General features: G+C 64.8%; 48 protein-coding genes and 3 tRNA genes (1 of these 51 running past the window's edge). 10 read left to right on the forward strand and 41 right to left on the reverse strand.

Annotation, left to right across the window (positions count from 1 at the left end):
• The 7 genes from H6678_12525 to H6678_12555 form a co-directional block, all read left to right on the forward strand.
• On the forward strand, positions 1–463 hold the 3' portion of the coding sequence (locus H6678_12525) for a FecR domain-containing protein (GenBank protein MCB9474623.1). Its footprint begins 311 nt before the window's first position; the window shows 463 of its 774 coding nt (coding positions 312–774); its start codon lies off the left edge, out of view; the stop codon is at positions 461–463.
• Positions 464–519: 56 nt separating this feature from the next.
• Positions 520–1326, forward strand: coding sequence for a hypothetical protein (locus tag H6678_12530; GenBank protein MCB9474624.1), 807 nt, complete (start codon positions 520–522; stop codon positions 1324–1326).
• Between the two features lie 84 nt (positions 1327–1410).
• A complete protein-coding gene (locus tag H6678_12535) occupies positions 1411–2574 on the forward strand; it encodes an S-layer homology domain-containing protein (GenBank protein MCB9474625.1) in 1164 nt (387 codons plus the stop codon).
• 23 nt (positions 2575–2597) lie between these two features.
• Positions 2598–3581, forward strand: coding sequence for a PD40 domain-containing protein (locus H6678_12540; GenBank protein MCB9474626.1), 984 nt, complete (start codon positions 2598–2600; stop codon positions 3579–3581).
• Positions 3582–3934: 353 nt separating this feature from the next.
• Positions 3935–4603, forward strand: a complete 669-nt coding sequence (locus H6678_12545) for a PhoU domain-containing protein (GenBank protein MCB9474627.1) — start codon at positions 3935–3937, stop codon at positions 4601–4603.
• A gap of 82 nt (positions 4604–4685) precedes the next feature.
• Positions 4686–5792 (forward strand): Na/Pi symporter, encoded by a 1107-nt coding sequence (locus H6678_12550; protein MCB9474628.1) that lies wholly within the window; start codon positions 4686–4688, stop codon positions 5790–5792.
• Positions 5793–5875: 83 nt separating this feature from the next.
• Positions 5876–5948: transfer RNA gene (locus tag H6678_12555), tRNA-Phe, on the forward strand.
• 45 nt (positions 5949–5993) lie between these two features.
• Here the strand turns inward: H6678_12555 and H6678_12560 are convergent.
• From H6678_12560 to H6678_12570, 3 genes are read right to left on the reverse strand one after another with little or no spacing between them, the layout of a single operon-like run.
• The gene (locus H6678_12560) at positions 5994–7001 is read right to left on the reverse strand and encodes a glycosyltransferase (GenBank protein MCB9474629.1); all 1008 of its coding nucleotides are present in this window, start codon (positions 6999–7001) and stop codon (positions 5994–5996) included.
• On the reverse strand, positions 6991–7836 hold the full coding sequence (locus H6678_12565; protein MCB9474630.1) for an SDR family NAD(P)-dependent oxidoreductase: 846 nt from the start codon (positions 7834–7836) through the stop codon (positions 6991–6993). Before H6678_12565 ends, H6678_12560 begins: the two co-directional genes overlap by 11 nt.
• Positions 7833–9092: a hypothetical protein gene (locus H6678_12570; GenBank protein MCB9474631.1), complete on the reverse strand. Its 1260-nt coding sequence runs from the start codon at positions 9090–9092 to the stop codon at positions 7833–7835. Before H6678_12570 ends, H6678_12565 begins: the two co-directional genes overlap by 4 nt.
• A gap of 245 nt (positions 9093–9337) precedes the next feature.
• Here H6678_12570 and H6678_12575 point away from each other — a divergent pair, with 245 nt between their 5' ends.
• The 3 genes from H6678_12575 to H6678_12585 all read left to right on the forward strand — a co-directional run bounded on the left by H6678_12575 (position 9338) and on the right by H6678_12585 (position 13034).
• Complete coding sequence (locus H6678_12575; protein MCB9474632.1) at positions 9338–11791, forward strand: carboxypeptidase regulatory-like domain-containing protein; 2454 nt, start codon at positions 9338–9340, stop codon at positions 11789–11791.
• Positions 11791–12423: a class II aldolase/adducin family protein gene (locus H6678_12580; GenBank protein ID MCB9474633.1), complete on the forward strand. Its 633-nt coding sequence runs from the start codon at positions 11791–11793 to the stop codon at positions 12421–12423. The genes H6678_12575 and H6678_12580 overlap by 1 nt, the downstream gene beginning before the upstream one ends.
• Before the next feature lie 155 nt (positions 12424–12578).
• Positions 12579–13034: a septal ring lytic transglycosylase RlpA family protein gene (locus H6678_12585; GenBank protein ID MCB9474634.1), complete on the forward strand. Its 456-nt coding sequence runs from the start codon at positions 12579–12581 to the stop codon at positions 13032–13034.
• An 86-nt stretch (positions 13035–13120) separates the two neighbouring features.
• On the opposite strand, the gene H6678_12590 is transcribed toward H6678_12585, so the two are convergent.
• From H6678_12590 to H6678_12775, 38 genes are all read right to left on the reverse strand, one after another.
• Entirely contained in the window at positions 13121–15472 is a 2352-nt protein-coding gene (locus H6678_12590) for a tetratricopeptide repeat protein (protein MCB9474635.1), read from the reverse strand.
• A 128-nt stretch (positions 15473–15600) separates the two neighbouring features.
• The gene (locus tag H6678_12595) at positions 15601–16266 is read right to left on the reverse strand and encodes an NAD-dependent deacylase (GenBank protein MCB9474636.1); all 666 of its coding nucleotides are present in this window, start codon (positions 16264–16266) and stop codon (positions 15601–15603) included.
• 84 nt (positions 16267–16350) lie between these two features.
• Entirely contained in the window at positions 16351–19134 is a 2784-nt protein-coding gene (locus H6678_12600) for a M6 family metalloprotease domain-containing protein (protein MCB9474637.1), read from the reverse strand.
• A 37-nt stretch (positions 19135–19171) separates the two neighbouring features.
• Positions 19172–19387 (reverse strand): hypothetical protein, encoded by a 216-nt coding sequence (locus H6678_12605; protein MCB9474638.1) that lies wholly within the window; start codon positions 19385–19387, stop codon positions 19172–19174.
• A gap of 152 nt (positions 19388–19539) precedes the next feature.
• On the reverse strand, positions 19540–20247 hold the full coding sequence (locus H6678_12610; GenBank protein ID MCB9474639.1) for a hypothetical protein: 708 nt from the start codon (positions 20245–20247) through the stop codon (positions 19540–19542).
• 400 nt (positions 20248–20647) lie between these two features.
• Positions 20648–20965 carry a hypothetical protein gene (locus H6678_12615; GenBank protein MCB9474640.1) on the reverse strand — a complete coding sequence of 106 codons (318 nt, stop codon included), beginning with the start codon at positions 20963–20965 and terminating at the stop codon, positions 20648–20650.
• A 152-nt stretch (positions 20966–21117) separates the two neighbouring features.
• A complete protein-coding gene (meaB, locus tag H6678_12620; protein ID MCB9474641.1) occupies positions 21118–22101 on the reverse strand; it encodes a methylmalonyl Co-A mutase-associated GTPase MeaB in 984 nt (327 codons plus the stop codon).
• Complete coding sequence (gene scpA, locus H6678_12625; protein ID MCB9474642.1) at positions 22098–24308, reverse strand: methylmalonyl-CoA mutase; 2211 nt, start codon at positions 24306–24308, stop codon at positions 22098–22100. Before scpA ends, meaB begins: the two co-directional genes overlap by 4 nt.
• Positions 24244–26253, reverse strand: coding sequence for a hypothetical protein (locus H6678_12630; protein ID MCB9474643.1), 2010 nt, complete (start codon positions 26251–26253; stop codon positions 24244–24246). Before H6678_12630 ends, scpA begins: the two co-directional genes overlap by 65 nt.
• Before the next feature lie 186 nt (positions 26254–26439).
• The gene (locus H6678_12635) at positions 26440–27123 is read right to left on the reverse strand and encodes a Crp/Fnr family transcriptional regulator (protein MCB9474644.1); all 684 of its coding nucleotides are present in this window, start codon (positions 27121–27123) and stop codon (positions 26440–26442) included.
• Positions 27120–27479, reverse strand: a complete 360-nt coding sequence (locus H6678_12640) for a hypothetical protein (protein ID MCB9474645.1) — start codon at positions 27477–27479, stop codon at positions 27120–27122. Before H6678_12640 ends, H6678_12635 begins: the two co-directional genes overlap by 4 nt.
• Positions 27480–27613: 134 nt before the next feature.
• Positions 27614–28690, reverse strand: coding sequence for an NTP transferase domain-containing protein (locus H6678_12645; protein MCB9474646.1), 1077 nt, complete (start codon positions 28688–28690; stop codon positions 27614–27616).
• A complete protein-coding gene (locus tag H6678_12650) occupies positions 28669–30306 on the reverse strand; it encodes an Ig-like domain-containing protein (GenBank protein ID MCB9474647.1) in 1638 nt (545 codons plus the stop codon). Before H6678_12650 ends, H6678_12645 begins: the two co-directional genes overlap by 22 nt.
• The gene (locus H6678_12655; GenBank protein MCB9474648.1) at positions 30293–31231 is read right to left on the reverse strand and encodes an SDR family oxidoreductase; all 939 of its coding nucleotides are present in this window, start codon (positions 31229–31231) and stop codon (positions 30293–30295) included. Before H6678_12655 ends, H6678_12650 begins: the two co-directional genes overlap by 14 nt.
• Before the next feature lie 27 nt (positions 31232–31258).
• Entirely contained in the window at positions 31259–32569 is a 1311-nt protein-coding gene (locus tag H6678_12660; GenBank protein ID MCB9474649.1) for a UDP-glucose/GDP-mannose dehydrogenase family protein, read from the reverse strand.
• 262 nt (positions 32570–32831) lie between these two features.
• The gene (locus H6678_12665) at positions 32832–33404 is read right to left on the reverse strand and encodes a hypothetical protein (GenBank protein ID MCB9474650.1); all 573 of its coding nucleotides are present in this window, start codon (positions 33402–33404) and stop codon (positions 32832–32834) included.
• A gap of 3 nt (positions 33405–33407) precedes the next feature.
• The gene (locus H6678_12670; protein ID MCB9474651.1) at positions 33408–33977 is read right to left on the reverse strand and encodes a sigma-70 family RNA polymerase sigma factor; all 570 of its coding nucleotides are present in this window, start codon (positions 33975–33977) and stop codon (positions 33408–33410) included.
• Positions 33974–34972 carry a DNA polymerase III subunit delta gene (gene holA / locus H6678_12675; protein ID MCB9474652.1) on the reverse strand — a complete coding sequence of 333 codons (999 nt, stop codon included), beginning with the start codon at positions 34970–34972 and terminating at the stop codon, positions 33974–33976. Before holA ends, H6678_12670 begins: the two co-directional genes overlap by 4 nt.
• Positions 34969–35727 (reverse strand): gamma-glutamyl-gamma-aminobutyrate hydrolase family protein, encoded by a 759-nt coding sequence (locus H6678_12680; GenBank protein ID MCB9474653.1) that lies wholly within the window; start codon positions 35725–35727, stop codon positions 34969–34971. Before H6678_12680 ends, holA begins: the two co-directional genes overlap by 4 nt.
• A complete protein-coding gene (locus H6678_12685; GenBank protein MCB9474654.1) occupies positions 35724–36521 on the reverse strand; it encodes an undecaprenyl-diphosphate phosphatase in 798 nt (265 codons plus the stop codon). Before H6678_12685 ends, H6678_12680 begins: the two co-directional genes overlap by 4 nt.
• A complete protein-coding gene (locus H6678_12690; GenBank protein MCB9474655.1) occupies positions 36522–38081 on the reverse strand; it encodes an ABC transporter substrate-binding protein in 1560 nt (519 codons plus the stop codon).
• Positions 38082–38090: 9 nt separating this feature from the next.
• Positions 38091–39911 (reverse strand): glutamine--fructose-6-phosphate transaminase (isomerizing), encoded by a 1821-nt coding sequence (glmS, locus tag H6678_12695; protein ID MCB9474656.1) that lies wholly within the window; start codon positions 39909–39911, stop codon positions 38091–38093.
• 101 nt (positions 39912–40012) lie between these two features.
• Positions 40013–41554, reverse strand: coding sequence for a glutamine-hydrolyzing GMP synthase (gene guaA / locus H6678_12700; protein ID MCB9474657.1), 1542 nt, complete (start codon positions 41552–41554; stop codon positions 40013–40015).
• The gene (surE, locus tag H6678_12705; protein ID MCB9474658.1) at positions 41551–42309 is read right to left on the reverse strand and encodes a 5'/3'-nucleotidase SurE; all 759 of its coding nucleotides are present in this window, start codon (positions 42307–42309) and stop codon (positions 41551–41553) included. The genes guaA and surE overlap by 4 nt, the downstream gene beginning before the upstream one ends.
• A complete protein-coding gene (locus H6678_12710) occupies positions 42306–43172 on the reverse strand; it encodes an acetyl-CoA carboxylase carboxyltransferase subunit beta (protein ID MCB9474659.1) in 867 nt (288 codons plus the stop codon). The genes surE and H6678_12710 overlap by 4 nt, the downstream gene beginning before the upstream one ends.
• 52 nt (positions 43173–43224) lie before the next feature.
• Entirely contained in the window at positions 43225–43680 is a 456-nt protein-coding gene (gene rimI / locus H6678_12715; GenBank protein MCB9474660.1) for a ribosomal protein S18-alanine N-acetyltransferase, read from the reverse strand.
• A complete protein-coding gene (gene folP / locus H6678_12720) occupies positions 43662–45164 on the reverse strand; it encodes a dihydropteroate synthase (GenBank protein ID MCB9474661.1) in 1503 nt (500 codons plus the stop codon). The genes rimI and folP overlap by 19 nt, the downstream gene beginning before the upstream one ends.
• A gap of 862 nt (positions 45165–46026) precedes the next feature.
• Positions 46027–47469 carry a PEGA domain-containing protein gene (locus H6678_12725; protein ID MCB9474662.1) on the reverse strand — a complete coding sequence of 481 codons (1443 nt, stop codon included), beginning with the start codon at positions 47467–47469 and terminating at the stop codon, positions 46027–46029.
• Between the two features lie 43 nt (positions 47470–47512).
• Complete coding sequence (locus tag H6678_12730; protein ID MCB9474663.1) at positions 47513–48139, reverse strand: PEGA domain-containing protein; 627 nt, start codon at positions 48137–48139, stop codon at positions 47513–47515.
• Positions 48136–50037 carry an ATP-dependent zinc metalloprotease FtsH gene (locus H6678_12735; GenBank protein MCB9474664.1) on the reverse strand — a complete coding sequence of 634 codons (1902 nt, stop codon included), beginning with the start codon at positions 50035–50037 and terminating at the stop codon, positions 48136–48138. Before H6678_12735 ends, H6678_12730 begins: the two co-directional genes overlap by 4 nt.
• A 257-nt stretch (positions 50038–50294) precedes the next feature.
• Positions 50295–50834, reverse strand: a complete 540-nt coding sequence (hpt, locus tag H6678_12740; GenBank protein MCB9474665.1) for a hypoxanthine phosphoribosyltransferase — start codon at positions 50832–50834, stop codon at positions 50295–50297.
• Positions 50831–52165 (reverse strand): tRNA lysidine(34) synthetase TilS, encoded by a 1335-nt coding sequence (tilS, locus tag H6678_12745; protein ID MCB9474666.1) that lies wholly within the window; start codon positions 52163–52165, stop codon positions 50831–50833. The genes hpt and tilS overlap by 4 nt, the downstream gene beginning before the upstream one ends.
• A complete protein-coding gene (locus H6678_12750; protein MCB9474667.1) occupies positions 52162–52809 on the reverse strand; it encodes a carboxypeptidase regulatory-like domain-containing protein in 648 nt (215 codons plus the stop codon). Before H6678_12750 ends, tilS begins: the two co-directional genes overlap by 4 nt.
• 403 nt (positions 52810–53212) lie before the next feature.
• Positions 53213–53286 (reverse strand) — tRNA-Met (locus H6678_12755).
• Positions 53287–53317: 31 nt separating this feature from the next.
• A tRNA-Met gene (locus tag H6678_12760) sits at positions 53318–53390 on the reverse strand.
• Between the two features lie 78 nt (positions 53391–53468).
• Positions 53469–55439 (reverse strand): homoaconitase, encoded by a 1971-nt coding sequence (gene lysF / locus H6678_12765; GenBank protein MCB9474668.1) that lies wholly within the window; start codon positions 55437–55439, stop codon positions 53469–53471.
• Between the two features lie 168 nt (positions 55440–55607).
• Positions 55608–55820 carry a cold shock domain-containing protein gene (locus tag H6678_12770; GenBank protein MCB9474669.1) on the reverse strand — a complete coding sequence of 71 codons (213 nt, stop codon included), beginning with the start codon at positions 55818–55820 and terminating at the stop codon, positions 55608–55610.
• Between the two features lie 24 nt (positions 55821–55844).
• Positions 55845–57497: an acyl-CoA carboxylase subunit beta gene (locus H6678_12775; protein ID MCB9474670.1), complete on the reverse strand. Its 1653-nt coding sequence runs from the start codon at positions 57495–57497 to the stop codon at positions 55845–55847.
• Between the last annotated feature and the right edge of the window lie 174 nt (positions 57498–57671).

Below are 57671 nucleotides of genomic sequence, written 5' to 3' on the forward strand. Positions count from 1 at the left end.
TCTGGCCGAGGCCCGCCTGCACCTGGACGAAGGCGAAATCTGGGCCGAGGTCAACGGCCTTGACGAAGGCGAAGACCTTTTCGAAATCAGCTCCGATCTGGCGGGTGCCGCGATCACCGGCACCGCTTTCAGTCTCAGTTCCAGGCAGGGTGGAGCAGAGCCGGAAACCCGGCTGCGGGTCTGGCACGGGGAAGTGCGCATTTCCAACGCCCCCTGGAAGATGGACCAGCTTGAAGCCACCGAAGTGGGCAAGGCCGGGCCACGCAAGGCCCCGTCCTCGGTGAAGGGGCCGCAGTCCGTGGCGGGCCCCAAGTCGGTCAGCCTGGACGAATGGCTGCTGATCGTCAAGGACATGCAGGAAGTGGTGATCGGGGCAGGCGGCCAGGTCGTCAGCCAGGGCAGCTTCAATGACACAGAAACGGATCCATGGATGAAAGGCGCCTCACTGCCTTCGGACAAGTAACTCAACCGGGAAGCCTGCCTGCGGATCCCGTAAGCAGTTCCGTGAAAGGACTCATGATGAAACGTATCGCAACTCTCTTCCTGGCCATGCTGATGGCCGGCACGCTGGAAGCACAGGTCATCCAGCAGGTTGGCAATGGCAGTGTCGACTGGCAGGTTCGCAAGGTCACCGCGGTGGGCATCGCCATGCCCAGCACGGTGGGCGGACGGGCCGGTCAGATCCGTGCCGCCCGCGCGGACGCCCTGAGGCAGATTCTGGAAACCGTCCAGGGCATGGCTCTGACCTCGGAAACCACGGTGAAGGATCTGATGCTGGAAAACGACGTGATCTACACGGAAGTGCGTGGCGTCTGCCAGAATTTCCAGCCGGTTGGCGATCCCGACTACAAGGATGACGGCAGCATCGAGTTGACGGTCGAGATGTTCCTCAGCCAGGAGTTCAGCAACGTGCTGGTGGGTGACATGGCCTTCGCCTCGGGCACCCCGCAGGTGACTCCGCTCAGCCCCGGCGCCGTGGGCGGTGTGTTCACCGGTCTGATCGTGGACTGCACCCAGATCAGCGTGCGTCCCGCCCTTGCCCCGCGCGTGCTTAGCCAGTCCGGCAGCGAGGTCTACGGCAGTGCCCTGATCGACCGCGAATGGGCTCTCAAGAACGGCATGGTGGGTTACGTGCGCAGCGTCCAGGAAGCTGTCGCGCTTCAGGACCGCATCGGCAACAACCCGCTGAAGGTCACGGCCATCGAGAGCAAGGGCGCCAACGGAGCCGACGTGGTCATTGATGACGGCTCGGGCCAGACTCTGCATGCCATGGCCGAGAACCTGAATTTCCTCCGGCAGTGCCGGGTGGTGTTTGTTGTCAAGTAATGCAGGACATCAGATCCTGCAAGTGCTTGACCATCAATTGAATGAACCACTGGATCCATCCAGTGAATACCGGAGGATGACCGTATGAAACGCTGGATTGCCCTGCTGCTCAGCCTGGCCATGATGCCCGTTTTCTTCACGGGGTGCGGCCCCAAGAACATCGCGTCCCAGTCCAACCTTGACACTCCCCAGCTTCATGTCCGTCAGGGCATGCGCAAGCTGGAAGCCGGGGATCTTGCCGGAGCCGAGAGTGAACTGAATTACGCCCTGCGCCTGGATTCGCGCTACGTGGATGCGGTCTGCGGCATCGCCCTTGTGCGCGCCCAGCAGGGACGCATGGCCGATGCGCTGGCCGAAGCCGACAAGGCGATGAAGCTGGCGGACAACCGCTGGAAGGTCTACAGCACGCACGGTCGGGTGCTTGGCCTGGCCCAGCCCAAGGATTGGTACGAAGACGCCCTCAAGGACTTCTCGAAGGCCAATTCCCTGGCCGGTGCCGATCTGGCGGCCAAGGAAGAAATCCTCTACTACGACGGCCTGACCCGCATGCAGCGCTATCGCTTCAGCGAAGCCCTCGAGAAGCTGGCCAAGGTAGTCGAGATGCGCGGCGATTTCGGTGGCCCCGCCGATGCGGCCATGGACAAGGTCCAGAAGATCCTGCGCGCCCGTCCCGGCACCGATGCCAGCTCGAAGGTTGCCCTGCAGCCCGTGATCGACCGCGGTGATCTGGCCGTGCTGCTGGTCGATGAACTGGATCTGCCCACCATCATCGCCAAGCATCGCAAGAAGGCTCCCGATACCAGCTTCAGCGCCCCGACCGACCCGATGAAGATGCCTGACGGCAGCCCTCAGGGTGTGACCGAACCTGCCGATATCCAGAATCACTGGGCTCGCACCTGGATCAATGACCTGCTGGAGCACGGCGGCATGCAGCTGTTTCCCGGCGGCCAGTTCTTCCCGGATGCCGAAGTGACCCGTGGTGAATTCGCCGACGTCATCGTGAACATTCTGGCCGACGTGAACAACGACCCCGGTCTCACGACCCGGTTCTTCGGCGAAACCAGCAAGTTCCCGGACATGAATTCCTCGCACCCGTCGTACAATGCGGCGGCCGTGGTCACCACGCGCGGGATCATCACCGCCAACCTGACCACTGGAAACTTCGATCCGATGGGCACCATCGATGGTGCCGACGCCCTGCTGATCATTCGTCAACTGCAGAATGAGCTGCGCCAGACATTCCGCTAGACCCGACCGGGAGAATGCCGACCATGACCGGATTCCTGCCCAGCCCGCGACATCGTTCAATCGCCATCCTGCTGACAGCAGCGGTGCTGGCTGGGTGTGCCGGAAAGTCGGATACACCCGGACGGGTCAAAAAAGCGGAGAAGACCCCGTCGGCGGGAAGTGCCGCCCAGAATGTGTCCGGTACCGCCCGTCAATTGACCTTTTCCGCGGGCGACCAGGCCTCACCTGCCTTCTTTCCCGATGGCAAGAGCCTGATTTTCCAGAACAACAGCGATGGCAACTGGGAACTCTATACCCTTGACCTCGCGGGTGGCGATCCACGCCGTCTGACCGACAGCCCCGAGAACGAAGAGAACCCGAGTGTCTCTCCGGACGGACGCTGGATTCTGTGCACGGTGTACCCGCCCGCGCTGGACGCCGACCCGGCCCGTGACATCATGTTGCTGAGCAAGGACGGCAAGACCCGGATTCTGCTGGTTTCCGGCCCGTCCGATGACTGGTATCCGCGGTTTTCGCCCGATGGCAGTCAGGTCTATTTCGTGTCTGACCGCACCGACAGCCGAACCAGTCTGAACGATGCGGAACGGCGCAGTGCGATCTTCAGGGTCCCGCGCGAAGGTGGCCAGCCCGAGCAGCTGACTGCCGGCGATGACGAAACCGCACCGTTGCCCATGGCCGATGGTTCCCTGGTGTTCCGGGACGGCCAGAAGCACTGGAAACGACTGGATGCACTGGGCAATACCAGTGAACTGTACGCGGGCGACTGGATCTTCGGCATGCCGGCCGCCGGCTTGGCGGGTGATTTCTGGTTGTCGGGCAGTGAAAACCTGGACAGCAGCAGCCGCATCGTGCACACCGCCCCGGGTTTCTCGCCGCTGACTCCTCTGGATCTCAGCAACCGGCAGGAAGACCGCGGGCCGAACGTGTCACCGGACGGCAAGTCGCTGGTGTTCTATGGGCGCGTGTCCGGACAGTGGGATCTGTTCCTGATTCCCATCAACGGCTGATCACAGACCCGGGGGCCCGAATGGCGGTTCCCGGGTTTTCTCTGCGTCGTTTCGCGGGTTCGCATAATGTATATTATGTAAACCAAACGAAGCTGAAACCCCTGTCGGCCTGTGGTATGCCCCCTGCTGGCCCGCCGAGTATCCTCATCATCCCATCGGCTGCTCCTCGTGCTGGGCGAGGATTTCGCGTGAGGCGGGCACTCCCGTGTGCTCACATGCTGGTGCGCTGTGTCAACAATGTTTTATTGGTGCGTCATGCGCGGCAATCGTGTCCGGCGCCGTCGATGCCTGTCTGATCCGGGGCGTCGTCCGGGCGCTGCGTTCTGGTCACCACGGCCATCAGGGAGAGTCAGATGATCAAGGCCTTGCGTTCGTTCTTCAACAAGGAAACCCTGCTGGAACAGGCGATCCAGGACACCCATGCCATGCTGTCCAATGTCCACGTGATGGTTGAAAGTGCGGTGAAATCACTGCGTCACAGCGATACCGCCGAACTGGATATCGATGTGGCGGCCATGGATGCGGCGGTGAACACCTACGAAGAAGGCGTGCGACGCAAGGTGTTCACTCACCTCAGCGTGATGGGCAGCGACCATATCTATCCCGCGCTGGTTCTGATCAGCATCATCATCGACGTGGAACGCATCGGTGACTACGCGAAGAACATCGTGGTGCTGGCCGGCAGACATCCTGGGCGTCTGAGCGTGCCCCGTCATGATGCCGAACTGACCCGCATCGAGACCGCCCTCATCGAAAGGGTCATGCCTGAGGGGCGGCGGAACTTCGAGGAAGGCAACGAGCAGGCCGCGGCCGAACTGATCCGTGAGCATCGCTGGATCGGCCGCAGCTGCGAGGATATCACCCAGCAGCTGAGCAGCGAGGTCCATGAGGGCGACAGCCGCACACTCGTCTGTACCGCGCTGTATGCCCGCTATCTCAAGCGAGTGACGTCCCATTGGTTGAACGTGCAGACCGCGGTTGCCAATCCTTTTGACCGCATCGGGGTCAAGAAGGACATCTGAGGCACCGGAAGGCTGCTGCTGCCCGGACCTGAGGCGGACTGCGATCGACCGCTGACTCCTGTTTCATACTGCCAGGAAAAACATGCCCAATTCCATGCTGTTGCCCCAGACCGAAAACTCCGGCAAGATCTGGCGTATCCTGTTGTTGCTCTTCGTGTTGCTGGTGTTCTTCTTCTCCATCGAATTGCTTGCCGACTCGATCAAGCTTTTCGGTGCCGGTTTTGCCAAGACCCTCTTTTCCTTCGCGTCCACGCCCATCATCGCGCTGTTCATCGGTCTGGCCGCAACCACACTGATGCAAAGCTCAAGCGCGTCCACTTCGATCATGGTGGGAATGGTCAGTTCGGGCAGCCTGCCGCTGAGTCTGGCTGTGCCCATGGTCATGGGGGCCAACATCGGGACGACGGTCACCAATACCATGGTGGCCATGGGACACATCACCAACCCCACTGAATTCCGGCGAGCCTTCTCGGCAGCCACGGTACACGACATGTTCAACATGCTGGCCGTGCTGATCTTCTTTCCCCTCGAACTTTCCACGGGCATTCTCTCGAAGACCGGTCTGGCTCTGGCGACTCTGGTGGAAGGCAGCAGCGGGCTGGCCCTGTTCAGTCCTGTGAAGGCAGTGCTGAAGCCCATCGTCAAGGGATTTCTTCACAGCGTCAACGACAATCCCTGGCTTGGGCTGCTGGTGGCCGTCGCGGCTCTGTACTTCGCGATCGTGATGCTGACCAAGGTGCTCAAGGGCATTTTCCTGCGAAACGTCGAGAACGCATTCCAGGGCGGCATCTTCGACAATGCGGCCGTCGCCTTCGCCATGGGCATCGCCCTGACCTTTCTGGTGCAGTCCAGTTCGATCACGACCAGCATGGTGGTTCCCATGGCCGGCGCGGGCCTGTTGACGATCCAGCAGATCTTTCCCTATACGCTTGGCGCGAACATCGGCACCACGATCACCGCCTTCATGGCGGCCATGCTGACCGGCAACCACAATGCGGTGGCACTCTCGATGGTGCACTTCGCATTCAATGCCTATGGAACCTTGCTGCTCTGGCCCATGCGTCGCTTGCCGATCTGGATGGCCGAAACCCTGGCCACGCAGACACTTCGCAGCCGCCTCTATCCGCTGCTGTATCTCGTGGTTCTGTTTCTGGCTCTGCCACTGGCGGCGATCTATCTGACGCATTGAGCAGGCAGGCGGAGTGCGAGCGTCGACACTGGCCGGTTGACTGTGAAAGGTTCCAATCCTATTTTGACGGTCTGCGAAAAAATGCCGCTGTAGCTCAGTTGGTAGAGCAACGGACTGAAAATCCGTGTGTCGGTGGTTCAACTCCACTCGGCGGCACTTCATGAAAACGGCCCCATCGGGGCCGTTCTTCGTTGGGGCTGGTCACGCAATGGCCAGACAGTCCAGCCCATCGCGATAGCCCGCCGCTGCCAGCCGGGGCATGATCTCCTCCCGGGCCCCCACTCTGCCCACATTCAGCAACACGAAAGCCCGGTCCGGTGCCGGCAGACTGTCCCGGTGCACGACGGGCGCCCCAAGAATCCGTTGCCCGACGCGTCCGGGATGGATCTCGATCCAGCCATCCAGGAGCACACCCCGCAGCCGCTTGCGGCTCTCCCGGCCCGCACCCCAGCTGATCAGCACTCGACCGGCGCGCACCCGTTCCAGCTCACGCAGCAGCCAAGGGAGCTTGAGGACCGCGAATGCCTCGGCTGAGTAGCGTGGATCCCGGCGGCTGAGCCGCTCAGGTGAATCACGCCAGCAGAGCAGGCACTGGGGCAGCTTCTCCATCCGGACTCCCGCGTCCAGCCAGCGCAACCATAGTTCATGGTCTTCGGGAAACATGCCATCGCGCCAGCCGCCATGTCGATCGAGCACCGACCGCCGGAACATCACGCTGGGGTGCGCGAGCGGGGCATCGATGAAGCGACCGTTGCGGATCTCGCGCTCCGAGATCAGACTGTTCAGCCAGTCCACGTGGCGCGCGTAGCCCGCGGTGGTGTGATCACCCAGGTGTGCCACACGACACGAAACCAGACCGGTCTCCGGGTGTCGGTTCAGGTGTTCCAGTTGCAGTTGCAGCCGGTCTGGCGCGCAGAGATCATCGGCGTCCATCCGGGCGATCAATGGAGCGCGGCACGACTCCAGACCTCGATTGAGTGCCTGCACCAACCCTTCGGGCGGCTGCAGAAGAACGCGCAGTCGTGGATCCCGTCGGGCGGCAGCCTGCAGGAGCGGGACTGTTTCATCCATGCTGCCGTCATCGACGACCACGATTTCGATTCTGCCAAGCGTCTGGCGGAAGAGGCTGTCCAGGCAGGCGGTCAGATGGGATTCCCCATCCCGCACGGGGACAAGGACCGAGACGAGTGGCCGCGGGTCATCCGCCAAGGGGCTGTGGTTCCACGGGTGGGGCGGGTGTGGGAGCGGTCAGCTTGCTGCGCGTACAGATCCAGTCCAGTACACGGCGCTGGAGAAAACCGGGCAGGCGCGTGTACATCCAGGCGCTCCAGCGTGTGCTGGCGGGCAGAACCAGCAATGCCTGTCCACGCGCCAGGGCCTTCAACGCGCCGCGAGCGACGTCGGCGGCCGGGATGCTGGTGGCCGGGCGGAAACGCAGATCGCCGGCCTCGAAGAACTCCGTATCCACCAGGCCCGGGCAGCAGGTGGTCAGCTGGACCCCACTGCCCTTGAGCTCGTGATGCAGGGCCTGACCGAAGCCCAGCAGAGCATGTTTGCTGGCTGAATACAGTGCATGACCGGGCAGGGGTACCATTCCGGCGAAGGACGCGATGTTCAGAATCCAGCCTCGTCCCTGTGTCACCATGGCGGGCAGCAGGGCACGCGTGAGTGCCAGCGGGCCGTTGATGTTCAGTTCCAGCAGCATGCGCGCCATTCCGGGCGACCCGTCCAGCCGGAACTCTTCCAGCCCACGAGCCGCATTGTTGACCAGAATGCCCGGTTTGTGCTCCAGGGACTCCACCACTTCCAGCAGGTCGCGGATCGTGGCTGCCCGGGAGAGATCGCCCTGGAAGAGCAGCACCTGGACTCCATGGGCTTTTTCCAGCTGCTGTTTCAGTTCCAGCAGGCGCTCGCCGCGCCGTGCGCAGAGCATCAGGTCGGCACCACCGGCAGCCAGTGCCAGAGCAAGTTCACGCCCGATTCCGGAACTGGCGCCCGTGATCAGTGCCAGTTCTCCCGCCGGCCAGGGGCGAGCGCCGCTCATTGGGCCGATTCCAACATCAGCACCTCAGCTCCATTGGGGAACTGAGTGGCCCCATTGCAGCAGTTGATCAGCACCAGACCGCTGTTCACCTGGAAGGCGGCGCGCAGGTCCGCCTCGCTGCTCCGGGGCTCGGTGATCTGGCGGCCTGCGGGAATGTCACCCAGGAAGAAGAAGTGATCCGCATCGGTGGTATCAGGGAAGAGCATCACGTTCACGGGATCGGTGGAGCCGCCGGCATCGTAGTAGCCTCCGAGGAAGGTCTCACCGGCGGGGATTCGTGCGTAGCCCAGCCATTCTCGCGATGTGTTGTAGTTCACGACCAGAAAGAGGTCGCCGCCATCTTCATTGTGAATGCTGGGGCTGAAGATCCTGAAGTTCTGGCCATTGCTGAGACTGATCTGGTTGACGGCGAACACGGTCAGATCGTTGGTCAGCACCAGTTCCGCGCCGGTGAAACCGAAGGGGTTGCCCAGCAATTGGCCTTCCCAGAAGCGTTGCTGGACGGTCCAGCGTACCTGCACATGGTCGGTATTCATCAACAGACGTTCGCTGCCGCCCAGGCCCAGTGTCGTGCGGACTTCGCCATTGACGCTGAATTCCACCGGCTCGACCAGCAGATTCTCGACGATCAGATCGGGATACTCGAGCACCCGGGCCTTCACGGGCAGGGAGAGCGTACCACCGTTGCTGCTGACCCGCAGGACGCTGCGAAGATCCAGTGGCCCACTGAGCTGCGAACGTCGCATTTCAAGCGTCACGCTGGCGTCACCGCTGCCGGATTGGGGTTGCACATCAAGCCAGGTCGGCACGTCCTGAACGCTCCAGTCAAGTTGGCCACCGCCCCGGTTGTGTACCTGCAGGTTCAGCAGGCTTTCGTCCCAGTCAAAATCCAGACTGTCGGGGGAAAGCTCCAGCCATGGCAGTTCTGCGTCACGCTGGAGCACCAGGTTGTGGATTCTGGTTCTGCCGCGCTGGAGAGACACCGGTTCTTCCAGGCGCAGCCAGGGAGACTGATGGATCACCAGCGTGTCTGGGCCTTCGGGCAGGGTGTAGAAGGCGTAGGCTCCCGCCTCATCCGTGCTGAGGTAGGCACCACTCTCGCGCAGGCTGATCAGCACGCCGGCCAGACTGCGCCCGGTGCCATTCTCGCTGAGCTGGCCTTCAAGCATCGGTGGTGAGCTGCGGGTGATTTCCGCCCCCCCGCAGGAGAGCAGGAAGAGCAGGCAGACGACAAGGGCACGGAGTACACGGGACATGACAGTGGTTTCCGAAAGCTGGAGGGCCTGGGTGATCACAGCCAGTGCTTCCCCCGGACCGGGAAGTACCGCCCTGGCAGGACCATGTCTGTGGGCCTGCCTGCGAAACGACCCGCTTAATATAGATTGTTGGCCAGCCAAGAACAGGGCTTCCGGTCGTGCGAACCAAGATCCGGCCGACCCGGAAAACCGACCCTGGCCACCGGTCCCGACTCAACATCCCATGCCAGCTCAAGTGACCCGCCGTGCCCTACCCACGTTCGCTGATGTCCCGATTCCTGATCTGCCTGCTGCTGCTGTGGCCCCTGGGCTCGCAGGCGGCCCGCTTCTGGGGACGCATTCTGTCGGCGGACGGGACAGCCGTGGCCTGGCCCGTGATCCAGGTTCTCGAGGGTCCCCACGGCATCGGGGATTCCCGAGGCTATTTCGCGCTGCCGGATGTGTCCACGGGAACTCTGCAGCTGCTGATCGAAGCCCCCGGGCACTACCCCCTGCGCCAGAACTTTCTCTACCACCGTGAAGGAGCGGCCCAGTTCGTGCTGGTCCCATGGTCCGGCAAGGACCTCTCCTCCACACCCGGCGATCTCCTGCAGCAAGTGGATCGCTCGGCCACCGGCAGCATTCCGGCGTTCGCGGCCCAACTCTGGCCCCGGGACCGGGATGGCGATGGGCTGGCCGAAAGCCTCTTCAATGCCACGGGCCGCCGGTCGGGCTGGAATCTTGACGGGCAGCCCCTGCTGGGGCGCTCACGCGACAATCTGCGCGGACTGGATCGCCTGCTGCCCGAAACACGGGGGCCGCGCCAGTTCCAGCCAGGCGGCCAGGCGGGTGCTCTCTTCAGGGACGATCCCCATGGGGCTCTCTGGGCCGGGGGGGAGTTGCTCGTGCCGCGAGTCTCGCACGCGGATCCCGCCGCCACTCCCGAGGTGCGCCCCCTGGCGGGCAGTCTGGCGCTGGGCGCTGGCAGCGAAGGCGAGTCCAGATTTCAGGGCACCATCGATCTGCGGCTTCTGCCCCAGGACCCCATGCGTCTGAGCTGGGCTCTGGACGGGCGCACGGGCGACAATGGTCTGGGGGCCCATGGGCAGAACACCCTGCGCGGAGTGGAACTGAAACACCAGCGCGCACTGAAACTGGGTGTGCTCAACACCGGCCTGCTGCTGGACGACTGGAGCGAACACGCCCCGATTCCTGCCGAGCGCGAAGAATGGCTGCTGGCGACCGGCAGCGCGCGGGAAACGGGCCGACGCGCCCGGGGCACTGCGCGCTGGTTGGCACCGTTGACACAGGATCTGCGCGTACGTCTGGACCTGCAGCTCGAGTCGCGTCACACACTCCTCGAGCGCGAGGAGCTGGACCGCCTCTACCAACGGGGCTACAGCAGCACCGACTTCAGCAGTGAGGCGTGGTTCGACACGCGCCGGAACAGTGACATGTCCCGCGCGGCGACCGCATTCTCGGTGGACTGGAGTCACAGCCGGGGACGCTTCCAGCTGGCACTCTGGCTCGAGCGGGTGGGCGAAGACCGCACGGGAGCCATTGACGACGGGCCCGGAATCCCGGCTGGCGAGACGGCCTGGGACTCTTGGTTCCACACGCGCGATGCCACGTTCTCCTCCGGTCTGCGCCTCAAGGACCGCTATGCCCTCCGCGGTCCCCTCTCTCTGGATCTTCAGGTGGACGCCCGGTATCAGTACTACCGTTTCGAGCGTCTGCCCAACCAGGCGACCGGCAGCTCGGGCAATCTGGCCTTCGACGACAACCAGCTGGTGCTGGAGCCCCGTCTGGCGCTGATCCTGACGGAACAGGAGAGAACCTGGCAACTGGGCTGGAGCCGGTTCAATCCCATGCTGGATCCGCTGGATTACTGGGACCTGAACCGTTCACCGGAATCGGCCACCAGCGAGCCCTTGTTCGTGGCCGATGCCAGCGGAGTGGCGGTTCCCCGACTGCGTACCGCGCGCCTGCAGAGGCTGGATCTGGGGCTGGAGCATCAGTCGGGCAGAATGCGCAGCGGCATCCAGCTCTGGTATGACCGGCTCGAAGGTCCGATCGGGGCGTGGTACAAGAGCAAGGGCGAATACCTGCCCGATCCTCAATTGTCCAATGGCGGTCGGCTGGAGAGTCTGAACTCCGATTTCTGGGCCGACGGATTGCTGAGCGGGCAGACCCGTCTGCGGGCCTCCTTCCAACTGGGAGTGTCACGCTGGAGAAATGCCCGCCTGATTCTGCCGCTGGAACCGGGCCCGGCCTCCGATCCACTGCCTCCCGACCAGCTTTCCGGAACATTGTATTACGGGGCTGCCGGGCGATTCCGTCTGCGCGATCTGGATCGGCTGGCCGGAAACTCCTGGCCCACGTTCGCGATGTTCATCGGCCTGAGCCGTGAACAGGCCCTGCCTGCCGGGCTGGTGGCCGAGCTGGGATTCGACTGGGAGTATCGTGGAGCCCACGATGCGGATCCCAGTGGCCAGGCCGGACTGCGCCTGCCGGGAACCCGCGAGCTGTCGGCTGCCGTCGAGCTGGAATCTCGTGCCCTGAAAGGGTGGGGGCTGAGGGTCGAGGGACACAATCTGCTCGATCGCCGCTGGCAATCATCCGGAGTGGTGTCACGCCCGCGCGATGGCGGCCCCGCTACCCTGACCCTGCTGCCCGCGGCACCGTTGCGCTATGGCGTGACCCTGATGAGGAGTTGGTGATGCGACTGCCCGAGTACCGCGCCGCAGCGGAGAGCTTGGTCGAGTGGGGACAGATGCTGTACACGCGTGGTCTGTTGGCGGCCCGCGAAGGCAACCTCAGCGTGCGCGTGGGCCCCGGCCAGTTCGCGATCACCCCCGCGGGCAGCTGCAAGGGACGCCTGACTGCGCGCCAGATCCTGCTGGTCAACGAACGCGGCCGGGTCCTGGCCGGACAGGGCCAGCCCAGCAGTGAGACGGCCCTGCATTTGGGCATCTATCGTCACCGGGCCGATGCGTGCGCCGTGGTACACGCCCATCCACCCGTGGCCACCGGATTCGCCGCAGCCGGCCGGGCACTCGAGGCCCCCGTGCTTCCCGAGTTGCTGGTGGAACTGGGCGGTGTGCCGCTTGCGCCCTTTGCCGCGCCGGGAAGCCAGGAACTCTTCGAGAGTGTGCGCCCCCTGATCGCCAGACACGAGGTGCTGCTGCTGGCCAGTCATGGTGCCGTGGCCTTCTCCACCCTCGGTCTCGAGGATGCGGCCCTGCGCATGGAACAGCTGGAGCAGGCGGCCCGAATTCTGCTCACGGCCCACCTGCTGGGTGGAGCGCGCCCTCTGGACCCCACCTGGTTGCGGCAATTGGCCAGGAGTTGACTGGAAGGTCAAAAAACCTATCTTCGGCCCCTGTCCACTGTTTCCTTCACCGGGATCCTTCAGTTCGAACCCGGTCCATCAGCGATGCCGCTTCGCATCCAGGAAACCACCAGCTGCTGCTGGCCTACGGACTCAATGACTCTGGAGATTGGTTCATGCTTCGTCGGGATTCCAGGCTCGCGCCTCGTATCGCTCTTGTGCTTCTGCTGGCGCTGGGGCTTTTCGGCTGCAGTTCCAATCCGCGCTTCGTCAAGCACGACGGCGTGCCTGCCGCCAAGGTCAGTCCGCCCGAACAGGAAGGCTGGCAGGTCGGACAGGTGCTGCGCGGCACGTCCTCCTGGTATGGCAAGCAGTTCCATGGTAGGCCCACCGCCAGTGGCGAGATCTTCAATCAGGATGACATGACCGCGGCCCATCGCAGTCTTCCGCTGGGCACCTGGGTGCAGGTGACCAACATGGCCAATGGCCACAAGGCCGAAGTCAAGATCAATGACCGCGGGCCCTTCGTGGGCGATCGCGTGCTGGATTGCAGCCGGGCCGCCGCCCGGCGGCTGGCCTTCATCAATCAGGGCACCACCGAAGTGGAAATCAGGATTCTCAGCCTGCCCTGACCACGATCTGCCACGAGAGAATCAGCGGGCGATTTCTGATTGGAAATCGCCCGCTGGCTCTCCGGCCGATGGGGCTGCCGTGACGGTCAATGCAGCACCCGTTCCAGCCTCAGACGATCGGTGTCCGCAAAGCGTGCCCGCAAGTGCTCGAGCAGTTTCGGCAGGGTATCAAGGTCCTCGGGCCGCACGAAGTGTCCGCTCTGATCCTTGCGTTCTTCCAGCAACAGTCCGGCGGCCACCTGCGGGGCCTCCTCTTCGCCGCTGCCTTCGGTGCCCTGAGCCGTCGTCAGACCCAGTCGGGCTTTCAGATCGGCCAGCCGAGGATCGTCCGGGAAGGCGCGCAGGGCCAGATTCCATTGCTCGGTGGCGGCGGCCAGATCGCCGTAGACCTGCAACTGGATGGTCGCCTGGGCCAACCGTCCGGTCAGCGCGGCTTCGCTTTCAGGGTAGAGTTCCTGGAGTGTCTGGTAGCGGGCCAGTGCCTGGGCGGGCTGGAATTCGCTCAGCCAGAGCCGCTCGGCGTCGGCCAGCACGATCGCCGCACTGTCGGCCACGGTCATGGTGCGCGGCAGGCCCAGACGATCGCGGGCCGGATTGGCCACCAGCGAGAGCGGATACTCGCGCACAAGCCGTTCCAGCAGGGCCTTGCCTTGATCGGGCTGCTTGAGGCTCTCTTCCTTGAGCAGAGCCCAGCTGAACAGCAGGCGACTGTGGCGCAGATCACTGCCCTTGAGCGAATCCAGCCGAGCCATCAGGCTGTCGGCCCCCAGCGGATCGCGCATCCGGTAGTTGAGCAGTTCGGCCAGTTCGAATTGCTGATCGTAGCTCAACAGGGCCAAACTGTCGAGGCGTGCTGCGATGGCCAGCGAGTCCACGGCCGGCGAATGGCTGAGCGTATCCAGGACACTGGCGATCAGCAGACTGTCGAGGCGTGCCGTGCGCAGGTCCTGCGCGATCTGGGCCAGGGAATCGGCCTCCACGGCCCGTTCCAGGCTGTCGCTGCGGGCCTCTTCCTTCTGGCGTCTGTTCTGGAAGAGTTTGCGGCGTCCACCGCCGCGCTGGGGTACATCCAGCAATGGCGTTTCTTCGGGCGTTGCCGCGGCAATGGATACCGTGTCGGGAGGCACCAGAGCCCTGGACCAGGCCCAGCCGGGCAGGCTGTCTGCCACGGCGGCCATCGAATCGGCCAGCTCGGGCAGGCGCCCCGCGTAGGATGCGCGCAGGCTGCTGTCAACGGCGGCACGCGCCCGCTCGATCAGGTTCAGGCTGTCCTGGGTGACGCGAGTGCGCAAGCTGCCCAGCTGAGCGCGCACCCAGTAGACTCTGGCACTGTCGGGATCCAGCGACCAGCGGGTTTGCTGGATGGCGTTCTCGGACTCCAGCAGGCGTTCACGCACGGCATCCAGCCCATCCAGATCCGCCAGGCGTGCCGTGCTGCTGTCGGCCCAGGCCCCGCGAGTCACTTCCTGTTTGCTGCGCGTGTAGTACACACGGGCACTGTCCGCCTGCCCCAGTTGATAGAGCCAGGTATCGCCAATCTGGAAGGCCGCGGCGGCGGCGCTGGGAGTCCGCGGAAACTTCTCGAGAAGTGCGTTGTAGGCAATCAGCGATGGCTCCAGCTCTCCCATCGCCAGCAGCAGGGAGGCCCGGCGCAGGGCAATCTGGTCGGCCAGGTCATGAAAGCGTTCGTCCTTTTCAAGACGGGACACCTTCTGATCCGCGCGGGGAAAGCGTTCCAGCTGGATCAGGTTGTCCACTTCGGCCAGGGCCGCCTCCAGTTCGGCCATCCGGCCGGGATGGTAACGCCCGACGCGCCCGAAGTGCTTCACCGCTTCGCGAGGGTCGCCCAGTTGCTCATGGGTATGCCCGAGGGCCAGATTCAACAGTCCCTTGCGGGCCCGCTGGCGCGTGCGATGGAGCACCTCAAGCTGGATTTCGGCCAGCCGGGACCACTGCTCTTCCAGCCGGGCCAGATTGCCTTCGATTTCCAGTTTCTGCAGCTGGTCTTCCCGGTCGAGGCGCTCATCGTTGAGCGCCGCCAGGGTCCGTCGACAGTCTTCCAGTCGGTCCAGCTCGAGGTAGGTCCGGGCCCGCCAGACGCGTGACGGCTCGATGAGTCTGGACTCGGGGTAATTGCTCTCCAGCTCATCGAACTTGCGCAGGGCACGGTGGTGCTGGCCCATTTCCAGATAACACAGTCCGATCAACAGGATCGTGTCATCCACCCAGCGACTCTCGGGGTAGAACTGCAGCAGCTTGGAGCTGACGGTATTGCTCTGCTTGAATTGGGCCTCGCCCGCATTGGCCCCCGAGCTCTCGAGCTTCTTCTTGAGGCCATCCTTGTAGGACGCGCGGGCGTTGTAATACGTATTGAAATAGGCACAGCCCCCCAGTCCTGCCAGGAGCACACAGAGCAGCATCAGTCGGGGAGCACGCAAAAGGAAGCCTCGTGATTGGAACTGGCCTGATCCCGTGACCCGGGAGTCCGGGGCACAAGGTAGGGAGAAACCGCTGGCAATGGTATCGGTTCCCGCGCGGGGGGCTTCAGCGACGGAGCGCGCCAGGCTCAGTCTTCGGCCAGGATGGGCAGCCAGTGCTGGCAGTCACCGGACAGCCAGAGACTGCGCCCCGTGAAGGGGCCGGGTTCCGGATTGACTTCCAGCACCGGCAACCCCTGTTCCAGCGTTCCGGCAATCAATCCGGCGGCCGGCCAGACCCGGGCGGAAGTGCCCACGACCAGCAGCAGGTCCAGCCAGTCCAAGCCGCGCGCCAGTCCCTGCACCGCGACCTCGGGCAGGGACTCGCCGAACCAGATCACCGCGGGGCGCAGGGCAGCCCCACAGAACGGGCAGGCGGGAACTCCGGCCATCCGGACCGCCGATTCCATGGGCGTGTGACTCGAACAGTCAGTGCAGCGTGCCTGCCGCAGAGTGCCGTGCAGCTCCACCACGGCGCGTGAACCGGCCAGCTGGTGCAGGCCATCGACATTCTGGGTCAGGAATCGCACTGAGTGTCGGCCGGCGAGACCGGCCAGGGCCAGATGCCCCGGAGTGGGAACGGCCTGCTGGAGGGCCGCGAAACGCCAGCGGTACCAGTCCCAGACCCGTCGGGGATCCTGGGCGAAGGCTGTCGGTGTGGCCAGGTCTTCCGAGCGCAGACCGCGCCAGAGCCCATCCGGTCCACGAAAGGTCTTCAGACCGGCTGCCAGCGAGAGTCCCGCGCCACTCAGCACAAGCAGGCGGCGTGAGTCCCGCAGCAGGGTCCGGGCTTGCCGGAGAGTGTCCGATCCGGAGTGCGTGGGGCGATCCTCGCAGGGCTACTTGAGCAGGACCGCCCGCTGGATGGCCTCGGGACGGCCGTTGACTTCCAGACTCAGGAAGTAGAGTCCGCTGGACTGACCCGAGAGGTCCACCGTGCATGCATGGGTGCCGGGCGCCAGCATGCCGAGCGGCATCCGCATGACCTGTTGTCCCTGGAGATTGTAGACGGTCAGTCCGCTGTCACCGGCGCGGGCCAGCTCAAGCTGCACGCGTGTGACAGGGTTGAAAGGATTGGGGGCCAGGCTCAGTCCGAAGACCGCCGGACGATCCAGGGGAGTGCCGTCCACGCCCGTGCCATTCAGTTGCCAGTCGATCAGGCGATCCAGCAGGGTCTGGACCGAGAGGAACACGGTGCCCGAGGGATGCACCGATTCAAGGCTGAAGGCCAGCATCACCAGCCGCGCACCGCTCTGCAGCTCGCGGACCGCACCGGCGATTCCGCCCGCTTGCCAGTCGAGGATCGGGGTGGCGTCCGAGCAGAGCAGTTCGCGAGCCGGCAGCTGCTGGTTGTACGCGCCCAGTGCACCCGCGAGCAGCACACGTTCGGCGGGTGCGATCAGTTCCAGCGCCGGGTCGCCCACCAGGATCGGGGTGCTGTTCACCATCTCGCCCCAGCTGATTCCAGCCAGGCCGGTCAGGCCGCTGCCCAGGTCCTCGTGCCAATGCTGGCCGATCAGCATCAGATTGCCCCCAGCCTGGAGACGACTGACCATGGCCTGCTGTTCCGTGCCGCTCAGGGGATTGTCGGTGGTGCCGCAGAACCAGATCACCAGTTCGTAGCGGTCCATGTCAGCGGGGGCGGTGGCGCTGTCGGGCCCGATCCGGTTTTCCCAGCTGTAGCCCAGAGCCTCGAGGCCCGGGGTGAGATAGGCGATGTCTTCGGGGGAATCACTCTGGTTCACCAGCAACACGTCGGCTCGGCCGACCGCGAGCGGAACCACCAGCTCCTGGGGCCAGCCTTCGGTGTCCTGGCAATGCAGGATCATGCTGCGGTTTCCCGGGGTGATCCCGGCCAGCGCGCGCACGCGCAGGGCCTGGGCTCCGCTGCCGAATTCCTGGTTCTCCTCGATGGGCCCCGTGCTGAACTCTCCGTCCAGAATCTCCAGCCAGGGCGCGGAGTCGGGCAACAGGCTGAAATTCAGGCCGTTGAGCACGGCGCCGTCGTTGCGGAACTGAAGCGACAGGGTGGCCTCTTCTCCGGGATCGAGCCAGTTGTCACCGCTTTCGTCCCAATCCACGGACACCGAAAGCACACGCAGATCCTGATGGCTGAAGTACTGGAAGAAATCGGCGTACATCGTGTCCGCCGGATCGGAGATGTTGACCACCGAGACCGGGCTGTCGCTGCCGCCGTACGGCAGGCTGGAGGGCGTGCTGGCCAGATCGAAACGCCGATTGTCGTGGCTGCCCGGGAAAGGGTCGCCCGCGTCGGCGGAGTAGCCGTGATTCAGGTCCTGGTTGCCGTCGGCCTGCTCCAGATCCACCTTGTAATGAAAGTCGTTCGAGTTGCCATTGACCGATTCGTCCACATGCCAGATCAGCAGGCCTTCGTTGGCCAGATCCAGATCCCAGGCGGCGCGCTGACGATTCTCGATCAGGAAGTACTGCGCAGGATTCTGCGGCAGGTTCAGACGGATCACCTGATCACTGAGGTGCACGCTGGGCAGTCCGTGATCCAGCAGTTCGCCGTTGGTGCTCACGACGGTGGACCAGCCAAGCTGCGTCCGGCACCAGGCCGAGAAACTGACCGGGCGATTGGGGCCCCCGAAGGTCCCACCCCACGAGCCACCGGCCATCACGCACCAGGTGCCGACACCCGTGCTGCTGTAGTCCGTGTCGTACAGATCGGGCAGGCCCAGGTTGTGTCCGAATTCGTGAACATACACGCCGATCTCGGCCTGATCGCTGCCCTGGATCTCGGGCTGCATGGTGTAGTCCCAGATCTGGACGCCGTCCAGCGTGAGGGGGCCCACCCCAAACAGGGACCAGCGGTGGCTCCAGATGTTGGTCTGGTTGCCTTCCTCGGCTCCCGGTCCGGAATGGACGACCAGCAGTCCGTCGACCGTGCCGTTGCCATCGTTGTCGAACTGGGAGAAATCCACGTCGGGATCCGCGGCCAGCACGGCTTCGACCACCAGCTCCTGGGCGACTTCATACCCCTGATTGTAGCCATAGTAGTTGTGGGGATGAGCGGCCGTGTACCATTGTGTGACGGTGGCGGTGGTGCCGAAACGCCCGGCGCTCATGGACTGATAGAAATCGCGGAACGAGCCGACGTTGCCGTAGCCCGGCTGATTCATCATCGCCTCGAAGTTGGCCGGCTGGTAGGAATTGCCCGCGTCCGGATACTCGATCATGATCAGCAGCACGTTCCACTCGCCATCCACGCGCGCCTCACGTGCCGTGGGCCGGCTGCCGTCGGGACGCAATTCCCGCTGCTCACGCAGGGACCGGAGGTGTTCATGCATCCAGTCCGGATCGGGCTCGAGGCCCAGTGCGGACTCCGGCGCCCCGCCCCGTGCCGACCAGAGCCGGGGTCCGGGCATCAGCGAGCCGTTGCTGGCCCGACTGGCGAAGCGCCAGTCACCCGCGGCATCACAGAGCAGGGTATGCCCCGATTCGCTGACGGCCCAGTTGCAGAACTCGTCGCCCACCAGCCGGTAACGCAGGGTGTCACCGTGCTGGACGGTGGTCTTCCAGCCTGGCTGGGCGGGCACAGCCAGCAGGGTACCGGCAAGGGACAGGCTGAGCAACAGGGCAAGTTGGGCGCGGCGAATCATGCGAACTCCACGATGAAGGCGGTGACGGGTCTGGGTTTCACGACAACTGCGTGATCCCGATGACGATCGCGCAGGAAAATACACGGAAAATCCGAAGGAACCGTTGCTTGCGGCCGCCGAAGTTGTGAGTCGGCACCCGCAGCGAGCAGGGCAGCCATTGCATCATCGGTTGCTTCCGGCGCCCGATTCTCCCGGAATGGGTTGTTTCCGGCCCCGATCCGGCAATTTCCTGCTCATTCGAACGCACTTTCATGCGCTTTCTTGCAAAGGCGATCGGCTTGCGCGGTTTCCCACGCGGGGCGACCGGGCCCCGGGCATGCTGCGAAAGAGTTCTTTCAAAGCAAAATCAATGCCAGCCGGAGGGACACTCTTGCGGCGCAGGGATTCAGGCAGAGTGGATCGGGATCAGCCGTTGGGCAGGAGGCAGAGCAGACGGCCACCGGGAAGCGGCCAATCCCTGAGAGGGATGCGGCGCGCGCGGCCTCGGCGATCCTGGAGCCAGCCAGGTTCGGTGGCGCTGGCGGCATGGTATTCCATGCGGTCTTCGAGTCGATCGCCGGGCTGCATGCCCGCCAGCTCCTCAATGGCTCCGCTGCCGGGTGACACCTGGATCACACTGCCCTGGGCATCCAGAATCAGAAAGGGCAGGGGGTGCAGGCGGATCAGCTTGTCCAGATAGTCCGAACGGCAGAACTCCACCAGTTCCTGTTGCAGGTCGCGCTCGCCCGGTCCGTTCTGCCAGAGGTTCCATTCGTCCAGGTACTCCGTCAGACGAGCGTGCAGGGACTGGCCGTCCAGTGTGGGCGGGTCCACTGCGGGAACGCTGGCCTTGTGCTCGGTGTGTCCCGACGTCAGGTTCTGCTGCATCTGGTTCAGGCGCCGACTCAATTCATCCAGACGGGCCTGAAGCAGTCGGTCTCCCGTGTCCCCGGGGGCCCCGGCACCGGGCAGCGGCTCGTGCCCGTGTCCGGCCTCCAGCATGCGGCCCGCACGCTGCAGAGGGTGCTCGTCTCCTTCCCGGACAGCGTCCCGCAGCAAGGGCAGATAGCTGGAGCGATAGCGGGCGGGAAAACGATCCCGCTGCTCTTCTCCTTGCTGGAGTTCTCCGGACATCTGTGAAATCTTGAGCTGGGTGAACCTGACCTGGGACTTCTGGTCTTCCGGCCTCGCGTCATCGCGCATGGGGAAGCTGGCGTGTCGGATCCGATGGAACGGCGCGTTCCCTCCCGCGGGCCCGATGGCCTGGGGATGAGACACGTGCTCCCGGATTGGATCTCGACGACTCATCCTATCACTTCCTGACAGAAAAGGCAAACCAAAGTTGGCGGGTCGACAATTGTGGCAAGCGTAGCTCTTCCCCTCCAACTGAATGGAAATGCAGGGGATGAAGGAGACTCAGCAGTGAGCGTTGTGGGGGGACGGGGCGTCAGCTGTTGAACGGGCCGAAATCTAACAGAAAGGACGCAGACCTGCCCGTGGGCGGATCCGCGTCCCAAGAAAGAATGAGTCTGTCCTACAGGATGCGATTCAGGCGGGCGATGAACAGGCGCTTGAGCAGCTCCTTCTCATCGGCCACATCCACCAGATCCACATCCAGGGTCTTCATGAATTCAATCAGACAACGTATCAGGCTGTTCTTGGTGATGCGTTCATGCTTGCGCGTGCGCTGGCGCATGACCTTCATGACCACATCTTCCAGGTACTTCTGCTGCTCGGCACTGATCAGGATCGACAGTTTCGATTCGTAGGTCTGGTACTTGGGGATGTGACTGGGGCTCTCCTCGCTCGCTACCTGTCGGGAGCGCACCAGATCGTTCGTGTAGAAATTCATCCCTGTCTCCTTGCTTGACGCCAGTTCCAAAGCAAGGGGGATGCCAGTTTTGCAAACGTTGATAATCAAGGACTTGCGGGGCTTCCAAAGGCCTGAAGGCCAGAAGTTCGGAATATTCCCACCCGCGCCGGGCAGAATGTGCCGAGCCTGTTTCAGCGAGACAGAAGGCGGTCCGCGGCGCGCACGGGATCCAGCCCCTGCTCCAGAATGCCGTGTTCCAGTTCGGCCAGCAGCTCCCTGATGCCGGGGCGATTCCAGAATCTGGTGAGCAGTTCGTCCTGAACCATGGTCCGCAGCCAGTCCAGTGCCTGTTCGCGGCGATGGCGCTCCACGCCGCCACCCAGGGTCTCAAGATGCTGACGGTGTGCCGCAAGGCATTCCAGCACCTGATTGAGGCCCTGTGCTTCCAGTGCCGAGATGCAGCCCACGGGTACCGACCAGCCCGCGGTGGCGGGAGGCAGCAGGTGCAGGGCCTGGCCATAGTCGTTGGCCGTGCGCTCGGCCGCACTCCGGCTCTCGCCATCGGCCTTGTTGATGAACAGACCATCGGCCAGTTCCATGATGCCGCGCTTGATGCCCTGCAGGCTGTCCCCGCTGCCCGGCAGCAACAGCAGCAGAAACACGTCGACCATGGTGCGCACCAGGCCTTCGCTCTGGCCGACGCCCACGGTCTCCACGAAGATCCGGTCGAATCCTGCGGCTTCGCAGACACGGATCGCTTCGCGCGTGCGTCGCCCCACTCCCCCAAGATTGCCCGCACTGGGCGACGGCCGGATGAAGGCCGCCGGCTCGCGCGCCAGGCGTTCCATGCGGGTCTTGTCACCCAGGATGCTGCCTCCCGAGAGGCTGCTCGAGGGATCCACGGCCAGCACGGCCACCCTGTGCCCGCTGTCGATCAGCTGCATCCCGAAGGCGTCCAGAAAGGTGCTCTTGCCGGCTCCGGGAGGACCCGAGATCCCGATGCGCCAACTGTCGGGGCGCTCCGGCAGGCCGTCCAGAAGTTCACGGGCCTGCTGGCGGTGGTCTTCACGCGTGCTTTCCACCAGCGTGATCGCGCGGGCCAGGCTGGCCCGGTCGCCCGCGAGCACGCCCGACAGCAGGTCTCGATCGCTCGCCTTGCCACTGCCGGATGTCATGCGCCTGGATCCAGCGAATAGCCCAGGGACTCGGCCAGATCGCGGATCACCTTTTCCGCCGCCTCGGGAATCACGGTGCCCGGTCCGAAGATCTCGCTGGCGCCGGCCTGGTAGAGGAAGTCATAGTCCTGGCGCGGAATCACGCCGCCCGCGATCACGCGGATGTCGCCACGCCCCAGGGCCGCCAGTTCCTGAACCAGCTGGGGAATCAGGGTCTTGTGTCCCGCGGCGAGGCTGCTCACGCCCACGATGTGCACGTCGTTCTCGACCGCCTGGCGCGCCACCTCGGCGGGAGTCTGGAACAGCGGGCCCACGTCCACGTCGAAGCCCATGTCGGCAAAGGCGGTGGAGATCACACGGGCGCCCCGGTCGTGTCCGTCCTGGCCCATCTTGACCACCAGCATGCGCGGGCGACGCCCATCGCGACTGGCGAACTGCTCCGTGAGACGACGGACCCGATCGAACTGCCCGCCACTGATTTCCTGGCGGTAGACACCGCTGATCGTCTTGTTCACCGCGCGGTGCCTCCCCCACACTTTTTCCAGCGCCAGCGAAATCTCGCCGAGGCTGGCCCGGGCCCGTGCCGCATCCACGGCCAGATCCAGCAGATTGCCCTCGCCGGATCCGGCACACGCGGTGAGCGCGGCCAGTCGATGTTCCACATCGGCACTGTCGCGATTGGCGCGCAACTGGCGCAGGCGTTCGACCTGGGACTCGCGCACGGCGCTGTTGTCCACTTCCAGAATCTCGATCTCGCTCTCTTCCATGGGCCGCAGCCAGTTCACGCCCAGAATGATGTCCCGCCCACTGTCGATGCGGGCCTGGCGACGGGCGGCGACTTCTTCGATGCGCTGCTTGGGCAGCCCCGATTCAATGGCCTTGGCCATCCCGCCCAGAGCTTCCACTTCGCGGATGTGGGTGCGCGCCCGGGCCGCCAGTTCGCGGGTCAGGCTTTCCACATACCAGCTGCCGCCCCAGGGGTCGGCCACCCGGCAGATTCCGCTCTCGTCCTGCAGCAGCAACTGTGTGTTGCGCGCGATGCGGGCGCTGAAATCCGTGGGCAGGGCGATGGCTTCGTCCAGAGCGTTGGTGTGCAGGCTCTGGGTGTGACCCATGGCGGCTCCCAGGGCTTCCATGGTGGTGCGTGCGATGTTGTTGAAGGGGTCCTGTTCCGTGAGACTCCAGCCCGAGGTCTGGCTGTGGGTGCGCAGACACGAGGAGCGCGGGTTGGCCGGCTTGAAGTCGGCCAGCAGTTCGGCCCAGAGCATGCGGGCGGCGCGCAGCTTGGCGATTTCCATGAAGACGTTCATGCCGATGGCCCAGAAGAAGCTGAGTCGCGGCGCGAAGTCGTCGATCGAGAGGCCGGCCGCCAGTCCGGTACGCAGGTACTCCAGACCGTCGGCCAAGGTGTAGGCCAGTTCCAGGTCGGCACTGGCACCCGCCTCCTGCATGTGATAGCCCGAGATGCTGATGCTGTTGAAGCGCGGCATCTCGCGGGCCGTGTAGCGGAAGATGTCGCCAATGATCCGCATCGAGGGCGCCGGGGGGTAGATGTAGGTGTTGCGGACCATGAACTCCTTGAGGATGTCGTTCTGGATCGTGCCGCTGAGCTGGCGTGTGCTCACGCCCTGCTCCTGGGCGGCCACGATGTAGAGCGCCATCACGGGCAGCACCGCCCCGTTCATGGTCATCGAGACGGACATCTGGTCAAGGGGAATCCGGTCGAAGAGAATCCGCATGTCCAGGATCGAGTCGATGGCCACGCCGGCCTTGCCCACATCACCGACCACCCGTTCGTGATCCGAATCGTAACCGCGGTGAGTGGCCAGATCGAAGGCGATGGACAGCCCCTTCTGGCCCATGGCCAGGTTGCGGCGGTAGAAGGCGTTGCTCTCCTCCGCCGTGCTGAACCCGGCGTACTGGCGCACGGTCCAGGGGCGCTGGACATACATCGTGGGGTAGGGGCCACGCGTGTAGGGCGGCAAGCCGGGCAGCCCCGGTCCGTCGACGTCCGGGTCAAGATCCCGGGCCGTGTACAGGGATTTCAGCTCGATTCCCTCGGGACAGTCCAGGGCAGTGGTCGTGTCACTGTGGGTGCGGGAGCGCGGAAAACTCAGGGTCTGTCCGCGAAAGTCGGGGCACTCAGCCACGGGGGCCTCCTTCCAACTCGTCCAGCAGACCGGCCAGGCGGTCCAGCTGTTCTCCATTCAGATGGATGTATTCCAGACGGTGGGCCGGGTCGGCCCAGGTTCCCAGCAAGGGTTCCAGCACACGCGGGTGCCCGGCCAGGATCAGGCGTGTCCCGGGACTGAGGCTGTCGCGCAGACTCAGCACGCCTTCCAGCATGCCCGGGTAGGCCGCATCGGCGGCGCAGAGCAGCAGGACCGGGGGGCGGCCGGCCAGCAGGGTGGCCGCCACGCTTTCCCCGTTTCCGGCATCGTGTGCTTCCACCGAGATTCCACCGACGGCGAGAAACTGGGTCAGAAAGTCACTGCGTGCACGCAGGCTGCCATCGGAATCCAGTCGCAGCATGGGCAGAACGGCATTCTCGAGACGGGCGGCGCGACGTCGCAGGGCTTCGAACGGTTCGGCCACGCGCGTGCAGGCAAGAGCTGTGCCACAGGCCTCCTCGCGGCCCGCCAGGCTGGGCAGCAGGCTGCGCCAGTCCTCGCTGGCGGCGCGCTCGAAGGCTTCTTCCAGGCTGGTGCAGTCTTCACCTTCCTCGTCATCCAGGGGTGGAATCCCGGTGGTTCCGGTGCTCTCAGGCAGCGAGGGGGCCGCCAGATTCACGTAGCGATTCACGCCCACCAGAATGCGCCGACCGTGAGCCAGAGCCTTGTGCTCGGCCTCGGCCGCTTCCCGGTGCCAGGTCGCCACCAGCCCCGTGCTCCAGGCCTGTTCCAGTCCTCCGGCTTCTTCGATCTGCTGGAATTTCTGCCAGGCCGCTTCCGCGAGCATGCGGGTCCGGTTCTCGATGAACCAGGAGCCTCCGCCCGGATCATCGACTCGCTCGAGGAAGGCTTCGTGTCTCACGAGCGCCGGTGTGGTCCGGGCCAACCGGCGCGCAAGCCGACGATCGCGCGCCGGCAGTGCGGCCATGCCGTGCTGCCAGTGGCTGATGCCGTCCAGCCAGGTGCCGCAGCAGAGGCAGTCAGCACCGGCACAGGCTGCGGCGGCCAGCTGGTTGCTCAGCCGCAACTGATTGCTCCAGGGGTCCAGCAGCGAGAGTTCGCGCCAGGATGTCCGCGCCCGCAGGGGCAGTCGCCGGGACTCTTCGGGCAGGCCCCAGCCTTCCAGAACCTGATCAATCAGGACTCGCAGGGCGCGGAACTTGGCGATGGTGGTGAAGAACTCACGGTCGCAAGCCAGCGCGGTGCTGAAGTGGTGCATCACACCAGCGGGGTCGGCTCCCAGCGCGGTCAGGCCACGCAACTGGCCGTGCAGGCTGGCCAGCACAAGGGCCAGTTCTTCCGCGGCGCCCAGCCCGACTTCGTGCCAGGGCTGACCGTCGGCCCCGAAGAAATGCCAGGCCGGCAGTCCGCGATGCCCCCACTGCAGCAGGCTGTTGGCCTGTTGCCAGACCCGCGCCCAGCCTCCGCGCACACTGCCGGTCAGGGGCAGTGCGGTGTACGGATCGGACAGCAGGCGCACGCGCAGGGCTCCCGCCTCATGGCCTGTCTGTTCCAGGGCCTGTCGCAGCATGCCCGCGCAGGGCAGCAGGGCATCGCGTGTGTCCATCCACAGTTCAAGGCGCTCGATGGGCAGCGAGCCCAGCAGGGCGGCCAGGCTGTCCGCGTCACGCCAGTCGGGCTGTCCGGACTTCCAGGGGGCGGGCAACCAGAGCGGGCTCAGGTCCAGGGCGTCCACACCCTGTTCCACGGCCTCTTCGAACACGCGCCGGGTTTCACCCGTATCGGGCGCACCCAGATCCTGCAGAATGTGCCAGGCGCGTGTGGTCCGGTGGCGGGCCGCCTCGCCCACGGGCTGGGCTCCGGGGCTGTCCTCCGTGTACACGGGGTCGGTGATCAGTCCTGCACTGTCCTTGCCGCGCAGGCTTCGGTCAAAATCAGCGCCAGCCAGCGCGGCTTCGGCAAGCTCGCGCCAGCGGGCGAACTCCGCCCGCGGAAAACGGGAGAAGGGATCGCTGCTCATGGGTGGATCTTTCTGCTGGGAACAATCGAACCGGGCGTTTCCGGGCATGGACGCATGCCGGATGTCCGGGCGTGTTTCAGAGGGGGATGCTGGGTGGGCACATGAGTTTGCACGTGAACCAGATCAAGCAGGACCGGCTTCCGGACGCGGCCAGGCTTGCCGCGTGGCCGGATCCGGATGTGGCGGTCAGGAACCGAATTCTTTCTCGAAAGCCTTGTAGTCGCTGATCACCAGGTCGCCGCTGGCCTTGCGCAGCCAGCCTTCTTCCTCGAGCCGGGCCAGAATGCGTGACATGGTTTCACGGCTGGTGCCCGCCATGTTGGCCAGGTCCCGCTGGAGCGGCAGTTCGTGGATCACGCGGGAATCGCCCTCGCTGCGCCCCAGGTCGCGGGCCAGGCTGCGAATGGTATTGATCACGCGACCACGGGCATCCAGTGTGCTCAGCGAGACGATCTGCATGTCGGTCTTGCGCAGGCGTGAGGCCATCAGCTTGAGCAGACTGATCGCGATGCTGGGGTGGGTGTGCATCATCTCAAGGAACTCCTTGCGACGGATGCAGAGCAGTTCCACCTCGTCCAGGGAGGTCACGGTGGCGCTGCGCGGCCCCAGATCGATCACGGCCACCTCGCCGAAGAAGTCGGTGGGCCCCAGAATGGCCAGGATCACTTCTTCGCCCACGGGGTTGATGCGCGAAATCTTGACCCGACCACGGCGGATGATGAACAGCGTGTGTCCTTCATCCTCCTCGAAGATGATCAGGTTGTTCTTGAGATACTTCTTCTCGGAGATGGCGTTGGACACGCTGAGCAGGTCATTGTCGGCCAGATCCTCGAACAGCAGCACGCTGCGCAGGAACAATGGATTGATCATTCTTGGCCTCCCTGTGTTCGCGGCTCGCCCGATTCGTCCACGACGCTCGCGCCGAGGGTCTCGATGAGTGCCCGGATCTCCCCGGGAATCTCGAACTGCCCGGTGTCCAGACTGGCCAGATGGCGGGCCAGCACAGTGGAACGCTGGGCCCATCCCAGTCGGCGGTTGATGATGAACAGCTCCTCCCCCTGGGACACACAGTGCCCCGAGCGGAAACTGCCGTTCTCGATGCGGATATGCAGGCCCAGTGAGTCGGCCAGCTCGGACAATTGCTGGTACTCGAGGCGCGCCCGTTCGTCGGCGCTGTTGGCCGAAGATTTCTGCGGGCTTTTCTGCGGTACTTTCCTGGTTCGCATGATCCTGTACAAACAAGCGGGGCGCCGAGCGCGCCGCGATGGGTCAATTGGCTGTCAGGGCCGGAATATAGGGTGTCCGGTGCTGGGTTTCCCGTCAGGAGGTGCCCCCGGGCAGAAAAGCCGCTCCGCATCGGTCAAAGCAGTTCATGCTGTCCGCTGTCCTTGAGGCGGTCGATGACATGGCGCACATCCTGATGGCTTTCGCTGCGGCAGACCAGCAGGGCGTCGGGGGTGTCCACCACGATGGTGTCTTCCATGCCCACCAGGGCCACGACCCGTTCCCCACCATGCACCAGGCAATTGTGGCTGTCGATCAGCAGGCCGTTGCCGCGCACGGCATTGCCATTGCTGTCGCGTTCACTCATGATGAGAATCTCGCGCCAGGTGCCCACATCGCTCCAGGCGAACTCGCCGGGTATCACGAGCACGCGCCCTGTTTCGGCGGAGGCCGGTTCCATCACGGCCACATCCACGGACACACTGCGCAAGCCTTCGTAGACCTGCTGGAGGGCTTCGCGCCCCGCCTTGCCCCGCAGCGGACAGGGCAGGCTGGCCAGCGCGGCGGCCGTCTCGGGCAACCAGCGTTCCAGGGCATCGAGCAGGGTTCTGGCCCCGAAGGCGAACATCCCGCTGTTCCAGAGGTGGTCTCCTCCGGCCAGAAAGCGCAGGGCGGTCTCACGGTCCGGTTTCTCGGTGAAGCGCTTGACCTGGTGCACTCCACCCCCCAGGTCGTCGCCGACGGCGATGTAGCCATAGCCGGTTTCCGGTCCGCTGGGGCGAATGCCGATGGTGACCAGATGCCCGTCGCGGGCGGCCGCCACGGCACGCTTCAGGGTGGCCAGAAATCGTCCCTGGTCCCCGATGAAGTGGTCGGCGGGCAACACCAGCATCACGGCCCGGGAATCGCGGGCCAGCAGTTCGTGAGCCGCCAGCCCCAGACAGGCCGCCGTGTTGCGCCCCATCGGCTCGGCCAGGGTGTTGTGTCTGGGCAGCTCGGGCAGCAGGTGCCGGGCGCGCTTGGCGTGCAGGGCACCCGTGACGAGCCAGACCCGTTCGGCGGGCAACAGGGGCATCAGTCGGTCCACGGTCACTTCCAGCATGCTGCGTGTGCCCAGCAGGGGCAGGAATTGCTTGGGCAGATGGGCGCGCGAGAGCGGCCAGAAACGGGAGCCGATGCCTCCCGCCATGATCACGGCGTGGCAGTGTTCCATTGGGACAGTTCCTCGGGCAATTGCAGTTCAAGACCTTCGCGCGTCCAGCCGGGATAGACCTGCAGGCTGTCCGTCAGAGGCAGCCGTGCTTCGGCGTGGCGGAAGGGTTCCAGTTGGCCGGCCGTCCATTCGCCGTCGCCATTGCGGTCGAAATAGAGCTCGGCGCTCAACCAGCCTGCGGGCAGTTCGGCAAGTTCCAGTGGTGAGACAAGCTCGCGGTCGGACAGCAGGGTCTCTCCCATGCGAAGCTGAATGCGCCAGGGGGTGTTCGCGGGGGGAGCCGGCACGAACAGAAGCTGCAGTGCTCCATGCTCCACGTCCGGGGGCAGCTCGAGTGCGAAGCGAGCCAGACTGGCGGGCCATGTGTCACCGGCCATGCCTTCGAAGATCCCCGGGGAGAGAAACAGTGTATCACCCGCGCGCGCGCGGGGCAGGCCCCAGACCAGTTCCAGCGCGTCCAGGAACTGAGGAACCACGGCTTCGGAGTCGCTGCCCTGTCCGACCCAGGCCGCTGTGCGGGCCTGGGTCTTCAACCCCCGGGGTGGCAACCAGTGCAGGCGACGCTTGCTGTCCAGCCGCACCGGGCGCTCGAAGCCCTGAAAGGGATTCTGGGTGTAGGCCAGACCGCGGAAGCTCACGCTGTCGCTGCCATCCTTGAAGCGCAGCCAGTAGGTCAGGCTGTCCATCTCGCCGCAGACCAGCAGGTAGCGGCCATCCTCCTCCTCGCGCAGGGTCAGCAGGGGAATCTGCCGGCCCAGCGTATCCGCGAGCTCCAGCAGGGACAACTGGGCGGCCCGTCCCGGGCGTCCGGGCAGGTCGAGACGGCCCTCGAGCAGCAGGTGGTGTCGGTCTTCGGGCTGCACGGCGGTCAGCGCCAGGCTGTCCAGCTCGAGCTCGCTGAGATACAGGCTCGGCCGCACGTTGCCGTAGCCTCCGGGAGCGGGATCGGCCGAGGCCAGTGCCGCAGGTTCCGTGGCCGGACTCCAGCGGCCGTCGCCATTGAGATCATTGATCGCGAAGAGCCTGAAGGCCGTCTCCGGCAGGTTGAGCAGGCGGAAGCCGCCCGAACTGTCGGGCCGGGTCTGCCAGGGGGCCGGGGCAAGAGGTCGTACGGGAAAGCTGTCCAGTGGCCAGGCCCAGATCATCACTTTCGCGTTGGGCCGGTAGCCACCGATCCAGCCGGCGAAGGCGAAGGAATCCAGACTGGCGCCCGTGGAAAAGGCGATGCGGTGGGGGCTGGCCAGGCGGTTGCCCGCCAGATCGCGGACTCCAGTGCCCATCTCCAGCAGATAGGTGCGCCCGGAATCCAGGGGCAGTACCGGACGGGCCTTGAGCGTGCGGCCAACCCAGTTCAGTTCCAGTCCGCCCTCGTGACGCGGACTGAGATACAGTTCGCCACTCAGGCTGGCCCTGTTGACCCACTCGTCAAACTCGAAACGGAATTCGGGCCGGGTGTCCAGATTCACGCTGCCCGACGCGGGCCGGGATTCCCTGATCGTGGGTGCTTCCCGATCGGGCGGACCGCCGGGAGGCGCCTCGATGCGGGCACAGGCCATTGCCAGCAGAATCATCAGGCCCCAGATCGTGGCCCGGCGTCCGGCATCAGCTGCTTGCACCCAGCCGCTCCCGGAAATAGGCGATGGTGTGATCCAGCCCCTGCTCCAGCGGCACCACGGGGGCCCAGTCCAGCAGCTTGCGGGCAAGGGTGATGTCCGGCTGGCGCACGCGCGGGTCATCGGCGGGCAGCGGGCGTCGTACCAGCTCCGAGGCGGAACCGGTCTTGGCCAGGACCTGTTCGGCCAGCTGGGCGATGGTGAATTCCACCGGGTTGCCCAGGTTCACCGGACCGATGGCCTCGTCCTGGTCCATCATCCGGATCAGGCCTTCGACCAGATCGCTGACATACTGGAAACTCCGGGTCTGCTGGCCGTCGCCGTAGATCGTGATCGGTTGGCCGCGCAGGGCCTGTACGATGAAGTTGCTGACCACGCGGCCATCGTTGACCGCCATGTGCGGGCCATAGGTATTGAAGATGCGGACGATCCGGATGTCCACACGGTTCTGGCGATGGTAGTCGAAGAACAGGGTTTCGGCCACGCGCTTGCCTTCGTCGTAGCAGCTTCGCAGGCCGATGGGGTTGACATGGCCCCAGTAATTCTCGGGCTGGGGATGCACCTGGGGGTCGCCGTAGACCTCGCTGGTGGACGTGTGCAGGATGCGTGCACCCACGCGTTTGGCCAGGCCCAGCATGTTGATCGCGCCCATCACGCTGGTCTTGACCGTCTTCACGGGGTTCAGCTGGTAGTGCACGGGCGACGCGGGGCAGGCCAGATTGTAGATCCGGTCGACTTCCAGCAGGATCGGCTGGGTCAGGTCATGCCGGATCAGCTCGAATCGATGGTGATCCAGCAGGGGATCGATGTTGATCTTGCTGCCGGTGAAGAAGTTGTCCAGACAGATCACATCGTGCCCGTCGGCGATCAGCCGGGTACAGAGATGACTGCCGATGAATCCGGCTCCGCCGGTCACGAGAATGCGCATGCCCGTTTTCCTTCCCTGCCGCACCGGTCACTTGACCTGGGGGCGTCCAATGCTGTAATAGGTGAACCCCAGCTCCTGCATGCTGTCGGGGCGCCAGATGTTGCGCCCATCGAAGACCACGGGCTGGCTCAGGCTTTCGCGGATCCGGGCAAAATCGGGAGTGCGGAAATCAGCCCACTCGGTGGCCACGATCAGGGCGTCGGCACCGGCGAGGGCTTCGTAATTGGAGCTGCAGAATTCCACCCGGTCGCCCAGGATCTGGCGCGCGTTGTCCATGGCTTCGGGATCGAAACAGCGGAAGCGGGCACCGTGTGCCATGAGTCCATTGATGATCTCGAGCGCCGGGGCTTCGCGCATGTCGTCGGTCCGGGGTTTGAATGCCAGCCCCCAGAGGGCGAAGCAGAGACCGTCGAGGCGGTCGTTGAAGTGCTTGCGGATCACATCCACCAGCAGAGTCTTCTGCAGTGCGTTGACGGACTCGACCGCCTTGAGGATCTGGAAGTCGTAGTCGTAACTGTCGGCCGTGTGGATGATGGCCTTGACGTCCTTGGGGAAACAGCTTCCGCCGTATCCCACGCCCGGAAAGAGGAACTGGCCGCCGATGCGGGAGTCGCTGCCGATGCCGCGCCGGACTTCGTCCACATTGGCGCCCACCCGGTCACAGATCCGGGCGATCTCATTCATGAAGGAGATCTTGGTGGCCAGCAGGGAATTGGCAGCGTACTTGGTGAGTTCGGCGCTCTTGACGCTCATGGTGAGCACCGGGTGTCCCGTGCGCACGAATGGGGCATAGAGCGTGTTCATCACGGTGCGGGCACGCTCACTGTCGGCGCCGATGACCACACGGTCGGGCTTGAGGAAGTCGCCCAGGGCAGCCCCTTCCTTGAGGAACTCGGGGTTGCTCACCACGTCGAAGGGCTGGCTGGTGTTCTCGCGGATCACGGCGGCCACCTTCTCGGCCGTGCCCACCGGGACGGTGGACTTGTCCACGACCAGCGTGTAGTGGGTCATGGCGCGAGCGATCTCGCCGGCTGCGTCCAGCACGTGCTTGAGGTCGGCACTGCCATCCTCGTCGGGCGGGGTGCCCACAGCGATGAAGACCACTTCCGATTTGGCCACGGCACTGGCCGTATCGGTGCTGAAGCTCATCCGGCCATTGGCCACGACTCGCTCGAGCATCTCCTTCAGGCCGGGTTCGTAGATCGGAAGGCGGCCTTCGTTGAGGCCCTGGATCTTCTTCGCGTCCACGTCCACACAGATCACGTCATTGCCCACTTCGGCAAAACACACGCCAGCCACCAGGCCGACATATCCCGTTCCGACGACGGTCAGCTTCATTGCAGAACTCCTGGAAGGGCACTCCCATGTGCGTCCGCGCGTGCGCCGAGCATGGGTGTGAGACATTCATGAACCGGATGCGATGGCTTCCGGAAAACCCGCGCTGAACTTAGCGAAAGCCCGCAGATGTGCCAATTGACGCGCCTTGCCCACTGCCTGTCGCCGGCCCCGGGATGGGGTGGTTCCACCACCGACACGTGGCGCAGGCAAAAAAAATGGACGGCCCGGGGACCGTCCATGGGAATGGCGGAATCGATGCGCGTCAGGGGGTCTGCTGGGCTGCGGCATCCGGCAGCTCGCGCGTCGTGGAAACGGGCTGCAGGTCGTTCAGGTCCTGGGCCCGGCGCGTGGTGTCGGTGCTCACCGAATCGCGCGCGCTTTCGAAATCGCGGGAGGCCAGCACACCGGTCTCGGGTTGGGCCGGGTTGGCGGGCGCTTCGGCAATGCCGCTGGGGGCCGGTGTGCCCACCTGGGCGGAATTCCAGCTGCCCACCATGGCGAAGAGCATGACCGCGGCGGCACCACTGACCACCAGCAGGGCACCACGGCGCCAGAATGAACTGGGCGGCGTGACGACCTGACCTGCGGGCGCGGCCCCGGAGCTCTCCTCCGCAGCGATCACCGTCTGCAGGCGTGCCTTGAGGCGGGCTTCGAAACCTGCGGGAGCCGAATCGCCTCCGCTGCGCAGGCTGCTGCGGATGGCCACAGCCTCGCGATGTTCGGCCGCACAGAGAGGGTCCTGCAGCAGGCTTTCCATGCGGGTGTGGTGTTCGAAGCCGGAGCCTTCGGCAAGCCAGTCCCACAGGTGTTCGGAAAAGAATTGGTGATCGTTCATTTGCTAGTCCCCGACATAATCCCTGAGCATTTCCTTCAATCGTCCGCGGGCCCGATTGACACGGCTTTTGACCGTGCCCAACGGCACACCGAGCACTTGAACAATCTCCTCATATGAAAGTTCCTCGATTTCGCGCAGGATGATCACTTCGCGAAATTCGTCGGGCAGGTTGGCCATGGCTTCGCGCACAGCTTCAACGGTCATCTTGCCCGCCACCTCCTCGTCCACGGGACGCTTGCGGTCGGGCAGTTCGCGGGGCTTGTCCTCATCCCGGTCATTTTCCAGATCGGTCAGGGGCATCCGGTTCTGCTTGCGCATGTGCGAGCGAACCAGATTGGCCGCGATGGTGTAGATCCAGGTGGAAAAACGCGCGATGGTGCGATAACTCATGCGATGCACGTAGAGCCGCATGAAGGTTTCCTGCAGCAGGTCCTCGGCGGTCTGTCCGTTGCGCACCATGCGCATGATGAACGCATAGAGCCGGTCCTTGAACCGGGCCACCAGGACGTCGTAACACTCCATGTCTCCGGCCTGCAGCCGCAGCATGACCTCTTCGTCGCTGAGTTCCTTCATAGCCTGCATAGTTCCACAATCAGCTGGTTCAAACGGATTGAATTGGGAAGTGCGCTGCCACCCTTGAGGTCCCCGTCCGCATCACGCAGCAGACGGCAGGCCGCTGCCAGCGAGGAGGCGCTCCAGTGACGCAACTGCTGGAGATTCCGGTTGGCCACCCATGAATTGCGCTGTTCCAGCACGCGGGCCACGGCGGCCGCATCGTGGCCCGAGTCCCGCAGGGAGGCCGTGACCCACAACCGGCCAAAACTCTTGCTCAGGGCCGGCAGCAGGGTGTATTCATTCTGCGCCAAGGTAAGCAGTTCCTTGAGGATTGCACAGCAGCGCGCCGCATTGCGTTCGAGCACCGCATCGGTCAGCGAGAACAGGCTGACTTCCCGGGGAGTTCCCAGCACGGTGGCCAGCAGGTCCGCATCGATGACCGTGCGATTCTCCGCGGCCGAGAGCAGGGCCAGCTTCTCCAGCTCCTGACTGACGGTGCGCAGGCTGGCCCCCACCAGATGTTCGGCCAGTGCGGCCGCCTGGGCCTGTGGCAGTTCCAGGCCCTGGGCCTGGCAGGCCTCCTGCATCCAGCCGGGCAGGATCGACCCATCCAGCAGCGGGAACTCGACCACCCGGGCCACCTTGCGCAGCTCCTTCCAGACGGACTTGCGCCCGTCGACGCTGCCGGCGGTCAGCACCAGGATCGTGCTGGGCGAGGGATTCTTGATGTAGGTGCGCAGGTCGTCCAGCAGGGCGGCGCTTGCCCGCTCCATGCCGCGCACGATCACCAGCCGCCGGGGACTCATCATGGGAAAGGAGGCGGCGAGCCGGAACAGGTGTTCGCCCGATACCTCGTCGGCCTGGAACACATCGCGGTTGAAGTCGGCCAGCGCGGGGTCCACGACCCCATCATGGAACACGGCAAGGGCCTGCTCCAGCAGCAGATCCTCCTCGCCCACCAGGAGCTGGAGCGGGGCCAGCGGTTCCGCCAGCAGTCGGGCTGGGTCGGTCACCGGCCCGTTTCCACGGCACGACGAGTGGCTTCGGTGAGGAACTGGGCCATGAGTGCGCGGGAGGCGGGTTCGCCCGGCAGGCGCTCGGGGTGCCACTGGACACCCAGCATCCATTGGTCTGGGTCTTCGCCCACCAGAGCCTCGATGATTCCCGAGGCATCGGCCGCACGAGCGATCACCCGTTGGCCGCGCCCGAGACGTTTCACGGCCTGGTGGTGGGTGCTGTTGACTCCGAAGCGCAGTGGCAGATCACTGAAACACGCCGGTTGCGGACCGTCGAGCAGCACCTCGTGAACCAGCGCGGAATGTGCATCCGGGCGGCTGTGGCCCTCGATGCCCGGCTCGGTGGGCAGGTCCTGCCAGAGCTCGCCGCCTGCGCTGACGGCAATCTGCTGCATGCCGCGGCAGACCCCCAGCACGGGGACGCGCCGCTGAAGTGCCGCCTGCAACAGCGCGTGTTCGTAGTGGGTCCGGCGCTGCTCATCGCCCACCTCCAGCACCACTGGACCCGGGTTGTCCGGATCGAATCCGGGGTCCAGATCGGGACCGCCGCTCAGCAACAGGCCGTCGAGCCGGTCGATCAACTGCCCGATGCGGGCGTCTCCGGCGAAGGGCAGGGCAACGGGGATACCTCCACCGCCAGCCACCCAGGCGGCATAGGCCGCGGATTGCAGCTCCAGCACGGACGAGTTGTAGAAGCCGCGCTCGTGGTTGCTGTCCAGCAGCATGCTGATGCCGATCAGGGGAGCGTTCACAGGGCCCTCAGCACGAGGCTGGTGGCACCCACCAGCAGACAGTAGACGGCGAACCAGCTGAGGCTGCGCTTGCGCACCGCCACCAGCAGCCACTGCAGGGCGAAATACCCCACAATTGCCGCACTGGCGAAACCGGCCAGCAATTCGATCGTGGAATAGGCGGGCGGCAGCGCATTCGGCTCGAGGGAATCCTTGAGTTGCAGCAGGGCTGCCCCGGCAACCGCGGGCACCGACATCAGAAATGAGAATCGTGCCGCTTCTTCCGGCTGGATTCTGAGCAGCAGCCCGGTCACGATGGTGGATCCGGAGCGGCTGATGCCGGGCAGGATCGCCATCGACTGGGCCAGCCCCAGCGTGACCGCTCGTTTCCAGCCGATGTCCTCGGCGTGCACCTCGCCACGGCGGGCCCGGTCACCGATCAGCAGAATCAGGCCGGTGACCATCAGCAGGGCCGAGACGGTGGCGGGATGGGCGAAGACCGATTCAAAAAAGTCCTTGAGACTCAAACCGATGAGAGCGGTGGGAATGCTGGCGGCCACCAGCAGGCCCAGCAAGCGCCGGTACTCGGGATCCCCGCGCCCGGGCACCAGTGCCAGAGCCAGTCGCAGCACATCCTGACGGTAGGCGAAGACAATGGCGAGCAGGGTTCCCAGGTGCAGAATGATTTCCAGCCGGATATCCGTGCCACCTTCGATGCCCAGCAGTTCCTGCCCCAGCACCAGGTGTCCCGAGCTGGAAATGGGCAGAAACTCGGTGAGTCCCTGAACCAGCCCGAGAATGATCGTTTCCAGCATTCAGCGTCCTCCCCAGGGGGTGAATCGTGACCCATCCCAGATCAGTGTGCGCAGGCCCTGGTTGACCCTCTGCTCCAGACGGAAGTCACCCCCGTAGGCGGAGGGAAGATCCAGGTGTTCCAGAGCCTCGCGGAAGGAGCGCCCCTCCTCGGCCGCGGCCTGCCCGGCCAGCAGCAACAGGCGTGCGCATTCGAACCCCACGGTTTCGTTGCGACTGGCTTCACGGCCTTCCTTGACCCGGACCTGATTCATGAAGGGGCCACTTCCGTCGAGACCCGCCGCGGGCAGCCAGTCGCTGACCACCAGCAGATGATCACGAAACACCGAGAGGCGCTGGGGATTCTCGCCTTCCAGGAATGTGGCATCGCCGAGCATCCAGCCATCGGGATTGGCGGCTGCCAACTGGGGAATCAGGACATCGGCGTCTTCGGGCAGGGGAAGCACCAGCAGTCCATCATTGAAATCGAAGGCGTCGGCGTAGATGCACAGGTTCTCCATCTGGCGCCGGGCATCCTTGGTGCCGGGCAGGTACCACTGGGGCGGTCCCAGTTCCATGCCGCGGGACAGGGCGGCCTCCTCGAGACGATCCTGGAGCTGGTTGCCCGCACGGTTCGCCGGTATCAGGCTGATCAGGTTGTGCAGATCGAGGGTGTGTTCGGCCAGATCAAGCAACTCGTCCAGCTTGTGTGCGGCCGGCGTGTTGAACTGGTAGAAACTGGAATCGGCCTGGCTGAGCCCATTGCCCGAGTACCAGGGAAAGATCACCGGAAAGGGCGCTCCGAAGGCTGCGGCGGCCGCATAGCCCGGTTCGCCGGGAACGATCACCGCATCCAGCTCTTCGCCGCTGAGGGCGCTCAGTTGCTGGTGCGCCAGCAGAGGGTCGGACTCACAGTCGCGCAGCACCAGTTCCCAGTCGCCATCGGCGTGTGCGGCGAAGGCCGCCTCCAGACCCGCGAGCAGTTCGCGGCCCATGCGCCCATCGTGACCGCGCAATGGCAGAACCGCCGCGATCCGGTGATGCAGACTGGGCAGAAGCTCGAGGCCCGGAAGACGCGCGAGGCGCTCTTCGCCCAGCCAGAGCGCCAGCTCGCGGCGCTGGGGGGCGTTGAGACCATCGTGACACACGCGAGTCGTGAATGACTGGACTCTGGGCAGGAGTGGCGAGTCGCTGGCCAGGCCCAGCCAGAGAGTACAGCCCGAGCGGGCCGCCTGCAGGCTGCTGCCGCGCCGGGCCAGGCTGCGTACCTGCAGCCAATCGGCGTAGGACACACGCTCGGCACCCGGGGCACTGCCCTTGAAGGTCGACAGGGCCGCGTCAAAGGCGGCCACCTGACCACTCTCCTCCAGGCGCCAGAGATCCAGCAGCTTCCAGTCGGCCATGCGGGACGGGTCCTTGCTCTGGTTCTCGGCCAGCCCCTGCTGGATCAGCGGAGCCAGGCTGGCCGGATCGGCACCGGCGAGCGCCTGCTCAAGCACCTGGCGGGGCGAGGATTGTGTCGCCGCCTGGGCATTGAGACCGAGGGCCAGCAGGATCGGGAACGTCGAACGGAACACACGCATGGACTGACTTTACTCCACCGTCACACTTTTGGCAAGGTTGCGCGGCTGGTCCACATCGCAGCCGCGCTGGACGGCCACGTAGTAGGACAACAACTGCAAGGGAATCGAGGCCAGAATGGGCATCACGATCGGGTGGCACTCGGGAATCAGGATCACGTCATCGGCCAGATCCTTGAGCTTGCGATCGGCCTGGGTGGCGATCACGATGGTCTTGCCCTGGCGCGCACGCACTTCCTGGAGATTGGAGATCACCTTCTCGTAGTTGTCGTCGGAAGGGGCCACCACGATCACCGGCATGTTCTCGTCGATCAGCGCGATCGGCCCGTGTTTCATCTCGGCGGCCGGATATCCTTCCGCGTGGATGTAGCTGATTTCCTTCAGCTTGAGCGCGCCTTCGAGGGCCACCGGGAAGGCCAGCCCGCGCCCCAGATAGAGCGCATTGTGATGCGGGGCCAGCCGGGTGGCGATCTTCTCGATGTGGGGCGCGTCCTTGAGGATCTGTTCGACCTTGGCGGGCAGGGCCTTCAGCTCGTCGACCAGGCTCTTGCCCACGGCAAAGCCCATGTTGCGGATGCGCGCCAGGTTGATGGTGAGCAGGGTCAGCACCACCAGCTGGCTGGTGAAGGCCTTGGTGCTGGCCACGCCGATCTCGGGGCCGGCATGGATGTAGATTCCGCCGTGGGATTCCCGCGCGATGGCGCTGCCGGGTCGGTTGCAGATGCCCAGCACGAGCGCGCCCTTGCGCTTGGCTTCCTTCATGGCGGCCAGGGTGTCGGCGGTTTCGCCGGACTGGCTGATCGCGATCACGGCCGTGTTCTCGTCGACCACCGGGTTGCGGTAGCGGAACTCGCTGGCGTACTCGACTTCCACAGGGATGCGCAGGTACTCCTCGAGCATGTACTCGCCCACCAGGGCGGCGTGCCAGGAGGTTCCGCAGGCGGTCAGCACCAGACGGTTGCATTCGAGCAGGCGGTCGATCACGCCATCCAGGCCGCCCAGCTTGGTGGTGCCTTCCTCGGGCAGCAGCCGGCCGGCGAAACTGTCGGAGATGGTGCGGGGCTGCTCGAAGATTTCCTTGAGCATGAAGTGGGGAAAGTCGCCCTTGTCAATGCGCTCGACTTCATCCATCAGCTCGGTGACCATGGGCTGGAACTGCCCGGCGCCGATGGTCGAAAAGCGGACCTCGTCGGGCTCGATCACGGCCATTTCGCCGTCTTCCAGGATCACCACGTTCTGGGTGTAGCCGATCAGCGCACTGCGATCCGAGGCCAGGTAGTTTTCCTTTTCACCCAGCCCGATGATCAGCGGCGAGCCCATCTTGGCCACCACAATCCGGCCCGGCTCGTCCTGGTGCACCACGGCAATGCCGTAGGCCCCCGTGACCAGCCCCAGCACTTCGCGCACGGCCATTTCAAGGTCGCCCGTGTAACACTTCTGGATCAGGTGGGCCAGGACTTCGGTATCGGTTTCGCTCTGCATCTTGTAGCCCAGCTGGAGCAGCTCCTGGCGCAGGGTCGAATAGTTCTCGATGATGCCGTTGTGAATCAGCGCCACCTTGCCGTCCTGACTGGTGTGGGGGTGGGCGTTGATCTCGGAGGGCTTGCCATGCGTGGCCCAGCGGGTATGGCCGATGCCCGCATGCTGGGTCAGCTGCGGAGTCAGCTTCTGACGCAGGTTCTCGATTTTCCCCTTGGCCTTCACGACCGTGACTTTGTCATCCAGCAGGGCCAGTCCGGCCGAGTCGTAACCGCGGTACTCCAGACGCTTGAGTCCCTCCATCAGGAAGGGCACTGCATTCCGGAAACCGGTATATCCAACGATTCCGCACATCGCTCATTGCTCCCAGTGTGTGATTGCCGATGGCCCGGATGCCAGCCGGATGCACCCGTTCCCCTTGCTATCGGCGTGCCGGACAAGCGGGTCCAGCAGGGCTATTCCCATTCGATGGTGGCCGGGGGTTTGGACGAGATGTCGTAGACCACCCGGTTGATGCCTCGCACTTCGTTGATGATGCGGCCCGAAATGCGCCCCAGCAGCTCCCATGGCAGGGGCACGAACTCGGCCGTCATCGCGTCCGTCGAATTGACCGCGCGCAGGGCCAGCACATTCTCGTAGGTGCGCTGGTCGCCCATCACGCCCACGCTGTGCACGGGCAGCAGCACGGCCAAAGCCTGCCAGGTGCGGTCGTACCAGCCGGAATCGCGCAGTTCTTCGATGAAGATCCTGTCCGCTTCCTGCAGCACGCGCACCCTTTCGGCACTGATTTCACCCAGAATCCGGATGCCCAGACCGGGACCCGGAAAGGGGTGGCGCCAGAGCATGGCATGGGGCAGTCCCAACCCTTCGCCCACCTGGCGCACCTCGTCCTTGAACAGTTCACGCAGCGGTTCCAGCAGACGGAACTTCATCCGTTCGGGCAGACCGCCCACGTTGTGATGGGTCTTGATGGTCTGGCTGGGGCCGCGGGTCATCACCGACTCGATCACGTCGGGATAGAGCGTGCCCTGGGCCAGGAATTCCACCTGGGGCAGATGGCGCACGGCCTCCTCGAAGACATCGATGAAGGTGCGCCCGATGGCCTTGCGCTTCTGCTCGGGTTCCGAAATGCCCTTGAGCGCCTCCATGAAGCGCTCGCTGGCGTCAATCGCCATCAGGTTGAAGCCCAGATGCTCGCGGAAGGTGCTGACCACCTCTTCGCTCTCGCCCGCGCGCATCAGGCCGTTGTTGACGTACACGCAGTGCAGCCGGTCGCCGATGGCGCGGTGGATCAGGGCGGCCGCCACCGAACTGTCGACTCCGCCGGACAGTCCACAGACCACATGGGCCGTGTCACCCACCAGGGCCCGGATCTCGCGGACCTGCTCCTCGATCACGTGCCCGGCCGTCCAGTCGGCCGTGCAGCCGCAGATGTCGAAGATGAAGTTGCGCAGCAGTTCCCGCCCGTGTACCGTGTGCTGCACTTCCGGATGGAACTGCACGCCCCAGAGCCTCAGGCCCGGATGATGCAGCGCGGCCACCGGGCAGGTATCGGTGCGGGCCAGCACGCTGCATCCTTCGGGCACGCCGGCCAGCTGGTCCCCGTGGCTCATCCAGACCCTGCTCTCGGGAGCGAAACCTTCGAACAGTGGATCGGCCACCACCTTGAGCTGGGCCAGCCCGTACTCGCGGGATTCGCCGGGCAGTACCGTGGCGCCCAGCATGCGTCCGCAGAGCTGGAGGCCGTAACACACTCCCAGAATGGGTACTCCCAGATCCTCGAGCCTGTACTCGGGCTGCGGGGCATCGACGTCGTAGACCGAGCTGGGTCCGCCCGAGAAGATCACGCCCCTGGGGGCCAGTTCCCGGATCTTCTCGATGCTCGTGTTCCACGGCAGGATCAGCGAATTGACCTTGAGCTCGCGAATCTTGCGGGCGATCAGCTGGGTGTACTGGGAGCCGAAATCCAGCACGAGGATCTGCGGATGGGTATTCATGGGGTCAGGTTCCAGCCTTGCAGAGCGCTTGTCCAGTCCGGGGCGGTCAGATCCATCTTCAATGGGGAGATGGTGACCCAGCCCGTGTGTACCTGGAAATCGTCGTGTTCCGGTTCGGGGTCGTGATAGTCCTTGCTGCCGTCCACCCAGTACCAGACGCCGCCATCGGGGGAGGGGCGTCGGGTGAAGCTTTCCGAGAAGCGCGCCACGCCCATGCGCGAGACCTTCCAGCCCTTGATCTGGCTGGCCGGCAGGCGCGGAATGTTCACGTTCAGCAGAATCTCCGCCGGCAAGGGCAGCTCGGCGCGTTTCTCCACGATCTGCAGAGCGATCTCCGCCGCATCGTCGAAGAGGAACTCCTTGCTGGCATCCATGGACAAAGCGATCGCCGGAATGCCGGCGAAGGTGCCTTCCGTCGCGGCAGCGACGGTTCCCGAATAGAACACGTTCTGCCCGGTGTTGAGCCCATTGTTGATGCCCGAGACCACCAGATCGGGCGGATGGTCCTTGCAGAGGACCTGCAGCCCGAACTTGGCCGCGTCCGCTGGATAGCCGCCCAGACCATGGAACACGGCATCGCCGATGAGGTGCTTTTCCAGCTTCAGGGGCTGATGCAGGGTCAGGCAATTGCTCTTGGCCGAGCACTCGGTCGCTGGTGCGCAGACGATGACCGTGTGACGTTCGGCCAGCACGCGATGCAGGGCCCGCAGGCCCGGGGCCAGCACGCCGTCGTCGTTGCAGAGCAGGATTCTCATGCGGGCCTGCCCGGGACCTTTCCGGCCAGCAGGATCCGGAAGAGATTTTCGATGGTGTCCTTCAGCTCCACACGGGGCACGATGCGATCGACGAACCCGTGCTCCAGCAGGAACTCGCTGCGCTGGAAGCCGGGAGGCAGGTCTTCTCCAATGGTCTGCTTGATCACGCGGGGCCCGGCGAAGCAGATCAGCGCTCCCGGCTCGGCCAGGATCACGTCGCCCAGCATGGCGAAGGAAGCGGAGGTACCGCCCGTGGTGGGGTCGGTCAGCAGGCTGATGAAGGGCAGGCCGCGATCGGCCAGCTTCGTGAGCAGGGCGCTGACCTTGGCCATCTGCATCAGGGCCACCGTGCTCTCCTGCATGCGCATGCCGCCGGAGGCTGAGAGCACAAGCAGCGGCAGGTTCTGTTCAAGCGCCACGCGGGCGGCGATGGCGATCTTTTCGCCCACCACGCTGCCCACGCTTCCGCCGAAGTGGAAGAAGTCCATCAGGGCCGCGGCCACGGGCAATTCGTTCATGGTGCCGGTGCCACAGAGCACGGCGTCGTTCATGCCCGTCTTCTGGGTGGCCGCGTCGATGCGTTTGGAATAGGGTTCGGAATCCACGAAGGCGAGGAAATCCTTGCTCTTCAGATTCAGCCCCAGCTCGACGAAGCTGTCCTCGTCAAAGAGGATGTCGCGGTAGGTCGAGCTGTTGATCCGCATATGGTGCCCGCATTCGTGGCAGACATGCAGATTCAGCTCCACTTCCTTGCGGTAGAGGATGGTGTTGCACTGCTTGCATTTCAGCCACAACCCGTCGGGCATGGACTGCTTGCTGGCGGGTGCGGTGATGTTCGGCTGGTCGCGTTTGAACCAACTCATGCGGGGACTCCGAATGGCGCGAAGGAAGCGCTGAACTTACCACAAGGCCCTTTCAACTGAAAGCGCCGGGCCGGTCGAGGGGCAGCACGAAAGCCAGGCCATGCTGGCCGGGTCCATAGTAGTCGGGAAGCTCGCGCAGCCGCACGAAACCTTCGCTGCGGTAGAGCCCCAGCGCGACAGCGTTCTCGCTGCGCACCTCCAGAAACAGGTGACGGGCACCCCGGGCGCGCGCCTGTTCGCAGAAGACGCGCAGCAGACGGCGCCCCAGTCCCTGTCCGCGCTCCTCCGGGTCCACGGCGATGGAATGCAGCTCCGCATCGTCCAGCACGACCCGCCCCAGCGCGAATGCCTGCAGCCCGAATCGCCCCCCGGGCAGGCCCAGGGCCAGCCCCGTGTGCTCGCCCAGTGCGGCGGCCAGGGCTGCCGGAGTCCATGGATCGCTGAAACAGAGGGCTTCCAGACTTTCCAGTACGGGAAGATCGGCGGGGCTCAGCGCTCGCCAGCACATGCGACCTCCCGCTCATGCTCGATGGCACGCCAGACCGTCAGTGCCTGGGCGCAGGCGGCCACATCATGGACCCGGAAGATCTTCACTCCCTGACGCCAGCCGGACAGCAGAGTCGCCAATGTGCCGCCCAGCCGATCCGCGGTGCCAGAGGCATGCAGACCGTTGATGTAGCGCTTGCGCGAGTGGGCCAGCATCAGGTGGCGCCCCGGACAGAGACGGTCCAGGCTGGCCAGCAGGCGCAGGTTGTGTGCGGTGGTCTTGCCGAAACCGATGCCGGGATCCAGCAGGATCTTCTCCTCCGCCAGTCCCAGGGATTCCAGTCGGGCACTGCGCGCGGCCAGAAAATCCCGGACCTGGGCGACCACATCCGTGTACTCGGGGGCCGCCTGCATGGTGCGTGGCTCGCCCAGGCGGTGCATCAGGACCGTGGCACACCCGCGGGCAACGAGCAGGGGCCAGAGCGCCTCGTCATCGCGGCCGGCACTGGTATCGTTGATCAGCGCGGCTCCCGCATCAAGAGCCTCCGCGGCCAGTCTCGCACGGCGAGTATCCACGCTCAGCCAGCAATCGGGATCATGGCGTTGCAGAATCTCGAGCGCGGGCAGGACCCGTGCGCGCTCCTCTTCCGTACTCACGGCCAGCGAACCGGGGCGCGTCGATTCTCCCCCCAGATCCAGCACTTCGGCACCTTCGGCCAGCAGTTGGCGGGCCTTTTCCAGCACCAGCTCGGGGCGGACACCATGGTCGCCCCAGAGCTCACCCCCGTCGCTGAAGGAATCGGGGGTCAGATTGAGAATTCCCACCAGCAAGGGCTCAGGCTGAGTCAGCCGCTGGACCAGTCGTGATACGCTTCTCACGGCTGCAGCTCGGGGAACAGTTCCGCCAGTTGGCGCCGGCTGCGGTCGAGCTCTTCGGGACTGCCGCCCAGCTTCATGCGCTGGCGGAAGAACCAGATCGCGCGGTCCCGGTTCCCCAGCTGTTTCCAGCTCATGCCCAGCAGATGCAGGGCTTCCGGCGGGCAGCCCAGAGCCACGGCGTGTTCGAGGCAGTCCACGGCCAGCGAATCGCTGCCGGTCATGTAATACATCTGTCCCAGGTTCCACCAGGGGCGATAATCCGCATCCAGCAGGTCGAGCGCGGCCCGGTAGTGACGTTCCGCCTGGCCATATGCCATGCGAACCCGTTCCACATTTCCGGCCAGAATCAGCAGTTCGGGGTCGTTTCTGTACAGCACGAGTGCGGCGCTCGTGAACTGATGGGCTTCGTTCAGTCGACGCAGATCCACCAGGCGCGGGACCTCCTCGAACAGGGCCGGGCGATAGCCGGGTTGCAGCTCCAGTGCATGGGCCCGGGCCTGGCCGCTCTGCTCCATGCCGAAATGCGCCAGTCCCTGGCGGTCCAGGTGGGACACGATCCACCAGGCGCGCGGATTGCCCGGTTCCAGCGCCAGACTGTTGTCCACTGCCTGGATCACGCGGTCCCATTGCCCTTCCCAGGCGAACCAGGTCGCGGCCATCAGGAAGAGCTCCGCGCTGGTCTGCGTCGAATCGTCCAGCCCGGCATTCAGACTGGCCACGATCCGCGCGGCATTTTCCTTGCGGGCATAGGCCAGCAGTTGGTCGGCGGCTCGCAATTCATCCTCGGGCTGGCGGAAGCGGGCGGGCAGACTGGAAAAGTACAGGGCGCTGTCGTGGACCGCGGTGAACAGCGGCAGAGATTCGGGCAGCAGTGTCCGTTGCGGTGACACTGCGGACGCCAGGCCCATCCGGTCGGCGCAGAAGTCGGAGTATGTCCGCTGCAGGGAGGCCAGTGCGGTTGAATCCAGACGGGAAGGCAGGTCCACGGTCACCCGGGCTTCGAGACCCGTCACACGCCACCGGCGGCGCCAGTGTTCCAGTACCAGCTCTCCGTCACGGGCTGAGCCGCAGATCAGGTCGCTGGCCTTGAGGGTGGCCAGGATCGAGTCCGGAGCGGCCAGGGCCGAGGCGCGCGGACCCTCGAGCCCATGGCGCAGACTGACCAGCGAACCGCCTTGCCGGAGCAGGTCCGCCTCCTGGATTGCGGCCAGTCCTTCGCCCACCCCCGCGGGCAGGTTTTCAAGTGGCCAGAGTGCGAACCGGGTATCCGGAACCCGCGCGGTGACACGCTGGCGCAGCAGAACGAACAGGGTCAGCAAGACGACCAGCCCCGCCAGCGCGATGGCCCCGGGCCTGCGTTCTCTGTAGACGCCCGTGCCCGGCAGCACCCTGAGGGAGATCCAGAGCCAGAGGGCACACAGCCCCAGCAAGGGCCAGAGCCCGCCGGGCACGTCTCCGGCCAGCAGGTTGATCAGACGCTGGATCGGGATCATCGCTTCAGCTCCAGCCTGAGACTTCGCAGCCCCGCCCAGGAGGTGGCCTTCTCGCTGCCCCGCAACTCGATGCGGTTGCTGCCTTCGCGCAGATAGTTGCTCACCGGCCAGCTTCGAGGGCGCCCTTCGCTTTCAAGGGTTACTTCGCTGGCCAGCAGGACTCCGTTGAAGAGCACGGTCAGTGTGGCGAAGTCCTTGATGGACATGGGGAAGTTGTCACCGGTGTCCAGTGCCGTGAGTTCCAGTCGGGCCGGCATGCCCGTGTGGACGCCGGAGGGTAGCTGCACCTCGAATACCGCTTGCTGGCAGCCCCAGGGGCGACGATCATTGCGGGCCCGGCCGAACCGCAGCAATTCGCCGCGCGTCTCCGGACCGTCGCCCGCGCTGACCCGGAACCCACTCTCCTCGAACCAGACACCGCGCTCCAGGAGCCGGATCGCACCCATGCCCGCCTCGGGCTGGCGGCCCGCTTGCCAGCTCCATCCCTGTTCGGGCAGATAGCGCGCCAGGACCTCGCTTCCGGCGGCCGGACCCAGATCGCGGCTGGACGGTTCAAGGTAACCGGATACGCGCGCGAAGCGTACCTGCTGTGGCAACAGTGTGCGCGGCAGCAGTGCTTCGCCGCTCCCGATCACCCGGTCTCCGAGGAGAATGTCCCCGGCCACGGGCTCGGTGTGCACCAGAACGAATTGGTTGCGTTCGGGAAGATCCAGCAGGAGTTCGCCCGATTCGGGTGCCAGTCGCAAAAGCGTGTCCAGCAGGCTGGTCTGGGCCAGGTCCACCTGAAGATGCACTTGGCTGGCCCGTGGCAGACTGAGATGCCCCAGTGCATCGGGACTTGCCGATTGGCCGTTCAGACGGCAGCGATAGCGCTCGTCCCAATGCCGGAGCCGCAGGGAGGTCGCCTGAATCTCGCGCTCCGGCTGGTAGACCGGCACGATGTCGCGCAGCGGGGTGGCGAAGGGCAGGTACACCCGGTCCTGCGGAGGGACCACACGTTCGGGTTCGGCCTGCCGGACCGCGGGTTGCGGGTCGGGATCCGGGAGTTCCGGCGCCGGGGGGCGAGGACTGAGCAGGAAGGTCAACCGGCGGTTGTGCTCATTCAGGGTATCGCTGATCACGGCCCAGACCAGAGGTCGGCTGAGGAATCCATCGCTCTGGACCTGGACCCCGTGCAACCTGCCCGGTCCCAGCGGCAGGCGTGCCGGAGTCTTCAGGCCTGTGCTTTCCAGATCCAGCAGGATGTCGGCACCCGGTGGATCGCTTTCGACCTGGACCCACGCATCCATGGGCACGGGCCGCAACCAGAACCAGCCGATTGCGGCCAGAATGGCCAGCACCAGCAAGACCAGCAGACGCCGGGGCCAGGGCCGTTCGGGTGGGTCTTCCTGCAGAAAACCTTCCCCTGCGATGTAGATGGGAGAACGGAATTCGGTCATGCTGACAGGGCCCTGATCACGGGAACTGGCTCCTGGAGCACTTTCAAGGGGTATCCGCCCCGACGTTGGGCAAGGGCTCCAGTTCGAAGCTGAGAATCTGGCGTGGTCCGCGGGTCAGTTCCAGGTGCAGCAATCCACTGCGACTGACGTAGCCTTCCTGGCGAACTTCCAGAAAGTGTTCGCCGGCGGGCAGCTCGAGCCGGGCGTCCGTGGTGCTGCCGGAGTTCTGTCCATCGACCCAGATCTCCGCACCCTGGACATTGCAGACCACGTCCAGCAGGTAGTAATCCGGCTGGACGTAGGACCAGCCCAGCCAGACCAGCAGCCCCAGCAGAACCACACCCAGGCTCCAGCTCCAGATCACGCGCAGGCGTCCCCCGGGAATGTCCTCCACGTGCTCCTCGTAATCGAAGTACCCTTCGCGGCTGAGGATCTGCTTGCGTGTCAACCACTCCCGGTCACCGTTCTCATTCACGTATTCAATGTGATCACGGCTGTTCTCGTAAAGACGCTTCTTCTCCTCCGCAAGAATCTGCTGGCGCAGGCGCTGTTCATCCAGACGCTGCTGCTGCTGCTGTTTCTCGTTTTCAAGCAGCGCGCGCCTGCGTTCGTCCTCTTCAAGCTCCCGGCGGATTTCCCTCCGGATGCGCTCCTCTTCCGGGGTGCTCATGCCTCGGGCGATTCCTGGCTGATTGCGGGGACGGACCCGGAGGTCGAAGACGGCGTTTCCGAGTTGCCGTTGCCATCGCCATGGGTCGGGGCCTTTTTCAGGGGCGGCAGTTCGTCGCCCCGGATCAGCACATCCAGTTCGTCTCCATCGATCAGTTCGCGCACCAGCAGTGCCTCGGCGATGCGGTGCAGGGACTCCAGATTCTGCTCGAGCAGCTTCTGGGTGTCCTGGCGCGCGGCCAGCAGAATCTTGTCGATCTCGGCGTCGATGCGTTCGGCCGTGGATTCGGAAAAATCGCGGTGCTGGCTGATCTCGCGACCCAGAAAGATTTCTTCCTGCTTCTTGCCGTAGTTGCGCAGACCCATCGTGGGGCTCATGCCCACGTCACAGACCATGGCCTGGGCAATCTCGGTGGCGCGCTGGATGTCGCTGGCGGCTCCCGTGGTGACTTCATTGAAGATCAGTTCTTCGGCGATGCGCCCGGCAAAGAGCACGCGCAGCCGGGCCAGCAGTTTGCTGCGTGTTTCGTGCAGATCGTCCTCGGGCAGGCTCCAGGTCAGGCCCAAGGCGCGTCCACGGGGGATGATGGTCACCTTGTGCACGGGGTCGGCAAACTCGAGAATCTTGCCCAGCAGCGCATGACCGGCCTCATGGTAGGCCGTGATCCGCTTGTCCAGATCGCTCAGCAGCAGGCTCTTGCGGGCCGTGCCCATCACCACCTTGTCGCGGGCTTCCTCGAAACAGGCGCTGTCCACGTTCTGCTTGCCGTGACGCGCGGCCAGCAGGGCCGCTTCGTTCACCAGGTTGGCCAGTTCGGCTCCGGCCAGGCCGGGAGTGCCACGCGCGATGGTCTTGAGGTCCACATCGTCGTTCAGCGGCACGTTGCGCGAATGGACCTTGAGAATGCCTTCGCGTCCGCGCACGTCCGGGCGGTCGACCACGATCTGACGATCGAAACGACCGGGACGCAGCAGGGCCGGATCGAGCACATCGGGTCGGTTGGTGGCGGCGATCAGGATCACGCCCTCATTGGATTCGAAGCCGTCCATCTCGACCAGCAACTGGTTCAGCGTCTGCTCGCGCTCGTCGTGTCCGCCACCGAGCCCGGCACCGCGCTGGCGCCCCACCGCATCGATCTCGTCGATGAAGATGATGCAGGGCGCGCTCTTCTTGCCCTGCTCGAAGAGGTCACGCACGCGACTGGCGCCCACGCCCACGAACATTTCCACGAAGTCGGCACCGCTCATGCTGAAGAAAGGCACTCCGGCCTCACCGGCCACGGCCCGGGCCAGCAGGGTCTTGCCCGTGCCCGGAGGGCCCAGCATCAGCGCACCTTTGGGAATCTTGCCGCCCAGCCGACTGAATTTCTTGGGGTCCCGCAGGAATTCGATGACCTCTTCCAGCTCCTCCTTGGCCTCGTCGGCACCGGCCACATCGGCGAAGGTGATCTTGATCGAGTTCTCGGCCAGCATCTTGGCGCGGCTCTTGCCGAAGGAGAAGACTCCCTTCTGGCCGCCGCCCTGCATGCGCCGCATGATGTAGATCCAGACGGCGAAGAGCACGATCCAGGGCAGGATCGTGGTGGCCGCGTAGGCGATCCAGTTGCTGTCCTGTTTCTCGAAGGAGTATGGAATGCCCTGGGCGTCCCAGGCCGCCATCTCATCCTTGATCTCGGGCGGCATGTTCACGGTGAACCGGGTGTAGGTGGTGCTGCCCACCGCGGTTTCGTGGATTCCGGGGCTCAGCAGTTCGCCGTGAAGCACGGGAGTGAGATTGTCTGACACCACTTCCAGCTTCGAGATCAGGCGCTCTTCGCCCGTGACCAGCTGCCGGTATTCGGTGTAGGTCAGCCGTTCTTCAACATCGCGCGTATCGAAGGCGCGGGTCAGGAAGAACATGATCAGGATGATCAGCAGCCAGAAGGTGATGGTCCCCCCTGTGCGCCGCCAGTTGCTGCCTCCCTCGGCTGTCTTGCGGGGAGGGGTGGTCTTGTTGCGACCGGGTATGGTGCTCATGGACGCTCAGGTCTTTCTGTCTCGAGCTGTGGTTGTCGGGCCCCATGGCCTGATGCCATGCAAGTCGGTCCGCCGGTTCCAGGTTCCGGAATGACGCGGAGTGCTGGCCGAATGGCCCCCGGGGGGCCAGCGTGTGTCGATCAGCTGCGCCGCACGTAGACTTCGGGCAGATTGCGCCAGTTCTGGCGATAATCCAGCCCGTATCCCAGCACGAACTCGCTGCCGATTTCGAAGCCAACGTATTCAAGGGGGAACTCAAGCCGGGAATTGTCGGGTTTGTGCAGCAGGGTCGCGAAGGCCAGGGATGCCGGCTGCTGCAGGCTGAATTTGTTCTTGAGGAAGCTCAGGGACAGGCCACTGTCGACGATGTCCTCCACCACGATCAGGTGTCGGCCGGCCACCAGTGCGTCGTAATCCTTCTTCATCTTGATTTCGCCCGAGCTCTGCAGTTCGTCGCCATAGCTCGAGATCTTGATGAAGTCGACTTCGCAGGGGATGCTGATGCGCCGGATCAGGTCGGAACCGAAGATGAAACCGCCGTTGAGCACGATCATCAGGATGGGATTCTGGCCCTCGTAGTCCCGGCTGATCTGTTCGCCCAGCTCGCGTACCCGGCGAGCGATGGTCTCTTCATCAAGCAGGACTCCAAAGGTCATGCCGTCCACGTGCAGTTCGTTCATTGCAGCACCCATACCAGTTCCCGCGCCTGCTGGGGGGAGTCGGGTCCGGGCTGCCAGGCGCGGCGCAGACCGGGAATCCACAGGATGTCCTGCTCGTTGGCCAGCAGGGGTCGCAGAGCCCGTTCGGGCCGGCTCCATCCGGCTTCGGCCAGCAACGAGCCAACCGACTTGCGTGCATCGGCCGAGAGGCGAAGTCTGTCTCCGGCCCGTGCGGCGCGCACCTGCAAGGTTCTGCCCTGCAGATCCGGAGGCAGGTGATGGATTGCCGCGCCTTCCGGGCAGTTTCCCGGAGCTGTGCGGCCCATGCTCCAGTCCGGCCCGTCGATGCGTGCGCCCGGTTCCAGCGAACGGGAGGGCAAGGGATCGAACCGGGGATGCAGGTGCACGCGATCGCGGCTCAGGCTGATTTCATGTCCTTTGCCCAGCGGCAACCAGTTGCCCGCGTGACCCGTCAGAAGCAAGGTCCGGATGCTGTCGAGGCGTGCATTGGAAGGGCCGCGACCCCAGGCTCCGGAGTGCCGTCCGAGGGCTTCCAGAGCCTTGCGGACAACGGCCCCATGATACCGATCCCAGCCTTGCCGAACAAGGGAGTGCCCCCAGCGCTCCGGCCGGAGATCCTGAGTTTCCAGCAGTTTCTGAGCCTCGCGATCGATGGTTGCCAGCAGGGTGCCCATGTCCCGGGCGATGGCATCCAGCAGGGAGTCGAGCTCGCTTCCGGCCGACCGGCGAAGAGTGGGCATCAACTCCAGGCGCACCCTGTTGCGCAGGCCATGAGAGCGCAGATTGCTGCTGTCCGTGCACCAGTCCTGATCCAGCGATTCCAGGTCCTCCAGAACCTGGAATCGTTCCCATGCCAGCAGGGGCTTGAGCCAGCGCCCCTGACGGGCGGGCATGCCGGCCAGGCCCCAGGGCAGCTTGCCCTGACAGAGTGCCATCAGCACGCTTTCGCGCTGGTCCTGGGCATGGTGACCGGTCAGCAGAGCCCACTCTCCGGGCAGACTTTCTTCGGCGAAAACACGCCGGGCACGCCGGGCCCAGTCCTGCAGGTTGCCCCGGCGGGTTGCGGGGTGCAGCCGCTGGCAGCGCAAAGGCCAGCCCCGGGCAGTGCAGAGCGACCGGACCCAGGTTTCCTCGGCATCGGATTCAGCGCCACGCAGGCCATGGTTCACATGCAGGCAAAGGAAGTCGAGCCCGCGTCGGGCGGCGTCGTGGGCGGCCAGGAGGGCCAGAAGAGTGGAATCGGGACCACCCGAGAGCAGGACTCCAAGCCCCTTGCAGGACTCGGGCAGGAGTCGGTCCAGGGCCAGACGGAACCGGCCGTGGGGGGTCATCCCTGGCGAACGGGAGCGAGCTGGAGGGGAATCTCGTGGGTCACGGTGGCGCCTTCGTTGAGACGAATGGCCAGATTGGTGACCAGACTCTGGTTGCGGTAGCGCACTTCCAGGTCGTAGCTGTACATCTCGCCACCGTCGGCGCGGGCGATGGGCAGGTTGAGAAACACGAAACGTCCCTGCTTGTCGGACTTGGTGGAGCGGAACTGGATCGGGCGAGAGTCGCCCTGACCGCGCCGCAGGATCAACTGAACCCCACTGATGGCCAGCCCGTCTTCGGCATTCAGGGTATGGCCGGCCACATGACCGAAGGGTGCAATGCCCGTGGAACGTCGCTCGGAACCCTGATTGCGGTGGCTGCCCGGCTCGGTGCGCCGCTCGGGGCCGCGGTATTCGCTGCCGTTGCGTTCTTCAATGCCCGAGCGACGAGGGTTGGCCGGTTTCTGGTCGGCGAACTGGACCTTGAGGCTCATCACGGCATCCTCGAACTCCCCGCTGCGCAGAATGCCCTTCTCTTCCAGAAGCATGACCAGCGCGCTGAGCCGGCGATTGATGTCGGTACCTGCGGATACGGGGGCGGGGGAACTCTTGCGGGGGTGTTTCTTGGGGTCCATGGCTGTGGTGCGGGAGCAGGCCGTGGCCACGCCTTCCGCAATTCTCCTGAAATCGGTTGTTGGAACGGCCGCATTGGAGTGGCGGGCCGGAAGCGGGGCGCCCCCGCGATCGTGATCGGAAGCTCCCGGGAGCCCCCGAAGATATCATGGATCTCGGGCCGAGGCGGTCCTGAAAGACCGACCGGACCGCGAGTGTTCTGCTGGGTCTGGAATCGCAGACATTATCGCCGGAATACCGGGGAAACTTCACTCCGGACCTGGCTCCAGCACCACCGGGGCCAGTCGGGCCGGGCCCAGCATGGAATCGGATTGTCAGGGTTGTGGGCGGAAGGGCGCTTGGCGCTTCCCGGGGGGAAAGATCGACCCGCAACGCGGCTCGCGAACCGGATACCGTTCGGCAGCTCAGGCTGCCTGGCTGCCCCGATTGACGGCATAGCAGTGCAGGGACTCGAACCCCGGACACGCGGATTATGATTCCGCTGCTCTAACCAGCTGAGCTACACTGCCGTTTGGGAAAAGGCACGAAGCAAAAGTGCCATAGCGGGGGCAGGATTCGAACCTACGACCTTTGGGTTATGAGCCCAACGAGCTACCAGCTGCTCCACCCCGCAGTGAATGGAACGCCCAAGGTAGGTTCCGTTCATGGCAGATGCAAGCACATGCAAGCAAAACCTGCACCCGATCGCAGATCACTGCAGCTTGCTGCGCACCCAGTTCTCCAGCCCCCCCAGCACGATCATTTCCTGGGCCGCCGTCCCCACCGGGTCCAGAGGCCAGCTCATCTCACCGCAATGCAGGCGACTGTGATGGAAGTCGATGCGCAGGGTCATTCCCGTGCGCACGGTCAGCGCGGCGGGAAGCGCCTGCTGGCGAATCCAGGCCAGCAGAGCCGGCGCCTCGAGCACCAGGAAACCATTGTTGATCGCGTTGCGCTTGTAGGTCTCGCTGAAGGAGCCCGCCAGCACCACCGAAATGCCGAAGGCCTTGAAGGCGGTGGCCGCCTGCTCGCGGCTGGAACCGGTGCCGAAGTTCATCCCGCCCAGCAGCAGGTCTCCACGGCGTGCGATCTGGCGGAATTCTGGATCGTGATTCTCCATCAGCACGCGGGCCTGACCTTCCAGGGTGATGTCATCCTGGTAGGTGTACTTGCCCGGGTAGATTCCGTCGGTATTCAGATTGTCCTGGTCGCAGAAGATCAGCTCGCCTTCGAGGCTGGCCGGGAATCCGGGTAGCAGTGTCACGGTGCCCTTGAAAGCGTCGCGGCTCTCGCGGATCCGCAGCTCGCTTTCGGGTTCGCAGTCCGCCAGACCCGTGGGGTCGCTGATCACGCCCGCGATGGCCGACGCGGCCACCACGGCGGGCGAGGCCAACCAGGCAAAGGCCTCGGGCGAACCCATGCGCCCCTTGAAGTTGCGGTTGGTGGCCGAGATGCCCGTCTCACCCGGTTCCAGCAGCCCGCGGCCCAGGCCAATGCAGGGGCCGCATCCGGGCGGCAGCGCGATGGCTCCCGCATCCAGCAGGGTCTGCCAGGTGCCGTTGAGGATGCACTCCTGCTCCACTTCGCTGCTGGCCGCCGCGATGTAGAATTCCACTCCGGGAGCCACACGGTGTCCGGCCACCACGGCGGCCGCCTGGGCGATGTCCTCGCTGCGGCTGTTCACGCAGGAAACCAGATAGGCCTTCTGCACCTGGATGTTCTGCTCCTTGAGGCGGCTGGCGCGCTGGGTGACCTTGACCGTGTTCGGTCCGGTGACCAGCGGCCGGATGCTGGAAAGATTCAGCACGATCTCGCGCTGGTACCAGGCGTCCGGATCCGCGGCGGGCAGGGTGCGCTCGAGGTGATCGAGACGCTCGGCATTCAGGCGGGGATGGTGTCCGGCGCCGTCCTCGTCGGAAGGCACGCCCGCCAGTCCGCGCCGGCTTGCCCAGTCGATGCGTGCGCGCAGCCAGGCGATGGTGCGGGCGTCAATCGGGAACACACCGCTGAGGGCGCCCCATTCGGTGGTCATGTTGGCAATGCTCAGGCGGTCGCTGATGCTCAGCGCGGCCACGCCATCGCCGACGAACTCGATCGAGTGGTTCAGCACCTCGTCCTTGTTGAAGATGCCGCACAGCGCGAGGATCACGTCCTTGCCCGAGACTCCCTTGGGCAGCGATCCCGTCAGTTCCACGCGCGCCACGGGCGGGACCTGCCACCAGGTTCGTCCGGTGGCCCAGATCGCGGCGGCGTCCGTGCGCACCACGGGAGTGCCCAGGCAGCCCAGCCCTCCATACATGTTGGAATGGCTGTCCGAGGCCACCACCAGACTGCCCGGCCAGGCATAGCCTTCCTCGCACATGATCTGGTGCCCGATGCCGCGTCCGGCGCCGTAGAAGTCCAGCCCCATCTCGCGGGCGAAGGAACGGATGCGCGCGTACTTCTCCTGGTTGGCTTCGGAGACATCCTGGATGTTGTGATCCAGTGCCACCACCACCTGGCGGGGATCGGCCACGCGGCGAGCGCCGATTCCCTGGAACTTGGGAATGATGGCACCCGTGTTGTCGTGAGACATCACGTGGGCGGGGCGGATGGAGACGAAGGAACCGCTGTGGATCTCCTCGCCGGCCTGCAGGCCGACGGCGAAGCGCTGAACGATCTTTTCGGTAAGATTCTGGGCCATTCTGCTCACCGGTTTTTCGACCGCGGTACGCGGCCAGTTTTCAGGCGACGATGTGTCCGCCGCGTGGGGCTGAAAATGGAACTCCTTCGGGGGCGGAAACCAGACACTGGTCAAGCCGGTTGACCTGGTCGAACGGCCAGGTCAGTGGGTGGGTTCCCGCGGGAAGCGTCACCCAAGGTCATCGATCACGGTCACGCCTTCCGCCGTGGGACCTTTCTCGCCATCGACCAGACGAAAGCTGACTTCCTGGCCGGGCACCAGGACCTTGCGCCCCTTGGCCCGGATCTGGGAAAAGTGGACGAAGATGTCCACATCGCTTCCCAGGGTGGTGATGAAGCCATACCCGTGGCGCTCATCGAAGAATTTCACCGTTCCCAGCATCTGTACGCGTTCTCCATTGGGCGGTCAGGTCTGCATGACTCCGCTGCGGAAGGGCGGAATCTCCGGATTGTGGCTGGCCACCGACAGGGCCAGATCCACGCGGGAACGGATCTCGCGGGGGTCGAGGATTTCGTCGACCCAGAGCCGGGAGGCGGCGTACACGGGGTCCATCTCGCGCTCGTACTTGTCCTGGATTTCCTTGAGCAGGGCGGCTTTCTCGGCCTCGCCGATCAGTTGCCCCTTCTTCTTCAGCTGCCCCACCCGGATGTCCAGCAGGACCTGGGCCGCCTGTTGCCCTCCCATCACGGCCAGGCGCGAGGCGGGCAGCGAATAGATGAAGCGCGGATCATAGGCCTTGCCACAGAGCGCATAGTTGCCCGCGCCGAAACTGTTCCCGAGGATGATGGTGATCTTGGGCACCACCGAATTGGCCACCGCGTTGACCAGCTTGGCTCCGTCCTTGATGATGCCACCATGTTCGGCCTTGCTGCCCACCATGAAGCCCGTGACATCCTGGAGGAAGAGCAGGGGGATCCGGCGCTGGTTGCAGTTCATGATGAAGCGGGCGGCCTTGTCGGCGCTGTCGCTGTAGATCACGCCGCCCACCTGCAGCTCGCCCTTGCCCGAACGGACCACGGCGCGCTGGTTGCAGACCACGCCCACCGTCCAGCCCCGGACCCTGCCCGTGCCGCAGAGCAGCGTGCCGCCGTACTCGGGTTTGTACTCCAGCCACTCGCTGTCGTCCAGCAGGCGGGCCAGGATTTCCTTCATGTCGTAGGGGCGCGCCATGTCCATGGGAAGCAGGTCCAGCAGCTCATCGCTCGCGAAGCGCGGTTCGCGGCTCTCGCCGCGCTCGAAGACCCGGTGCTTGCCCGAAGGCATCTGGGAAAAGATCTCGCGGATGCGCTCGAGGCACTCGGCGTCGTTCTCGGCGGCATAGTCGGTGACTCCGCTCACGCTGCTGTGCACCTCGGCTCCGCCCAGGTCCTGATTGTCGATCACCTCGCCGATGGCGGCCCGCACCAGATGGCTGCCCGCCAGAAAGACACTTCCGCTGCCCTTGACGATCAGCGCTTCGTCGCTCATGATGGGCAGGTAGGCCCCACCGGCCACGCAGGGTCCCATGATCGCGGCGATCTGGGGAATGCCCATGGCGCTCATCACCGCGTTGTTGCGGAAGATGCGCCCGAAATGCTCGCGGTCGGGAAAGATCTCGTCCTGGCGTGGCAGAAAGACCCCCGCGCTGTCCACCAGATAGACGATGGGCAGCCGGTTCTCCATGCAGATTTCCTGGGCGCGCAGATTCTTCTTGGCGGTGATGGGAAACCAGGCCCCGGCCTTGACCGTGGCATCGTTGGCCAGCACCATCACCTCGCGGCCATGAATCCTGCCGATGCCCATCACGGTGCCCGCGCCGGGCACGCCGCCTTCCTCCTCGTACATGCCTTCGCCGGCGAAACTGGCCAGCTCGTGAAAACTGTCGGGGTCCAGCAGGGCCATCACGCGCTCACGCGCCGTCAGTTTTCCCTGCTTGTGCTGTCGGGCAATGGCCGCCTCGCCTCCGCCGAGGGCAATGCGGGCCCGCAGCTCATTCACGCGCGCCAGGCAGGACTCCTGGTACTCGCGTTGTCCGGAGGGACGTTTCAGCTCGGTGAGGGGAGTTCCCAGACGATCCATGGGGCAGGGTTCCGCTTGTGTGACAGGTGCCCGTGGATCGTGCGCCACGGGCCGGCTTCGAATGTATGGATGATCGGCCAAAGCCCCAACGGACTGAAGCCGATCCGGGGCCGGCGCCCGTTCGGTCCACGGGGAAACTCGCCCCGGCAGTGGGCAGTGCAGCCCGCCAATCCC

Source organism: Candidatus Delongbacteria bacterium (genome assembly GCA_020634015.1).
In the GTDB taxonomy this organism is placed as follows: domain Bacteria; phylum CAIWAD01; class CAIWAD01; order CAIWAD01; family CAIWAD01; genus JACKCN01.

Excerpts from the sequence above, each read along its gene's own strand:
- H6678_12550 (MCB9474628.1), top strand. The coding sequence starts at position 4,686 with ATGCCCAATTCCATGCTGTTGCCCCAGACCGAAAACTCCGGCAAGATC.
- H6678_12565 (MCB9474630.1), bottom strand. The coding sequence starts at position 7,836 with ATGAGCGGCGCTCGCCCCTGGCCGGCGGGAGAACTGGCACTGATCACG.
- H6678_12640 (MCB9474645.1), bottom strand. The coding sequence starts at position 27,479 with ATGCGAACCAGGAAAGTACCGCAGAAAAGCCCGCAGAAATCTTCGGCC.
- meaB (MCB9474641.1), bottom strand. The coding sequence starts at position 22,101 with ATGACATCCGGCAGTGGCAAGGCGAGCGATCGAGACCTGCTGTCGGGC.
- H6678_12630 (MCB9474643.1), bottom strand. The coding sequence starts at position 26,253 with ATGAGCAGCGATCCCTTCTCCCGTTTTCCGCGGGCGGAGTTCGCCCGC.
- lysF (MCB9474668.1), bottom strand. The coding sequence starts at position 55,439 with ATGGCCCAGAATCTTACCGAAAAGATCGTTCAGCGCTTCGCCGTCGGC.
- H6678_12685 (MCB9474654.1), bottom strand. The coding sequence starts at position 36,521 with ATGCTGGAAACGATCATTCTCGGGCTGGTTCAGGGACTCACCGAGTTT.
- glmS (MCB9474656.1), bottom strand. The coding sequence starts at position 39,911 with ATGTGCGGAATCGTTGGATATACCGGTTTCCGGAATGCAGTGCCCTTC.
- H6678_12605 (MCB9474638.1), bottom strand. The coding sequence starts at position 19,387 with ATGAAAGTGCGTTCGAATGAGCAGGAAATTGCCGGATCGGGGCCGGAA.
- H6678_12670 (MCB9474651.1), bottom strand. The coding sequence starts at position 33,977 with ATGAAGGAACTCAGCGACGAAGAGGTCATGCTGCGGCTGCAGGCCGGA.
- H6678_12690 (MCB9474655.1), bottom strand. The coding sequence starts at position 38,081 with ATGCGTGTGTTCCGTTCGACGTTCCCGATCCTGCTGGCCCTCGGTCTC.
- H6678_12635 (MCB9474644.1), bottom strand. The coding sequence starts at position 27,123 with ATGATCAATCCATTGTTCCTGCGCAGCGTGCTGCTGTTCGAGGATCTG.
- H6678_12545 (MCB9474627.1), top strand. The coding sequence starts at position 3,935 with ATGATCAAGGCCTTGCGTTCGTTCTTCAACAAGGAAACCCTGCTGGAA.
- surE (MCB9474658.1), bottom strand. The coding sequence starts at position 42,309 with ATGAGAATCCTGCTCTGCAACGACGACGGCGTGCTGGCCCCGGGCCTG.
- H6678_12770 (MCB9474669.1), bottom strand. The coding sequence starts at position 55,820 with ATGCTGGGAACGGTGAAATTCTTCGATGAGCGCCACGGGTATGGCTTC.
- H6678_12570 (MCB9474631.1), bottom strand. The coding sequence starts at position 9,092 with ATGTCCCGTGTACTCCGTGCCCTTGTCGTCTGCCTGCTCTTCCTGCTC.
- rimI (MCB9474660.1), bottom strand. The coding sequence starts at position 43,680 with ATGTGCTGGCGAGCGCTGAGCCCCGCCGATCTTCCCGTACTGGAAAGT.
- H6678_12580 (MCB9474633.1), top strand. The coding sequence starts at position 11,791 with ATGCGACTGCCCGAGTACCGCGCCGCAGCGGAGAGCTTGGTCGAGTGG.
- H6678_12615 (MCB9474640.1), bottom strand. The coding sequence starts at position 20,965 with ATGAATTTCTACACGAACGATCTGGTGCGCTCCCGACAGGTAGCGAGC.
- H6678_12730 (MCB9474663.1), bottom strand. The coding sequence starts at position 48,139 with ATGAGCACCCCGGAAGAGGAGCGCATCCGGAGGGAAATCCGCCGGGAG.
- H6678_12645 (MCB9474646.1), bottom strand. The coding sequence starts at position 28,690 with ATGGAACACTGCCACGCCGTGATCATGGCGGGAGGCATCGGCTCCCGT.
- folP (MCB9474661.1), bottom strand. The coding sequence starts at position 45,164 with ATGGGACCGCGTGATCCAGGCAGTGGACAACAGTCTGGCGCTGGAACC.
- H6678_12610 (MCB9474639.1), bottom strand. The coding sequence starts at position 20,247 with ATGTCCGGAGAACTCCAGCAAGGAGAAGAGCAGCGGGATCGTTTTCCC.
- scpA (MCB9474642.1), bottom strand. The coding sequence starts at position 24,308 with ATGGAGAACAGCTGGACCGCCTGGCCGGTCTGCTGGACGAGTTGGAAG.
- H6678_12660 (MCB9474649.1), bottom strand. The coding sequence starts at position 32,569 with ATGAAGCTGACCGTCGTCGGAACGGGATATGTCGGCCTGGTGGCTGGC.
- H6678_12710 (MCB9474659.1), bottom strand. The coding sequence starts at position 43,172 with ATGAGTTGGTTCAAACGCGACCAGCCGAACATCACCGCACCCGCCAGC.
- H6678_12735 (MCB9474664.1), bottom strand. The coding sequence starts at position 50,037 with ATGTTCTTCCTGACCCGCGCCTTCGATACGCGCGATGTTGAAGAACGG.
- H6678_12665 (MCB9474650.1), bottom strand. The coding sequence starts at position 33,404 with ATGAACGATCACCAATTCTTTTCCGAACACCTGTGGGACTGGCTTGCC.
- tilS (MCB9474666.1), bottom strand. The coding sequence starts at position 52,165 with ATGACCCCCCACGGCCGGTTCCGTCTGGCCCTGGACCGACTCCTGCCC.
- H6678_12600 (MCB9474637.1), bottom strand. The coding sequence starts at position 19,134 with ATGATTCGCCGCGCCCAACTTGCCCTGTTGCTCAGCCTGTCCCTTGCC.
- guaA (MCB9474657.1), bottom strand. The coding sequence starts at position 41,554 with ATGAATACCCATCCGCAGATCCTCGTGCTGGATTTCGGCTCCCAGTAC.
- H6678_12655 (MCB9474648.1), bottom strand. The coding sequence starts at position 31,231 with ATGCGCATTCTCGTGACCGGCGGAGCCGGATTCATCGGCAGTCATCTC.
- H6678_12530 (MCB9474624.1), top strand. The coding sequence starts at position 520 with ATGAAACGTATCGCAACTCTCTTCCTGGCCATGCTGATGGCCGGCACG.
- hpt (MCB9474665.1), bottom strand. The coding sequence starts at position 50,834 with ATGAACGAACTGCACGTGGACGGCATGACCTTTGGAGTCCTGCTTGAT.
- H6678_12535 (MCB9474625.1), top strand. The coding sequence starts at position 1,411 with ATGAAACGCTGGATTGCCCTGCTGCTCAGCCTGGCCATGATGCCCGTT.
- H6678_12725 (MCB9474662.1), bottom strand. The coding sequence starts at position 47,469 with ATGACCGAATTCCGTTCTCCCATCTACATCGCAGGGGAAGGTTTTCTG.
- H6678_12585 (MCB9474634.1), top strand. The coding sequence starts at position 12,579 with ATGCTTCGTCGGGATTCCAGGCTCGCGCCTCGTATCGCTCTTGTGCTT.
- H6678_12540 (MCB9474626.1), top strand. The coding sequence starts at position 2,598 with ATGACCGGATTCCTGCCCAGCCCGCGACATCGTTCAATCGCCATCCTG.
- H6678_12775 (MCB9474670.1), bottom strand. The coding sequence starts at position 57,497 with ATGGATCGTCTGGGAACTCCCCTCACCGAGCTGAAACGTCCCTCCGGA.